The 53,970-nt window shown below is 68.0% G+C and carries 58 protein-coding genes and 1 riboswitch (1 of these 59 only partly in view); of the genes, 21 read left to right on the plus strand and 37 right to left on the minus strand.

The window, feature by feature from the left end; all coding sequences use genetic code 11:
- The 3 genes from R5H32_RS06435 to R5H32_RS06445 all read left to right on the plus strand — a co-directional run.
- Window positions 1-313, plus strand: a 313-nt coding sequence (locus tag R5H32_RS06435) for a hypothetical protein (RefSeq protein WP_318337868.1), incomplete at its 5' end; no start/stop codon positions are given.
- 11 nt (window positions 314-324) lie between these two features.
- Complete coding sequence (gene paaI / locus R5H32_RS06440) at window positions 325-750, plus strand: hydroxyphenylacetyl-CoA thioesterase PaaI (protein ID WP_318337869.1); 426 nt, start codon at window positions 325-327, stop codon at window positions 748-750.
- A gap of 39 nt (window positions 751-789) precedes the next feature.
- Complete coding sequence (locus R5H32_RS06445) at window positions 790-1,389, plus strand: TetR/AcrR family transcriptional regulator (RefSeq protein WP_318337870.1); 600 nt, start codon at window positions 790-792, stop codon at window positions 1,387-1,389.
- A 5-nt stretch (window positions 1,390-1,394) separates the two neighbouring features.
- On the opposite strand, the gene paaZ is transcribed toward R5H32_RS06445, so the two are convergent.
- Genes paaZ through pcaF form a run of 8 tightly spaced genes read right to left on the minus strand, consistent with a single transcriptional unit; the run spans window position 1,395 to window position 9,097 of the window.
- A complete protein-coding gene (paaZ, locus tag R5H32_RS06450) occupies window positions 1,395-3,452 on the minus strand; it encodes a phenylacetic acid degradation bifunctional protein PaaZ (protein ID WP_318337871.1) in 2,058 nt (685 codons plus the stop codon).
- Complete coding sequence (locus R5H32_RS06455; RefSeq protein ID WP_318337872.1) at window positions 3,452-4,219, minus strand: Phenylacetic acid catabolic protein; 768 nt, start codon at window positions 4,217-4,219, stop codon at window positions 3,452-3,454. The genes paaZ and R5H32_RS06455 overlap by 1 nt, the downstream gene beginning before the upstream one ends.
- Window positions 4,220-4,226: 7 nt before the next feature.
- Entirely contained in the window at window positions 4,227-5,303 is a 1,077-nt protein-coding gene (locus R5H32_RS06460) for a 2Fe-2S iron-sulfur cluster-binding protein (protein ID WP_318337873.1), read from the minus strand.
- A gap of 16 nt (window positions 5,304-5,319) precedes the next feature.
- The gene (gene paaD / locus R5H32_RS06465; protein ID WP_318337874.1) at window positions 5,320-5,829 is read right to left on the minus strand and encodes a 1,2-phenylacetyl-CoA epoxidase subunit PaaD; all 510 of its coding nucleotides are present in this window, start codon (window positions 5,827-5,829) and stop codon (window positions 5,320-5,322) included.
- Window positions 5,830-5,833: 4 nt separating this feature from the next.
- The gene (gene paaC / locus R5H32_RS06470; RefSeq protein WP_318337875.1) at window positions 5,834-6,589 is read right to left on the minus strand and encodes a 1,2-phenylacetyl-CoA epoxidase subunit PaaC; all 756 of its coding nucleotides are present in this window, start codon (window positions 6,587-6,589) and stop codon (window positions 5,834-5,836) included.
- Complete coding sequence (gene paaB / locus R5H32_RS06475; protein ID WP_263335383.1) at window positions 6,589-6,873, minus strand: 1,2-phenylacetyl-CoA epoxidase subunit PaaB; 285 nt, start codon at window positions 6,871-6,873, stop codon at window positions 6,589-6,591. Before paaB ends, paaC begins: the two co-directional genes overlap by 1 nt.
- 10 nt (window positions 6,874-6,883) lie before the next feature.
- Window positions 6,884-7,879 carry a 1,2-phenylacetyl-CoA epoxidase subunit PaaA gene (gene paaA / locus R5H32_RS06480; RefSeq protein WP_318337876.1) on the minus strand — a complete coding sequence of 332 codons (996 nt, stop codon included), beginning with the start codon at window positions 7,877-7,879 and terminating at the stop codon, window positions 6,884-6,886.
- 12 nt (window positions 7,880-7,891) lie between these two features.
- Window positions 7,892-9,097 carry a 3-oxoadipyl-CoA thiolase gene (gene pcaF / locus R5H32_RS06485; protein ID WP_318337877.1) on the minus strand — a complete coding sequence of 402 codons (1,206 nt, stop codon included), beginning with the start codon at window positions 9,095-9,097 and terminating at the stop codon, window positions 7,892-7,894.
- Window positions 9,098-9,372: 275 nt separating this feature from the next.
- On the opposite strand from pcaF, the gene R5H32_RS06490 reads away from it, so the two are divergent.
- The 5 genes from R5H32_RS06490 (at window position 9,373) to R5H32_RS06510 (ending at window position 13,182) form a co-directional block, all read left to right on the plus strand.
- Window positions 9,373-9,651 carry a hypothetical protein gene (locus tag R5H32_RS06490; protein ID WP_318337878.1) on the plus strand — a complete coding sequence of 93 codons (279 nt, stop codon included), beginning with the start codon at window positions 9,373-9,375 and terminating at the stop codon, window positions 9,649-9,651.
- Window positions 9,652-9,660: 9 nt separating this feature from the next.
- On the plus strand, window positions 9,661-10,269 hold the full coding sequence (locus R5H32_RS06495) for a glutathione S-transferase (RefSeq protein ID WP_318337879.1): 609 nt from the start codon (window positions 9,661-9,663) through the stop codon (window positions 10,267-10,269).
- 202 nt (window positions 10,270-10,471) lie between these two features.
- Window positions 10,472-11,035 carry a ubiquinol-cytochrome c reductase iron-sulfur subunit gene (petA, locus tag R5H32_RS06500; RefSeq protein ID WP_318337880.1) on the plus strand — a complete coding sequence of 188 codons (564 nt, stop codon included), beginning with the start codon at window positions 10,472-10,474 and terminating at the stop codon, window positions 11,033-11,035.
- Between the two features lie 11 nt (window positions 11,036-11,046).
- A complete protein-coding gene (gene petB, locus R5H32_RS06505) occupies window positions 11,047-12,369 on the plus strand; it encodes a cytochrome b (protein WP_318337881.1) in 1,323 nt (440 codons plus the stop codon).
- A gap of 18 nt (window positions 12,370-12,387) precedes the next feature.
- Window positions 12,388-13,182 (plus strand): cytochrome c1, encoded by a 795-nt coding sequence (locus tag R5H32_RS06510; protein ID WP_318337882.1) that lies wholly within the window; start codon window positions 12,388-12,390, stop codon window positions 13,180-13,182.
- A gap of 85 nt (window positions 13,183-13,267) precedes the next feature.
- Here the strand turns inward: R5H32_RS06510 and R5H32_RS06515 are convergent, their stop codons facing one another.
- From R5H32_RS06515 to thiB, 3 genes are read right to left on the minus strand one after another with little or no spacing between them, the layout of a single operon-like run.
- Entirely contained in the window at window positions 13,268-13,963 is a 696-nt protein-coding gene (locus R5H32_RS06515; RefSeq protein WP_318337883.1) for an ATP-binding cassette domain-containing protein, read from the minus strand.
- Window positions 13,950-15,515, minus strand: a complete 1,566-nt coding sequence (locus R5H32_RS06520) for an ABC transporter permease subunit (RefSeq protein ID WP_318337884.1) — start codon at window positions 15,513-15,515, stop codon at window positions 13,950-13,952. Before R5H32_RS06520 ends, R5H32_RS06515 begins: the two co-directional genes overlap by 14 nt.
- Window positions 15,491-16,480, minus strand: coding sequence for a thiamine ABC transporter substrate binding subunit (thiB, locus tag R5H32_RS06525; RefSeq protein WP_318337885.1), 990 nt, complete (start codon window positions 16,478-16,480; stop codon window positions 15,491-15,493). The genes R5H32_RS06520 and thiB overlap by 25 nt, the downstream gene beginning before the upstream one ends.
- Before the next feature lie 39 nt (window positions 16,481-16,519).
- A riboswitch (TPP riboswitch) is annotated at window positions 16,520-16,624 on the minus strand.
- A gap of 182 nt (window positions 16,625-16,806) precedes the next feature.
- Between thiB and aroC the strand changes: the two genes are divergently transcribed.
- Complete coding sequence (aroC, locus tag R5H32_RS06530) at window positions 16,807-17,916, plus strand: chorismate synthase (RefSeq protein ID WP_318337886.1); 1,110 nt, start codon at window positions 16,807-16,809, stop codon at window positions 17,914-17,916.
- Complete coding sequence (locus R5H32_RS06535) at window positions 17,913-18,569, plus strand: HD domain-containing protein (protein WP_318337887.1); 657 nt, start codon at window positions 17,913-17,915, stop codon at window positions 18,567-18,569. Before aroC ends, R5H32_RS06535 begins: the two co-directional genes overlap by 4 nt.
- Before the next feature lie 13 nt (window positions 18,570-18,582).
- On the opposite strand, the gene R5H32_RS06540 is transcribed toward R5H32_RS06535, so the two are convergent.
- Together R5H32_RS06540 and R5H32_RS06545 are read right to left on the minus strand one after the other, a co-directional pair.
- A complete protein-coding gene (locus R5H32_RS06540) occupies window positions 18,583-19,608 on the minus strand; it encodes a sterol desaturase family protein (protein WP_318337888.1) in 1,026 nt (341 codons plus the stop codon).
- An 11-nt stretch (window positions 19,609-19,619) separates the two neighbouring features.
- Entirely contained in the window at window positions 19,620-20,588 is a 969-nt protein-coding gene (locus tag R5H32_RS06545) for an NAD(P)-dependent oxidoreductase (RefSeq protein ID WP_318337889.1), read from the minus strand.
- A gap of 145 nt (window positions 20,589-20,733) precedes the next feature.
- Between R5H32_RS06545 and R5H32_RS06550 the strand changes: the two genes are divergently transcribed.
- Window positions 20,734-21,630, plus strand: a complete 897-nt coding sequence (locus R5H32_RS06550; protein WP_318337890.1) for a LysR substrate-binding domain-containing protein — start codon at window positions 20,734-20,736, stop codon at window positions 21,628-21,630.
- On the opposite strand, the gene R5H32_RS06555 is transcribed toward R5H32_RS06550, so the two are convergent.
- The gene (locus tag R5H32_RS06555; RefSeq protein ID WP_318337891.1) at window positions 21,627-22,517 is read right to left on the minus strand and encodes a DMT family transporter; all 891 of its coding nucleotides are present in this window, start codon (window positions 22,515-22,517) and stop codon (window positions 21,627-21,629) included. The two genes, R5H32_RS06550 and R5H32_RS06555, sit on opposite strands and share 4 nt — an antisense overlap.
- Window positions 22,518-22,703: 186 nt before the next feature.
- Here R5H32_RS06555 and R5H32_RS06560 point away from each other — a divergent pair, with 186 nt between their 5' ends.
- Both R5H32_RS06560 and R5H32_RS06565 read left to right on the plus strand, forming a co-directional pair.
- Entirely contained in the window at window positions 22,704-22,886 is a 183-nt protein-coding gene (locus tag R5H32_RS06560; protein WP_318337892.1) for a hypothetical protein, read from the plus strand.
- Window positions 22,887-23,109: 223 nt separating this feature from the next.
- Window positions 23,110-24,195, plus strand: coding sequence for a DUF2817 domain-containing protein (locus R5H32_RS06565; protein WP_318337893.1), 1,086 nt, complete (start codon window positions 23,110-23,112; stop codon window positions 24,193-24,195).
- Between the two features lie 141 nt (window positions 24,196-24,336).
- Here R5H32_RS06565 and R5H32_RS06570 read toward each other — a convergent pair whose 3' ends face one another.
- The 5 genes from R5H32_RS06570 to R5H32_RS06590 form a co-directional block, all read right to left on the minus strand.
- The gene (locus tag R5H32_RS06570) at window positions 24,337-24,624 is read right to left on the minus strand and encodes an HU family DNA-binding protein (protein ID WP_263335347.1); all 288 of its coding nucleotides are present in this window, start codon (window positions 24,622-24,624) and stop codon (window positions 24,337-24,339) included.
- A 141-nt stretch (window positions 24,625-24,765) separates the two neighbouring features.
- A complete protein-coding gene (locus R5H32_RS06575; protein WP_318338241.1) occupies window positions 24,766-26,217 on the minus strand; it encodes an AMP nucleosidase in 1,452 nt (483 codons plus the stop codon).
- A gap of 180 nt (window positions 26,218-26,397) precedes the next feature.
- Entirely contained in the window at window positions 26,398-27,237 is an 840-nt protein-coding gene (locus R5H32_RS06580; RefSeq protein WP_318337894.1) for an SDH family Clp fold serine proteinase, read from the minus strand.
- Window positions 27,238-27,241: 4 nt separating this feature from the next.
- On the minus strand, window positions 27,242-27,538 hold the full coding sequence (locus tag R5H32_RS06585) for a SelT/SelW/SelH family protein (protein ID WP_412098999.1): 297 nt from the start codon (window positions 27,536-27,538) through the stop codon (window positions 27,242-27,244).
- Entirely contained in the window at window positions 27,538-28,167 is a 630-nt protein-coding gene (locus R5H32_RS06590) for a class I SAM-dependent DNA methyltransferase (RefSeq protein ID WP_318337896.1), read from the minus strand. Before R5H32_RS06590 ends, R5H32_RS06585 begins: the two co-directional genes overlap by 1 nt.
- 94 nt (window positions 28,168-28,261) lie before the next feature.
- Between R5H32_RS06590 and R5H32_RS06595 the strand changes: the two genes are divergently transcribed.
- Window positions 28,262-29,119 (plus strand): SDR family oxidoreductase, encoded by an 858-nt coding sequence (locus R5H32_RS06595; protein WP_318337897.1) that lies wholly within the window; start codon window positions 28,262-28,264, stop codon window positions 29,117-29,119.
- Window positions 29,120-29,165: 46 nt separating this feature from the next.
- On the opposite strand, the gene R5H32_RS06600 is transcribed toward R5H32_RS06595, so the two are convergent.
- Window positions 29,166-30,035 (minus strand): branched-chain amino acid aminotransferase, encoded by an 870-nt coding sequence (locus tag R5H32_RS06600; protein WP_264771503.1) that lies wholly within the window; start codon window positions 30,033-30,035, stop codon window positions 29,166-29,168.
- 167 nt (window positions 30,036-30,202) lie between these two features.
- Here R5H32_RS06600 and R5H32_RS06605 point away from each other — a divergent pair, with 167 nt between their 5' ends.
- Both R5H32_RS06605 and R5H32_RS06610 read left to right on the plus strand, forming a co-directional pair.
- Complete coding sequence (locus tag R5H32_RS06605) at window positions 30,203-30,712, plus strand: MarR family winged helix-turn-helix transcriptional regulator (protein ID WP_318337898.1); 510 nt, start codon at window positions 30,203-30,205, stop codon at window positions 30,710-30,712.
- The gene (locus tag R5H32_RS06610) at window positions 30,709-31,425 is read left to right on the plus strand and encodes a response regulator transcription factor (protein WP_318337899.1); all 717 of its coding nucleotides are present in this window, start codon (window positions 30,709-30,711) and stop codon (window positions 31,423-31,425) included. Before R5H32_RS06605 ends, R5H32_RS06610 begins: the two co-directional genes overlap by 4 nt.
- A 16-nt stretch (window positions 31,426-31,441) precedes the next feature.
- Here the strand turns inward: R5H32_RS06610 and R5H32_RS06615 are convergent, their stop codons facing one another.
- The 4 genes from R5H32_RS06615 to R5H32_RS06630 form a co-directional block, all read right to left on the minus strand.
- Entirely contained in the window at window positions 31,442-32,236 is a 795-nt protein-coding gene (locus R5H32_RS06615; protein ID WP_318337900.1) for a hypothetical protein, read from the minus strand.
- 107 nt (window positions 32,237-32,343) lie between these two features.
- The gene (locus R5H32_RS06620; protein WP_318337901.1) at window positions 32,344-32,751 is read right to left on the minus strand and encodes a hypothetical protein; all 408 of its coding nucleotides are present in this window, start codon (window positions 32,749-32,751) and stop codon (window positions 32,344-32,346) included.
- Window positions 32,748-33,086: a hypothetical protein gene (locus R5H32_RS06625; RefSeq protein WP_318337902.1), complete on the minus strand. Its 339-nt coding sequence runs from the start codon at window positions 33,084-33,086 to the stop codon at window positions 32,748-32,750. Before R5H32_RS06625 ends, R5H32_RS06620 begins: the two co-directional genes overlap by 4 nt.
- Before the next feature lie 212 nt (window positions 33,087-33,298).
- The gene (locus tag R5H32_RS06630; RefSeq protein ID WP_318337903.1) at window positions 33,299-34,087 is read right to left on the minus strand and encodes a hypothetical protein; all 789 of its coding nucleotides are present in this window, start codon (window positions 34,085-34,087) and stop codon (window positions 33,299-33,301) included.
- Window positions 34,088-34,220: 133 nt separating this feature from the next.
- On the opposite strand from R5H32_RS06630, the gene R5H32_RS06635 reads away from it, so the two are divergent.
- The 4 genes from R5H32_RS06635 to dxs all read left to right on the plus strand — a co-directional run bounded on the left by R5H32_RS06635 (window position 34,221) and on the right by dxs (window position 38,252).
- Window positions 34,221-35,153 (plus strand): histone deacetylase family protein, encoded by a 933-nt coding sequence (locus R5H32_RS06635; protein ID WP_318337904.1) that lies wholly within the window; start codon window positions 34,221-34,223, stop codon window positions 35,151-35,153.
- Window positions 35,150-35,386, plus strand: a complete 237-nt coding sequence (locus R5H32_RS06640; RefSeq protein WP_318337905.1) for an exodeoxyribonuclease VII small subunit — start codon at window positions 35,150-35,152, stop codon at window positions 35,384-35,386. The genes R5H32_RS06635 and R5H32_RS06640 overlap by 4 nt, the downstream gene beginning before the upstream one ends.
- Window positions 35,387-36,253, plus strand: coding sequence for a farnesyl diphosphate synthase (locus R5H32_RS06645; RefSeq protein WP_318337906.1), 867 nt, complete (start codon window positions 35,387-35,389; stop codon window positions 36,251-36,253). It begins immediately after the preceding gene.
- Between the two features lie 82 nt (window positions 36,254-36,335).
- Window positions 36,336-38,252 (plus strand): 1-deoxy-D-xylulose-5-phosphate synthase, encoded by a 1,917-nt coding sequence (gene dxs, locus R5H32_RS06650; RefSeq protein ID WP_318337907.1) that lies wholly within the window; start codon window positions 36,336-36,338, stop codon window positions 38,250-38,252.
- Between the two features lie 7 nt (window positions 38,253-38,259).
- Here the strand turns inward: dxs and R5H32_RS06655 are convergent, their stop codons facing one another.
- Window positions 38,260-39,048, minus strand: coding sequence for an ion transporter (locus R5H32_RS06655; RefSeq protein WP_318337908.1), 789 nt, complete (start codon window positions 39,046-39,048; stop codon window positions 38,260-38,262).
- A gap of 82 nt (window positions 39,049-39,130) precedes the next feature.
- On the opposite strand from R5H32_RS06655, the gene R5H32_RS06660 reads away from it, so the two are divergent.
- Window positions 39,131-39,799, plus strand: coding sequence for an ankyrin repeat domain-containing protein (locus tag R5H32_RS06660; protein WP_318337909.1), 669 nt, complete (start codon window positions 39,131-39,133; stop codon window positions 39,797-39,799).
- 24 nt (window positions 39,800-39,823) lie between these two features.
- On the opposite strand, the gene R5H32_RS06665 is transcribed toward R5H32_RS06660, so the two are convergent.
- The 12 genes from R5H32_RS06665 to R5H32_RS06720 all read right to left on the minus strand — a co-directional run.
- Entirely contained in the window at window positions 39,824-40,018 is a 195-nt protein-coding gene (locus R5H32_RS06665; RefSeq protein ID WP_318337910.1) for a hypothetical protein, read from the minus strand.
- A 113-nt stretch (window positions 40,019-40,131) separates the two neighbouring features.
- Window positions 40,132-41,172 carry a tRNA epoxyqueuosine(34) reductase QueG gene (gene queG, locus R5H32_RS06670; protein ID WP_318337911.1) on the minus strand — a complete coding sequence of 347 codons (1,041 nt, stop codon included), beginning with the start codon at window positions 41,170-41,172 and terminating at the stop codon, window positions 40,132-40,134.
- 81 nt (window positions 41,173-41,253) lie between these two features.
- Window positions 41,254-41,919: a glutathione S-transferase family protein gene (locus tag R5H32_RS06675; RefSeq protein ID WP_318337912.1), complete on the minus strand. Its 666-nt coding sequence runs from the start codon at window positions 41,917-41,919 to the stop codon at window positions 41,254-41,256.
- 52 nt (window positions 41,920-41,971) lie between these two features.
- The gene (mtgA, locus tag R5H32_RS06680) at window positions 41,972-42,715 is read right to left on the minus strand and encodes a monofunctional biosynthetic peptidoglycan transglycosylase (protein ID WP_318338242.1); all 744 of its coding nucleotides are present in this window, start codon (window positions 42,713-42,715) and stop codon (window positions 41,972-41,974) included.
- Window positions 42,716-42,768: 53 nt separating this feature from the next.
- A complete protein-coding gene (locus R5H32_RS06685; RefSeq protein ID WP_318337913.1) occupies window positions 42,769-43,713 on the minus strand; it encodes a Hint domain-containing protein in 945 nt (314 codons plus the stop codon).
- A gap of 220 nt (window positions 43,714-43,933) precedes the next feature.
- On the minus strand, window positions 43,934-48,472 hold the full coding sequence (gene gltB / locus R5H32_RS06690; protein ID WP_318337914.1) for a glutamate synthase large subunit: 4,539 nt from the start codon (window positions 48,470-48,472) through the stop codon (window positions 43,934-43,936).
- Window positions 48,469-48,909, minus strand: a complete 441-nt coding sequence (locus R5H32_RS06695) for a GFA family protein (protein ID WP_318337915.1) — start codon at window positions 48,907-48,909, stop codon at window positions 48,469-48,471. The genes gltB and R5H32_RS06695 overlap by 4 nt, the downstream gene beginning before the upstream one ends.
- Complete coding sequence (locus tag R5H32_RS06700) at window positions 48,906-49,628, minus strand: hypothetical protein (protein WP_318337916.1); 723 nt, start codon at window positions 49,626-49,628, stop codon at window positions 48,906-48,908. Before R5H32_RS06700 ends, R5H32_RS06695 begins: the two co-directional genes overlap by 4 nt.
- A 122-nt stretch (window positions 49,629-49,750) precedes the next feature.
- Complete coding sequence (locus R5H32_RS06705) at window positions 49,751-51,187, minus strand: NAD(P)-dependent oxidoreductase (protein ID WP_318337917.1); 1,437 nt, start codon at window positions 51,185-51,187, stop codon at window positions 49,751-49,753.
- A 160-nt stretch (window positions 51,188-51,347) separates the two neighbouring features.
- Window positions 51,348-52,151 carry an undecaprenyl-diphosphate phosphatase gene (locus R5H32_RS06710; RefSeq protein WP_318337918.1) on the minus strand — a complete coding sequence of 268 codons (804 nt, stop codon included), beginning with the start codon at window positions 52,149-52,151 and terminating at the stop codon, window positions 51,348-51,350.
- Between the two features lie 99 nt (window positions 52,152-52,250).
- Entirely contained in the window at window positions 52,251-53,057 is an 807-nt protein-coding gene (locus tag R5H32_RS06715; RefSeq protein ID WP_318337919.1) for a hypothetical protein, read from the minus strand.
- A 250-nt stretch (window positions 53,058-53,307) separates the two neighbouring features.
- A protein-coding gene (locus tag R5H32_RS06720) for a complex I NDUFA9 subunit family protein (protein ID WP_318337920.1) crosses the window boundary here: on the minus strand, window positions 53,308-53,970 show its 3' portion. Its footprint extends 324 nt past the window's final position; the window shows 663 of its 987 coding nt (coding positions 325-987); its start codon lies beyond the right edge, outside the window; it ends in the stop codon at window positions 53,308-53,310.

Here is a 53,970-nt window from a genome sequence, read left to right on the forward strand (position 1 = left end):
CATCCTGTCGGACAACCTTGAAAGCAGTTTGCGGATCATGCGGAAACTCTTCTGCGGCACGCGACCCGGCCTAGCTAGGCGTGAACCGCACGCCTGTAAAGGCCGGCGGCGACACGGGGCATCCCCGGCCGGGGAGGTGACGCATGTTTGTCAATTGACCGACCGGTCGTTCGGCGTAGCATTGGAACGCGCCGCGATCGGGAATCAGAGAATGAACCAGACCGAGACCCCGGGCGTCGGGCCGGGGCTGCCCGACACGCCCGATGCCTTGAGCCCCGACCGGCGCCTCGCAGCCGGGGTCCGCGGCCAATGAAGCCCGCCGACATGACCCCGCAGGAGCTGGCCGAAGCCGCCGCGCAGGCGATGTGGGCGGGTGACGCCGCCTCGCAGCGGCTCGGCATGACGCTCGACCGGATCGCGCCGGGCGCGGCGGTCCTGTCGATGACCGTCACCGACGCGATGGCGAACGGGCATGGCACCTGCCACGGCGGCTACATCTTCACGCTCGCCGACAGCGCATTCGCCTTCGCCTGCAATTCCCACAACCGGGTCGCGGTGGCGCAGCAGTGCAGCATCACCTACCTGATCCCGGCGCGGACCGGCGACCGCCTGACCGCCACCGCGCGCGAGATCGTCCGGCGTGAGCGCTCGGGGATCTACGACGTAAGCGTGACCAATCAGGACGGCGCGACCGTCGCGGAGTTCCGCGGCCATTCGCGCGTCGTTCCGGGCAGCCATCTGCCGGGCTGACCGGGCATCATCCGCGCAGCCGCGAGAAAGAGGAAAGACATGGCCCGCACCCGCGCGGAAGACTTCGACGCCAAGCGGCGCGCGATCCTGACGAGCGCCGCGGCGGTCTTTGCCGACCAGGGGATGGAGAAGGCCTCGATGGCCCGCATCGCCGCGCAGTCGGGCGTGTCGAAATCGCTGCTCTACCACTATTACCCGAGCAAGGCCGAGCTGATCTTCTCGATCATCCACACCCATCTTGAGGAGCTCGACGCCGCCATCGCGACAGCCGACGATCCAGAACTTCCACCCGAGGCCCGGCTGCGCGCATTGGTGCGCGCGGTGATCGAGACCTACCGGGACGCCGCCGACCAGCACAAGGTGCAGCTCAATGCCGGGCCGGTGCTGGGCGAGGCCGAGAAGGCCGAGATCCTTGTGGTAGAGCGGCGCATCGTGCGGCGTTTCTCGGCGGTGCTCGCAGTTGTGAACCCGGCGCTCGGGGAGGGCGACGGGCGCAATCTCATGCCGGTGACGATGTCGCTCTTCGGGATGATGAACTGGGTCGATCAGTGGTTCCGCGAGGGCGGACCGGTCAGCCGGGCGGACTATGCCGACCTCGCCACCACGCTGATCCTCGACGGCGTCCGCGCGGTGCGCTGAGGCGCCTACTTGGGCGGCCAGACCTTCGCGACCATCGTCAGGACGTCGTATTCCGCGACCGCCTCATCCCTCTGGTTCGTCACCCGGCAGTCCCAGCGCACCTCGCCGTAATCGGCATTGGCGCGGGGGTTGATTTCCTTCGCGGTCAGCCGCACCCGGAGCGTGTCGCCGGGATAGACAGGGGTCAGGAAGCGCAGGTTGTCGATGCCGTAATTGGCCAGGACCGGACCCGGCGCAGGATCGACGAAGAGCCCGGCGGCGAAGGAAACGATGAGGTAGCCGTGTGCCACGCGGCCCTCGAAGAACGGGTTCGCCTTCGCCGAGGCCTCGTCCATATGGGCGTAGAACGTGTCGCCGGTGAAGCTGGCGAAGTGCTCGATATCGGCGAGCGTGACCTCGCGCGTGCCGGTGACGAGCTGGTCGCCGATCTTGACGTCGGCGAGCGACTTGCGGAACGGATGGGTGCCTTCCGCGGCCGCCGCGCCCTCGCTCCAGCGCCCGGTCACGGCGGCGAGCAGACGCGGCGACGCCTGCACCGCGGTGCGCTGCATGAAATGGGCGATGCCGCGCACCCCGCCCATCTCCTCGCCGCCGCCGGCGCGGCCCGGCCCGCCGTGGACGAGCATCGGAAGGGGCGAGCCGTGCCCGGTCGAGGATTTCGCGGCCGCGCGATTGCCAATCAGGATGCGGCCGTGGAACGGCGCCATGCCGATCACCGCTTCCTCGGCTACGCCCGGATCATCGGTGAAGAGCGAGGCGACGAGCGACCCCTTGCCCCGCTGGGTCAGCGCCACCGCCTCCTGCAATTCGTCATAGGGCATGAGAGTGGCGACCGGGCCGAAGGCCTCGACATCGTGGACCGCCCCGGCCGCGCCGGGCCGGTCGCAGTAAAGCAGCACCGGGCCGAGGAAGGCGCCCGCTTCGGCGTCACCCGAGGCGAGCACCACCCGGTCGGGATCGCCCGCGACGATTTCGGCCTCGGCGCGCAGGTCGCGGGTCCGCGCGCGGACCTCCTCGCGCTGCGCGTGGCTCGCGAGCGGTCCCATCCGCGTCGCCTCGGCGGCGGGGTTGCCGATGGCGGTCCGCGCCAGCCGCTCACGTAGGGTCGCGATGACGGGCTCGGCATGGGGGCGCGGCACGAAGATGCGGCGGATCGCGGTGCATTTCTGCCCCGCCTTCACCGTCATTTCGCGCGCCACCTCCTTCGCGAAGAGGTCGAACTCCGGTGTGCCCGGCCCGGCATCGGGGCCGAGAACCGAGGCGTTGAGGCTGTCCGCCTCCATCGTGAACGGCACCGAATTCGTAACGATCGCGGGATGGGTGCGCAGGCGCCGCCCGGTTTCAGCCGAGCCGGTGAAGGTCACCACGTCCTGCCCGGTGACATGGTCAAGAAGGTCGCCCGCCGCGCCCGAGACGAGTTGCAACGCACCCTCGGGCAGGATCCCGGTCTCGACGATCTTGCGCACCATCAGTTCCGTCAGATAGGCGGTCTGGCTCGCCGGCTTGATCAGCGCCGGCATGCCGCCAAGCAGCGTCGGCGCGAGTTTCTCCAGCATCCCCCAGCAGGGGAAGTTGAAGGCGTTGATATGGACCCCGACGCCATGCCGCGGCGTTAGGATGTGTTGGGCGGAAAAGCTCTGGTCCTTCGACAGGGGCTCCACCGCGCCCTCGGTCAGGACGCGGCTATTGGGCAGTTCGCGCCGCGCCTTCGAAGCATAGGAGAGAAGCGTGCCGATGCCGCCCTCGATGTCGATCCAGCCATCGGCGCGGGTGGCGCCGGTGGCATAGCTCTCGGCGTAGAAAAGCTCCTTCATCTCCATGAGCTTCAAGCCCAAAGCCTTCAGCATCAGTGCCCGCTCGTGGAGCGTCATCGCGCGCAGGGCCGGCCCGCCCACACGCCGCCCCCAGTCGAGTGCCGCGGCGAAGTCGAGCCCGCTAGCGTCGATAACGGCGACCGGCGCTCCGGTCGCGGCATCGCGCAGAACGGTGCCGTCGCCCGCGCCCCGCTGCCAGTGCCCGGCGAGATAGCTTTCAAGCCGGCGCGGCTTTACGGACGCATCCATCACCGCCCCCCGATCCGAAGCCCGAGCCCGCCCAGCGCGGCCTCGGCGGCGGCTTTCCAGTCCGCCAGAAGCGTCTCGTTCGGCCGGTGCCGCAGGCCGAGCCGCTCCAGCATCCCGAACCGCTCCGACCCGGCGCGGCCGAAGGTCTCGGCCACCTTGGGCCACCAGTAGGACAGCGCCGCCTGCGCCTTGGCCCGGCCCGATGGCGTCGCCACGATCTGGCGCAGGCCTTCGAGGCCAAGCGCGGCATGGCGCGCTTCGACGGGCGCGATCTCGCGGAAGGTCTCGGCCAAGGGCGCGTAGGAGACGCGCGACAGCTCGAGGAGCTGTACCTCGGTCGCAAGCCCCATGAGCACGTTCATCGCCACCGCGTCGACCCAGCCCGTCAAGGGATAGTGAAAGACGGACAGCCGCATGTCGGCACCCGCCCGGACCTGGCCGAGATCGGCGTCGCGCGCCACCCGCGCCGCCCAGGGATGGCGGGTGGCGTAGCGCGCGGTATCGGCGCCGAACTCGCCCATGATCTCCAGCACCCGGCCGGCATGGCCGGTCTTTTCCGCGACGATCCGCGCCGCCGCGATCCGCGCCGTGATCCCCGGCGCGTCGTTGATCCGCTCGGCGAAGCCCGCCGCCCCGGCGAGCTCGCTGTCGACGAAGGAGGCCATGAGCCGCATCAGCTCGCCCCGGTAGCGCGCCGGCACGTTGTCGGGCGAGGTCAGGACGCCGCCCTCGGCCAGGTAGTCCTCGATCCGCATCGCCTCTGCCATCTCTCCCTCACTCGTCGTAGCTGAGCGCCACCCGGTCGGTGAGCGGGCGCGACTGGCAGGTGAGCACATAGCCCTGCCTCACCTCGTAATCCTCGAGCGCATGGTTCACCGCCATCTCGACCTCGCCCTCGGTCACCCGCGCGCGGCATGTCGAACAGACCCCGGCCTTGCAGGCATAGGGCGCGTCGATCTGGTGGGCGAGGGCCGCTTCCAGAAGGCTCGGCCCCTCCTTCTCGATCCGGAAGGTCCGCGCCGTGCCGTCGAGCGTCACCGTCGCCTCGGTCGCGTGGGCCGAAGCCGCCGCCGTCACCGACACCGCCTTCTGCTTCGCCCGCCCCGGCTGGCCGGAGGCGAAAAGCTCGAACTTGATCCGGTCGTCCGCGATCCCGTGCGCGCGCAGCGATTTCGCGATCGCCAGCATCATCGGCTCCGGCCCGCAGATGAAGGCCATGTCGACCGATCCGGGGTCGATCCAGGACCGGAACAGCGCCTCCATCTTCGCCGCGTCGACGAGGCCGGTGAAAAGCTCGATCTCCTGCGCCTCGGTCTCCAGCACATGCAGGATCGAGAGCCGGCCGAGGTGCAGGTTCTTCAGATCCTCCAGTTCCTCGCGGAACATGATCGAACTGATCTGGCGGTTGGCATAGACGAGCGTGAAGCGTGATTTCGGCTCGCGGGCGAGCACGGTCCGGATGATCGACAGCACCGGCGTGATCCCGGAGCCGCCGGCGAAGCCGAGGCAGTGCCGGGCCTGCGACGGCTCGATAGGTGCATGGAAGCGGCCCATCGGCGGCATCGCCTCCAGCACCGCGCCGACGGCCAGTTCCTCGTTCGCCCAGGTCGAGAAAGCCCCGCCCTCGACCCGCTTGATGCCGACGCGGAGCGTGCCGTCGTCGAGCCCCGAGCAGATCGAATAGGAGCGGCGCAGTTCCTCGCCGTCGAAGGCGCGGCGGAAGGTGAGGTACTGGCCTTGCAGGAAGTGGAACGCGGCGCGGTCGGCCTCGCGCGGGGCGAGCGTCACCACCACCGCGTCGCGTGTGTCGTGGCGGAGGTCGGTGACCGTCAGGGGGTAGAAGCGCGCCATGCCGGGTCCGGCCTCCTCAGTGGCATTTGAAATAGTCGAAGGGTTCAAGGCATTCCTTGCAGCGCCACGCGGCCTTGCAGGGAGTGGAGCCGAATTGGCTGATCCGCTCGGTATTCGCCGAGCCGCAACGCGGGCAGGGTACCGTCAGGTTGGCACCGGAGAGCCGGGTCGCGCGGGCGATGGTGCGTCCGTCCGGCGCGGTGCCGTCGATCGGCGGGGCGATGCCGTAGGCACGGAGCTTCTCGCGCCCCTCGGTGGAGATCCAGTCGGTCGACCAGGGCGGCGAGAGGCGGCGTTCGATGCGCAAGTCTTCGATGCCCTCCGCGCGGAGCTTGGCCTCGATGTCGAGGTTGATCGCGGTCGTGGCCGGGCAGCCCGAATAGGTCGGCGTGACGGTGACGACGAGCGTTGCGCCCTGCCATTCGACGTCTCGGACGATGCCGAGATCGGTGACCGAGATCACCGGGATCTCCGGGTCGGGCACTTCGGCGAGCCAGCGCCAGATATGGTCGGAGGCGGGCCGCATCGGCTTACCACACCGCGCCCGGATAGGCGCGCTGGAGGAACTGCATCTCGGCGAGAATGTAGCCCAGATGCTCGGTGTGGTTGCCGATCCGGCCGCCCTTGTGGCTGAAATCGGTGTCGGGCGCGGTCAGGGTGGCTTCCGAGAGAACCTCGTCCACCTTCGCCTGCCAGACCGGCTTCAGCGCGGCGGGATCGGGCGCGATCCCGGCCGTCGCCATCGCGGCGTCGGTGGAATCGGCAAGGAACATCTCGCCCGCATAGGGCCAGATGTCGTCAAGCGCGGCCTGCATCCGGCCATGACTCTCCTCGGTGCCGTCGCCGAGCCGGACCACCAGATCGGCGGAGCGTTCGAGGTGATAGGCGACCTCCTTAACCGCCTTCTCCGCGATCGCCGCCACCTGCGTGTCGGCCGAGGTGCAAAGCGCGGAAAGCATCGCATGATGCCAGGCGTCGAACAGAAACTGCCGCATCAGGGTCTGGCCGAAATCGCCGTTCGGGCGCTCGACGAGAAGGAGGTTCCGGAACGCCCCCGCATCGCGCAGGAACGCCAGATCGTCGGCCGTCCGCCCCTTGCCCTCGACCTCCGCCGCGAGCCCGAGCCAGAGCTGGGTCTGGCCGATGAGGTCGAGCGCGGTATTGGCGAGCGCGATGTCCTCCTCCAGCACCGGCGCATGGCCACACCATTCCGAGACCCGGTGGCCGAGGATCAGCGTGTTGTCCCCCATCCGGGTGAGGAACTCGAAAAGGTGAGCCTCGGCCATCACATGTGCCCCGCCTCGTCGGGAATGTCGAAGAAGGTCGGATGCCGGTAGACCTTGGAATTCGACGGATCGAAGAGCGGCCCCTTCTCCGACGGCGCCGAGGCGACGATATCGTCGGACTTCACCGCCCAGATCGAGACGCCCTCGTTCCGCCGCGTATAGACGTCGCGGGCATGGCGGATCGCCATCTCGGCATCGGGCGCGTGCAGGCTGCCGACATGGCGGTGGTTGAGCCCGTGCTGACCGCGGATGAATATCTCCCACAGGGGCCATTCGCTCGACATCATACCCTCCTCATTCGGCCGCGACGCCGCGCTTGGCGGCCTTCCGGGCATGCGCCATCAGCCCCTCGCGGAACCAGGCGCCGTCCTCCCAGGCCGTCACGCGGGCGGCCATGCGTTCCCTGTTGCAGGGGCCGTTGCCGGCAAGGACGGCGTAGAACTCCTCCCAGTCGGGCTCGGTGAAGTCGTAGCCGCCCTTGTCCTCGTTCCATTTCAGGTCCGGGTCGGGCACCGTGAGGCCGAGGTACTCGGCCTGCGGCACGGTCTGGTCGACGAATTTCTGGCGAAGCTCGTCATTGGTGTTGATCTTGATCTTCCAGGCCATCGACTGCGCGGAATGGACCGAGTCCTTGTCCGAGGGACCGAACATCATCAGCGAGGGATACCAGAATCGGTTCAGCGCATCCTGCGCCATCGCCTTCTGCGCAGGCGTGCCCTTGAGGCACATCTTGATCAGGATGTCGTAGCCCTGCCGCTGGTGGAAACTCTCCTCCTTGCAGATGCGGATCATCGCGCGGGAGTAGGGCCCGTAGGAGGTGCGCTGCAGCGGCACCTGGTTCATGATCGCGGCCCCATCGACGAGCCAGCCGACCGCGCCGATATCGGCCCAGGTCAGCGTCGGGTAGTTGAAGATCGAGGAATACTTCATCGAGCCGTCATGGAGCTTCGCGATCAGCGCGTCGCGGCTCACCCCAAGGGTCTCGGCGGCGGAATAGAGGTAAAGCCCGTGGCCGGCCTCGTCCTGCACCTTGGCGAGCAGGATCGCCTTGCGCTCCAGCGTCGGCGCGCGGGTGATCCAGTTGCCTTCGGGAAGCTGGCCGACGATCTCGGAATGGGCGTGCTGGCCGATCTGGCGGATCAGCGTCCTTCGGTAGCCCTCGGGCATCCAGTCCTTGGGCTCGATCTTCTCGCCGGCCTCGATCCGGTCCTGAAAGGCCGCCTCCTCGGGCGTCATCTCCTCGCGGCTCTTCAACCGCTTCGCTTCGGTCTTGACCATCTGGGCGTACATCTTCGCCTCCCTTCAGGTGCGTTCGAGGATGAGCGCGATGCCCTGCCCGACACCGACGCACATGGTGCAGAGCGCATAGCGCCCCTCGCGGCGGCGGAGTTCATACATCGCGGTGGTGACCAGCCGGGCGCCGCTCATGCCCAGGGGATGGCCGAGCGCGATGGCGCCGCCATTGGGATTCACATGGGGAGCGTCGTCCGCCAATCCAAGCTCCCGCAGGACCGCGAGCGCCTGCGCCGCGAAGGCCTCGTTGAGCTCGATCACATCCATCTGGCCGAGCGTCAGCCCGGCGCGGGCGAGCACCTTGCGCACCGCCGGCACCGGTCCGATCCCCATGACGCGCGGCTCTATGCCCGCCGCCGCCATCGCGACGACCCGCGCCTTCGGTGCAAGCCCCTGCGCCTTCGCCGCATCGGCGGAGGCGACGATCAGCGCCGCCGCGCCGTCGTTGACGCCCGAGGCATTGCCCGCCGTCACCGTGAGCTCCGGCCCGTTGATGCCCCTGAGACGGGCAAGCTGCGCCGCGTCCGTCTCGGGGCGCGGATGCTCGTCGGCCCCGATGATCACCGGCGCGCCCTTCCGCTGCGGTATCTCCACCGGCGCGATCTCCTCCGCAAAGCGCCCGGCATCCGCCGCCTCGGCCCAGCGCCGCTGGCTTCGGAGCGCGAAGGCGTCCTGATCGGCGCGGCTGATGCCATAGTCGGCGGCGACGTTGTCGGCGGTCTCGGGCATAGACTCGGTGCCGTAGCGCCCCTGCATCGCCGGATTGACGAAGCGCCAGCCGATCGTCGTGTCGTAGACCGCGTTGGCGCGGGCGAACGCCGCCTCGGCCTTCGGCATCACGAAGGGCGCGCGGCTCATGCTCTCGACCCCGCCGGCGATCACCAGATCGCAGTCGCCCGAGCGGATCGCGCGGGCCGCCATGCCGACCGCGTCGATCCCGGAGCCGCAGAGTCGGTTGACCGTCGTCCCCGGCACCGCCACCGGCATCCCGGCGAGAAGCGCCGCCATCCGCGCGACGTTGCGGTTGTCCTCACCCGCCTGGTTGGCGCAGCCATATACGAGATCGTCGACCGCGGCCCAGTCCACGCCCGGATTGCGCGCCATCAGCGCCTTGAGCGGCAGCGCGGCGAGATCGTCGGCCCTGACCCCCGCCAACGCGCCGCCATAGCGCCCGATCGGGGTGCGAACGGCATCGCAGATGAACGCCTCGGCCATTCCCGCTTCCTCCCGATCGGGGCCCCGCGAGCCCCTGCCTATTCATTAACCGACCGGCCGGTCAGTTATATAGCGGCGCCACGCCTCGGCCAAACGATTCGTTTCTCGGGCCGCCTGCACGCCCCGTCCCGCCGCCTAAGCCTTTACGAAATCATGGCACGGAGCCGGGCAAAAGGGAAACGCGACCGGCCAGCCCGGCACGCCGGACGCGGAAACTTGAATGGACAGGCCCCGCCCCCGCCCCTAGCATCGTCGCACAGCCTCAGGAGGATCCCATGCCCTTGCCGCTCGCCCCGATCGCCGGTTTCGCCATCCGCTACGGCGCACTCGCCGTCGCCGCCTACGGGCTCCGGCGCGCGCTGCGCAAGGGCCGCACCGACCAGCGCGCCGAGGATGTGCTCGACGACATGGACGAGGGGCTTGCCGTCCACCGTCCAAAGGATCGCGGCCAGACCAACGCCGCGGCGCGATTCCGCCGGGTTGTCCGCTTCGGCGGCACCGCGGTCGAGATCGACGCCGCCGCCCTGGGCCGGTTCCGGCTCCGCAAGGTCTGAGCGCCCGGAATGCGGCTCTATCATTCGCCGACGACGCCCTTCGGGCGCAAGGTCGTGGTGGCCCTCCAAGAGACCGGCCAGGCCGCCGATGTCGAGATCGTTGCCGCGATCGGCGGGCCGCTCGATCCCGGCTCGCTGCCGGTGGCGCAGAACCCGCTCGGCAAGATCCCCGCGCTTGAACGCGACGACGGGCCGGCGCTCTATGACAGCCGGGTGATCTGCCGCTATCTCGACGCGCGCGCGGGCGGGCGGCTCTACCCGCCCGAGCCGCGGCTGTGGGAGGTGCTGACACTCGAGGCCACCGCCGACGGGATTCTCGATGCGGCGATCCTGATGCTCTACGAATCGCGGCTGAGGCCCGAGGAGCGGCGCTACGAGGCCTGGACCGAAGCCCAATGGGCCAAGATCGCCCGCGCGCTCGATTCGCTCGAGACACGCTGGATCGACCATCTCGGCGGTCCCATCGACATGGGCCAGATCGCCGCCGCCTGCGCGCTTTCCTATCTCGACTTCCGCCACGGCCAGCGCGACTGGCGCTCCGGCCGCCCCAGACTCGCAGCCTGGCACGAGGGCTTCGCCCGCCGCGCCAGCATGGTCGCGACCGAGCCGCAGGGCTGACGTCGCGGCCCGGGCACGCCAAATCCACAGCAATGAGCGGCCCACAGCCCTGACGCGGTTGCGTCACAGTGCCGCCTTGCGCCCGAATGTCCGCTGGACGGGCTTGAATTTGACCGCTAATAACCGCCCGGGAAGGCTGCGGGAGACCGCGGCCCGTTCGTCGCAGGGCCGGTCATCCGGTCAGGAAAGGGAGAATGTTTCCGTGTCCCAAGCAGAAGACCATACCGGCACGAGGAGGGATTTCCTCTACTACGCCACCGCCGGGGCCGGCGCGGTTGCGGGCGGCGCCGCCGTCTGGACCCTCGTCGACCAGATGAACCCCTCCGCCGACGTCCAGGCGCTGTCGTCGATCTTCGTCGACATCTCCGGCGTCGAGACCGGCACCCAGCTCACCGTGAAGTGGCGCGGCAAGCCGGTCTTCATCCGCCGCCGCACGGCCGAAGAGATCGAATCCGCCCGCGCCGTCGAGGTGAGCGAACTCGTAGATGCCGACGCGCGCAATGCCAACGGCACGGCCGGGGCGCCCGCGACCGACGAGAACCGGGCGATGGACGAGGCCGGCGAATGGCTGGTGATGATGGGCGTCTGCACCCATCTCGGCTGCGTGCCGCTCGGTGACGGCGCCGGAGACTTCGGTGGCTGGTTCTGCCCCTGCCACGGCTCGCACTACGACACGTCGGGCCGCATCCGCCGCGGTCCCGCGCCCGAGAACCTGCCGGTTCCGACCGCGGCCTTCACCGACGAATCCACGATCAAACTGGGCTGAGGGGACTGACCATGGCTGGTATTCCGCACGACCATTACGAGCCCAAGACGGGCTTCGAGCAGTGGCTTCACCGCCGCCTGCCGATCGTCGGCCTCGCTTACGACACGCTGATGATCCCGACACCGAAGAACCTGAACTGGTGGTGGATCTGGGGCATCGTCCTCGCGTTCTGCCTGGTGCTGCAGATCGTCACCGGCATCGTTCTCGCGATGCATTACACGCCGCATGTCGACAAGGCCTTCGCCTCGGTCGAACACATCATGCGCAACGTGAACGGCGGCCACATGCTGCGCTACATTCACGCCAACGGCGCGTCGCTGTTCTTCCTCGCCGTCTACATCCACATCTTCCGCGGCCTGTTCTACGGCTCCTACAAGGCCCCGCGCGAGATCACCTGGATCGTCGGCATCCTGATCTTCCTGGCGATGATGGGCACCGCCTTCATGGGCTACGTGCTTCCCTGGGGCCAGATGTCGTTCTGGGGCGCCACGGTGATCACCGGCCTCTTCGGCGCGATCCCGGGCATCGGCGAGCCGATCCAGACCTGGCTCCTCGGCGGGCCGGCCGTGGAAAACGCCACGCTGAACCGCTTCTTCTCGCTCCACTACCTGCTTCCCTTCGTGATCGCGGCACTCGTTGCCGTCCACATCTGGGCGTTCCACTCCACCGGCAACAACAACCCGACCGGCGTCGAGGTGCGGCGCGGTTCGAAGGCCGAGGCCGAGAAGGACACGCTGCCGTTCTGGCCCTATTTCGTGATCAAGGACCTCTTCGCGCTCGGCATCGTTCTGCTGGTCTTCTTCGCGATCGTCGGCTTCATGCCGAACTACCTCGGCCACCCGGACAACTACATCGAGGCGAACCCGCTGGCGACGCCCGCGCATATCGTGCCGGAGTGGTACTTCCTGCCCTTCTACGCGATCCTGCGCGCCTTCACCGGCGACGTCTGGCTGGTGCAGCTGGTGCAGTTCATCACCTTCGGCATCGTCGACGCGAAGTTCTTCGGGGTCGTGGCGATGTTCGGCTCGATCGCGGTTCTCGCGATCGTGCCCTGGCTCGACACCTCCTCGGTGCGCTCGGGCCAGTACCGGCCGATGTTCCGCTGGTGGTTCTACCTCCTCATCATCGACTTCGTGGTGCTGATGTGGGTGGGCGCGCAGCCGGCAGAGGGGATCTACACCTGGATCTCTCTCATCGCCTCGGCTTACTGGTTCGCCTATTTCCTCGTGATCCTGCCGCTTCTGGGCGTGATCGAGAAGCCGCTGGCGCAGCCGGCGACGATCGAGGAAGACTTCAACGCGCATTACGGCGCCAAGGCCCACGCGGCCGAGTGACGGAAAGGACCGATTGAGATGCTGAGGAAAATCGCAATCACGGCGGCCTCCGTTCTGGCGCTTTCGGGCGCGGCCCTTGCGGCTGGCGGCGGCGAGCAGCACATCGAGGACGTGGCCTTCTCCTTCGAGGGCCCGTTCGGGAAGTATGACGAGCACCAGCTCCAGCGAGGGCTGCAGGTCTATACCGAGGTCTGCGCCGGCTGCCACGGCATGAAGCTGGTTCCAATCCGCTCGCTGTCGGACGAGGGCGGGCCGCATCTGCCGGAAGACCAGGTGCGCGCCTATGCCACCCAGTTCACCGCGATCGACAAGGACACCGGCGAGGAGCGCGAGGCGACGCCGAACGACTTCTTCCCCAAGTCCGCGCTCTCGAACGCGCCCGACCTGAGCCTGATGGCCAAGGCGCGCGCGGGCTTCCACGGGCCTTACGGCACCGGGATCAACCAGTTCTTCCGCGGCATCGGCGGTCCGGAATACATCTATTCGATCCTCACCGGCTATACCGGCCACGAGGTCGAGCAGGCCGGGACGACCTTCTACGAGAACAAGGCTTTCCCGGGCGGGCTGATCGCGATGAACCCGCCGCTCTCGGACGGGCAGGTCGAATATGCCGACGGGCACGACAACTCGGTGCATCACATGGCCGAGGATGTCGCGGCCTTCCTGATGTGGACGGCCGAGCCGAAGATGATGGCGCGCAAGCAGGCGGGCTTCGTCGCCGTGCTGTTCCTAGGGCTCCTGACGGTGCTTCTGTACCTGACCAACAAGCGGCTCTGGGCGCCCCACAAGGGCAAGAAGAAGGTCCAGGCCTGACAGCGGAGCCGGGGGCGCTGCCCCCGGACCCCCGGGGTATTTCGGCAATGAAGAAAACGAGGCGCGTCCCTTCGGGGGCGCGTTTTCATTTTCCGAGATAGGCGGCGAGCGCGGGCGGCGGGTTGTCGAGGAGCGCGGCCGTCGGTTGCGGCGGATGGGCGACGCCCCCGGCAACGACGATGGTCTCGGGCGCGAAGCGGCGGGCGTCGGCGGGGTCGTGGCTGACCATCAGAACCGTGGCGCCGGTCTCGGCGGCGATCTCGGCCACGAGGTCGAGCATCTCGGCCTTGAGCGCGGGGCCGAGGGCCGCGAAGGGCTCGTCGAGCAGCATCAGGGGCCGGGCACGCAGGAGCGCGCGGGCGAGCGCCACACGGCTTTGCTGGCCGCCCGAGAGCTTGGCGGGCCGGCGCGCCTCGAGCCCGGCTAGGCCGGTGCGCTCCAGCGCGCGGGCGACGGCGGCGCGTTCGGCCGGCGACAGGCGGAGGTCGGGGCGCAGGCCGAGGCCGACGTTTTCGGCCACGGTCAGGTGCGGAAAGAGGTTCTGGTCCTGAAAGAGGATCGAGAGCGGCCGGCGCGCCGGCGGCTGCCGGGTGATGTCGGCACCGTTCCAGAGGACGCGGCCGCTGGCGGCGGGGTAGAAGCCCGCGATCACCGACAGAAGCGTCGACTTGCCGGCGCCGGAGGGGCCGATCACCGCGACGCGGGCGCCGGCGGCGACGCTGAAATCGGCGGTGAGCCGGAAGTCGTCCTGAGTGATGACGAGGGTGTCAAGCCTGAGCATCGGCGCGGCCTCCGCGGTCGAGGATCCAGAAGAGCGCAAGGCTGAGGGCAAGGAGCAGCACCGCCGCGCCGGCGGCGTCGGCCATACGGTAGGCGCCCATCAGCCGGTAGAGTTGCAGGGGCAGCGTCGCCCGCTCGGCATCGGCAAAGAGCGCGATGACGCCGAGATCGCCCATCGAGAGCGCCGCCGTCAGCCCGGCGGCGAAGCCGAGCGGTTGGCGCAGCCGCGGCAGGGTGAGGTGCCGGAGCCGCGCGGCACCGGAGAGCCCCAGGCTTTCGGCGAGCCGCCCGTAATCGGTTTCGAGGTCGCGCGCCGCGGGGATCAGAGCCCGCAGGCAGAAGGGCAGCGCCATCACCGCGTTGACGGCGGCGGTGACCGGCAGGGCAAGCGCGGCGGGGCTCGCGAGCCCGCGGAGGAGCAGAAAGAGGCCGGTGCCGATGACGAGCGCCGAGGTCGCGAGGGGCAGCATGCCGATGGTTTCGAGAAGCCGGCCCTTCGAGCGGGCGATTGCGAGCGCGAGCGGCAGCGCGAGGGCGATCGCGAGGGCCGTCGAGGCGAGCGCTACGAGAAGCGAGCGCTGGGCGGCCTCCCAGACCGGGGCGGGTAGCGTCGCGAGGCTTGGCAGGCCCGCGAGGATCACGGCGGCGAGGGGCGCGAGGAGAAAGAGGCTCGCGACCGAGATCGCGGCCGCGTCCTGCAGCTTCAGGGGAAGCGTCGCCGCATCGGGCCGGGCGAGCGCACGGTCAAGCCCGGCGCCGAAGCCCGCGGGCAGGGTGAGGCGGGCGGCGGCGAGGGTCGCCGTGGCGCAGAGCGCGAGCTGCAGGCTCGCGAGCTGAGCGGCGCGGCCGAGGTCGAAATCGAAGCGGAACGCCTGGTAGATCGCAAGCTCGACCGTCGTCGCCTTCGGGCCGCCGCCAAGTGTCAGCGCGACGGCGAAACTGGTGAGGCAGATCAGGAAGATGGTGACGAAGATGCCGGGGCCGAGCGCGCGCAGCATCGGCCGTTCTAGATGGCGGGATATGTCGGTGCTGGAAAAGCCGAGCGCGGCGGCGAGGCGGAAGCGCTCGGCCGGGATCCCGCGCCAGCCCTGAAGGAGGAGCCGCACCGCGAGGGGCAGGTTGAGAAAGACATGGGCGAGGACGACGCCCGACAGCCCGTAGATCGAGACCCGCTCCGCCCCCAGCGCGGCGAGCGCGTCGTTCAGGAGCCCGGCGCGGCCGAAGATCGCGAGGATCCCCATCACTGCGACGATCACCGGCAGGATGAAGGGCGCGCCAAGGAGCGTGATGAGGACGCCCCGGCCGGGAAACCGGCGCCGGGCGAGCGCGCGCGCGACGGGGATGGCGAGGAGGAGGCTGAGGGCCGCAGAAAGGGCCGCCTGGGTCACGGTGAAGCGCAGCGCCGCCCAATCGGCCGGGCCGAGGCTGCCGAGCCCCCCGGCGCGGTGGATCACCGCGCCGAGCGTGCCGAGCGTGAGCGCGAGGATCAGCGTCGCCGCGATCCCCGCGCCGGCGCCGAGGCCCGGGCTCAGCGGCTGAGCGCGGTCTGCCATTCGGCAAGTGCCGCGTCGCGGATCGCGGCGGCCTCGGTGGCGGAATAGAGCAGGCTCTTTTCCGGCCGGATCAGGGTCTCGAAACCCTTGGGCAGGCCGGCCGCCGGGGTGACGGCCGGGTACATCCAGTTGGTTTCCGGTATGAGCGACTGGAACGCGTCTGAGGTCATGAAGGCGAGGAAGCGGTCGGCCAGCGCGCCCTGGTCGGTGCCGGCGAGCTTCGCGGCGACCTCGACCTGCAGGTAATGGCCCTCGGTGAAGGGGGCCGCCGCCTTGGTGTCGTCGCTCTCGGCGATCAGGTGATAGGCGGGCGAGGTGGTGTAGGAGAGCACCATGTCGGCCTCGCCCTCGAGGAAGAGCCCATAGGCCTCGGACCAGCCCGGCGTCACCGTGACGATATTGTCGGCGAGCCCCGCCCAGATCTCGGGCGCGCGCTCGCCATAGGCCTGCTTGACCCAGTAGAGAAGCCCGAGGCCGGGGGTGGAGGAGCGCGGATCCTCGATCACGATTGTCAGGTCGGAGGCGGCGAGCGCCTCGAAATCGGCCGGGACAGTCTCGGTTTTCGTTCTGTCGTAGACGAAGGCGAACTGACCCCAGTCATAGGGCACGAAGATGGGGTCGGCCCAGTCGATGGGCAGGCTCCAGCTCACGTCGAGCGCCGGGTGGTCGGCGAAAAGCCCGCTGTCGGCGGCCTTCGCGGTCAGGTTGGTGTCGAGCCCGAGCACGATATCTGCCTCGGTGCTGTCGCCTTCGAGGAGCACGCGCGCAAGCAGCGCCGCGCCGTCGCCGGACGCGACGAAGTTGAGATCGCAGCCGCATTCGGCCTCGAAGGCGGCCTCGACCTGCGGCCCCGGCCCCCATTCGGAGACGAAGCTGTCATAGGTGTAGACGGTCAGCACGGGCTTGTCCTGCGCGGCGGCGGTGGTGGCGCACAGGAGACCCGCGATCATCAGGGAATGTCTCATCTCTCATCCTCCAATGGTCAGGCGGGCGGAGATGGTGGTGGCGCGGGGCCGGACCTTCCCTCCGCCGGTCTTAACCGGTTCAGGTTCTACGGGTTCGCGTTGCCGCATCTCAGCCCTGGATCGAGGGCACCCCGAGGTGGGGCGCACCATAGCGCCGGCAGGGCGTGGCGCAAGCGGAAACGCGAGGGAGGGGCGCTGCCCCTCGCCCCGGACCTGGTCCGGGGCTCACGCCGGGATATTTCGGGCAAGATGAAGGGGGGCGGGGCCGAGAATGCTTGAGCGGCGGCGCGGGCTTCGCTATGCCGCGAAGGCAAAGGAGCCCGCCCATGAGCCTCAACACGTTCGGACACCTCTTCCGCGTCACCACCTGGGGCGAGAGCCACGGGCCGGCGCTCGGCGCGACGGTCGACGGCTGCCCGCCGGGCGTGGCGGTCGACGAGGCGATGCTGCAGCACTGGCTCGACCGGCGGAAACCGGGGCAGTCGAAGTACACGACCCAGCGGCGCGAGCCGGATGCGGTGCGCATTCTCTCCGGCGTCTTCGAGGGGCGGACCACCGGGACGCCCGTGCAGCTGATGATCGAGAACACCGACCAGCGCTCGAAGGATTACGGCGAGATCGCGCAGCGGTTCCGCCCCGGTCACGCCGACATCACCTACTGGCAGAAATACGGGATCCGTGATCCGCGCGGCGGCGGCCGTTCCTCGGCGCGCGAGACGGCGGCGCGGGTGGCGGCCGGCGGCGTCGCGCGCGAGGTGCTGAAGCTGCTCGCGCCCGAGGTCCGGATCACGGGCTACATGGTGCAGATGGGGCGGCTGAAGGCCGACCGCGACCGCTTCGACATGGCGGAGGTGGAGAACAACCCGTTCTGGTGCCCCGATGCCGCGTCGGCGGCGATCTGGGCCGAGCATCTCGACGAGCTTCGGAAGTCCGGCAATTCTGTCGGTGCGGTCGTCGAGGTCGTGGCCTCGGGCGTGCCGGCGGGACTCGGCGCGCCGGTCTACGGAAAGCTCGACACCGATCTCGCCGCCGCGATGATGTCGATCAACGCGGTGAAGGGTGTCGAGATCGGCGCCGGCATGGCGGCGGCGGAGCTGACCGGGGTCGAGAATGCCGACGAGATCTTCATGGGCAATGACGGCCGACCGGCCTATTCCACGAACCACGCCGGCGGCATCCTCGGCGGCATCTCGACCGGGCAGGACGTGGTGGTGCGCTTCGCGGTGAAGCCGACCTCGTCGATCCTGACGCCGCGCAAGACCATCTCCATTTCCGGCGAGGAGAGCGAGATCGTCACCAAGGGCCGCCACGACCCCTGCGTCGGCATCCGCGCGGTGCCGGTAGGCGAGGCGATGATGGCCTGCGTGATCCTCGACCACCTGCTTCTGGACCGGGCGCAGACCGGCGGCGCGCGGGGTCCGATCGGGGCGTCGTGACCTTCGCGCCGCTCCGCGAGGCGTTGCGAACGGCGCTGGCCGAGTGCGGTGGAGACCGGGACGCCGCGCATGACCTCGCCCATGCCGACCGGGTCTGGGCCAATGCCCGCGCGATCGCGACAGGCGAGGGCATGGCGCCGACGCGGGTCTTGCTCTGTGCCGCCTACCTGCATGACCTCGTGACCCTGCCCAAGGACCACCCCGACCGCGCCCGCGCCGCCGCACTGTCGGCCGAGGCGTCCGGCCCGATCCTCACGGCGCTCGGCCTCGCCCCGGAAGAGATCGCGGCGTCGGCCCATGCGATCGCGGCGCACAGCTATTCCGGCGGGGTCGCGCCACGCACCCCGGAGGCGGCGATCCTGCGCGACGCCGACCGGCTGGAGGCTTTGGGCGCCATCGGCATTGCCCGCTGTTTCGCGGTCTCCGCCGCGCTCGGCCGGCCGCTCTTCGACGGCGCCGATCCCTTCGCCGCGACGCGCCCGGTCGACGACCGGGCCTTTGCGCTCGACCATTTCGCCGTGAAGCTCCTCAAGCTGCCGGAGACCTTCCTGACCACGACCGGGCGGCGCATGGCCGAGGCCCGCGCCGCCACGATGCATCGCTATCTCGCCGAACTGGCCACGGAACTTGGCCAGCCGGCGCCGGACTGGTAGCGGGCCGCCGGCCCTATTGCCCGTGCATCCGCCGCTTGCGGTCGCGGGTCTCGCGCGTCGCCTCCTCCGAGCCGTCGTGGAAGGTGCCGAACCACTTGTCCCAGGGCATTTCGGAATTGCCGTAGTTGCACTCGTAGTAGCGGTGATGAAGCTGGTGGAAGAACGCCCCGATCAGAAGCCGCGACTTGTCCTTCACCCAGATCCCCTCGTAGCCCGAATGCGACGAGGCCGCGCCGAGGAGGAGCCAGTAGGTGAGGAAGAGGAAATGCACCGGATGGGCGGGCAGCACCGCAAGCAGCAGCAGCGCGCTGAAATAGGCGGCGCTTTCCACCGGATGCATCGAGTTGCCGGACCAGGGGCCGGGATTGACGTTGCGGTGATGCACCGAATGGACGTGGCGGTAAAGCGGCGGCCAGTGGATCAGCCGGTGGATGACATAGAAGTGCAGGCTCTGCCACACCGCCAGGAGCGGGAAGACGAGCAAGAACCAGACCGGGTGTTCGGCGAAGCCGAGCGTCGGCAGCGTGCCGTTGGCATAGAGCCAGCGGAACAGGACCTCGTAGGCCGAGACGATCGGCACCGCCGAGGCGAGGTTGTAGAACATGTTGTCGGCAAGCTGCGAGTTGAACTTGTAAAGCGCGTTCTTGCGCGTCGAGATCGGGCGCGGGTCGTATTTCAGCCGCTTGCCCTGGCCGTCGATCCCGTAGAACCAGATGTGCAGCCCGCCCGCGACCACGATCAGCGAGATGTAGTTGCGCAGGAGCACCCAGCCGATCCAGCCCGGCTGGAACGTGGCCTGCTCGCCCGTCACCGGCTGCAGCCAGAAGGCGACGACGAAGGCGAAGGCGAGGAACATCGAGCGGTCGGAGAACTGCAGCCAGTTGGTCCAGAGCCATTTCGCGAGCGTGAGCGGCTTCGGCGGCCAGTGCCAGTAGGGTGCATGCCCGACCGGCAGCTCCGGGTGCCAGTGCCACTCCCGGCTCATCGCGCCGGGCTCGGGTGCCGCGGCGCGAGTGGGCTCGGCGGTGATGTCCGTCATGGGGATGATCCTCACGCGGCCGCAACGCGCCGGTCGGCGCCCTGCGGGATGACCTCGTAGCCGGGCTCCTCCGGCTCGTCGTCGAGCATCTCGGGCGGGAAGCCCGGCGCGCGGATGTCGAGGCCGGTCGCCTCCTCGAGCCGCTTGATGATGTTCGGCGAGTATTCGCGGTCGCCGTAGCGGGCGATGCCGTCGTTGAAGATGTCGATCAGGACGGGGCTCACCTCCAGCGGCACCCCGGCGCGGTCGGCGACCTCCTGGAAGAGGCCGATATCCTTCTTCACGAGGTCCATCGTGAAGGAGATGTCGCGCGAGCCGTTGAGGATGACCTGGCTTTCGGTCTCGTGGACGAAGGAGGTACCGGAGGAGATCTTCATCGCCTCGTAAGCGGTGTTGAGATCCATGCCGGCGGCCTTGGCCACCACCAGCGCCTCGCAGCAGGTGATGAGGTTCGCGGTGGCGAGGTAGTTCGTGACCACCTTCAGGATCGAAGCGGAACCGAGCGGCCCGGTGTGCAGGATGCGCCGGCCCATCGTCGTGAGGAACGGCAGGATCCGCTCGAAAGTGGCGCGGTCGCAGCCCGCGAAGATCGAGATGTTGCCGGTCGCCGCCCGGTGGCAGCCGCCCGAGACCGGGCTGTCGACCGCCGCGCCGCCCTGTCCGATCACCCTGGCGCCGAGGCGCTGCACCTCGGCATAGTCGGTGGTCGACATCTCCATCCAGATCTTGCCGGGCTTCACCTCGGGCAGCATCTCCGCCATAACCGCGTCCGAAGCGGCGGGCGAGGGCAGGCAGGTGATCACCACGTCGCAGTCGCGCATCAGCTGCGCCGGGCTCTCGGCGGCCTTGGCGCCGCGCTTGACGAAATCGGCCACGAGGGCCGCGTTGAGGTCATGCACCGTGAGGTCGATGCCGTTCCGCAGAAGGCTCCCCGAGAGCTTGCCGCCCACGTTTCCAAGACCGATGAATCCAACCTTCATTCGCGCTCTCCCTCACCGCATCCCGGCCGGCCTGTCCGGCGACGGGCTCCTCGCGGTCCTATCTCGGCAAGGGTAGGTACTGGCAAGCAAAAAGAATAACGAATATATTTGGCCGTTAGAGGCAAGATTTTTTGGGTCTAGCGACATGCAACGCCTGCCGAACCTGACCTGGCTGCGGACCTTCGAGGCGGCGGCGCGGCTCTTGAACTTCACCGAGGCGGGGCGCGAGCTCGGCCTCACCCAGACCGCCGTCAGCCAGCACATGAAGGCGCTCGAATCCGCGCTCGGCTGCCGGCTCTTCACCCGAAAGGCGCGCGGGCTCGACCTCACCGATCTTGGCAAGGCCTACCTGCCGACGGTGCGCCAGGCGCTCACCGATATTGGCCGCACCACGACGAGCCTTTTCGGCCCGACGGCGAAGCAGACCATCGTCGTCAAGCTGCCGATCTCGACCGCGGCGCTCTGGCTCGCTCCGCTCCTGCCCGATTTCGCCCGCGCCCATCCGAAGATCAACATCCGCATGGTCTCCAACATCTGGGCGGATTCGACCCTTGGCGACGATGTCGATGTCGAGATCCGGCTCGGCCACGGCGACTGGCCGGATGCGCAGGCGCTGCGGGTCTCGAGCGAGGCCATCGTCCCGGTGACCGCGGCGCGGAGCGCCTCCGATATCCGCGGTCCGAAAGACCTTGCGGCCGGCCCCCTGATCCACATCCTCGGCCACGACGACAACTGGCGGCGCTATTTCGCGGCCGCCGGGATCGAGAGCGACGGCACCGGCCACCGCTTCGCCGTGGACACCTCGATCGCCGCGCTCGAGCTTGTGGAGGCCGGCGGCGGCCATGCCTGCGTCGTCGCCCGCTTCGCCGAAAGCGCGGTGCGCGCCGGACGGGCCGTCGCCATCGTCGGCGCGCCGATCGGCTTTCCGCAAGCGCATTACCTCATGCGCCCCGCCACGGCGCGGCGGCCCCGGCCCGAGGCGGCGCTCTTCGAGGATTGGCTGCTTGCCCGTTTCGCGGAGGACGCGGGCGCCTCCGGCTAGCGCGCCGCCGCCACGACCGGCGCCGGGGCGCGTTTCGAGAGCTGCACCGCGAGGATGCCGGCCGCGACGATGACAACGCCGACGATATCGGCGAGGCCAAGCGTTTCCCCGAGCAGCACCGAGGCCACGGCGACGCCGAAGAACGGGTTGAGGAAGTGGTAGGTCGCGGCGCGCACCGCGCCGATCCGGTCGACGAGCCGGAACCAGACCCAGGTGGCGATCAGGCCGGGCACCAGCGTCGTGTAGGCGAAGGCGAGCCCGAGCCGCGGCGTCCAGTTGACCTGCCAGCTCTCGGTCAGGACCGCCGCCACGGCAAGGACACCCGCGCCGACGAACATCTGCAACCCGACGATCATCAGCACGTTGCCCTTCGACGACGTCCCCCGAACCGTCAGCGTCGCCACCGCGAGCGCCAAGGCCCCCGCCCCGCAAAGCGCGATACCCGGCAGGCTCACCCCGCCGGTGAGGCGCGAGCCCATGATGATCGCGACCCCGGCGACCCCGGCGACAAGACCGGCGAGCCCCAGGGGCCGCACCCTCTCGCCGAAGAAGAGCCAGCCCAGCAGCGCCACCAGCAGCGGCATCGTCGAGGCGATGATCGCGGCGAGCGAGGCCTCGACCCATTGCATCGCGACGAAATTGAGCCCGAGATAGAGCGCGTTCTGGCAGAGGCCGAACACCGCGACGGAGCGCCACTGGCCGCGCGAGAGCCGCCAGCTCTGCCCCATCGCGCGGGCGATGCCGACGCCGATCAGGCCCGAGATCAGGAACCTGAGCGACAGCGCGGTCAAGGGCGGCGCGTCGGCGACGATCATCCGCGCCGAGGTGAAGGCCGAGGACCACATCAGCGCGAAGGCAAGGCCCATGAAGATCGCGCGTATGTCCATTCCGTCCCCCTGGCCGCCCTGTCGCCGCCCTACACGATCCCGGCCGGGAAACCAATATTTCGTGAGCGGCGTGACAGGCGCGGCCCAGCATGTTTTCCTGCGGGGCAAGGACTCAAGGACAGGTGCCGCGAAGGAATCGGACGCGCGATGAGGAAACCCAACCCCTCCGGGAGCCAGTCTCCGGATATGAAACGCAGGTGCCACCGCTGCCACGGCACGGGGCGGGTGCCCTGCACGATCTGCGGCGGCAAGGGCGAAGTGCCGCGCGGGATGGACCATCGCGGCAACCCGCATTTCGACCGCTGCACCGGCTGTTTCGGCATCAAGGTCTCGCGCTGCCCTTCCTGCCGCGGCGACGGATTCGCCTGAGCGCGTCCTGCCACCACGCGACTGCGGCGGCCGGAAAAGGCCGCGCTTCCGAGCGGCACCCTTCCCTACATGAAACAAATGTATGGACGTGCAAGCCGGCTCAATCCCGATCGCATCGGACGCTTCTCCAATGGCCTGTGAGGCGGCCCACATTCCCTGTTGAAAGAGCCTACGGCATCGGCGACTGATGATTTCAGTCGCAAGCTGGTGTCCGGAGGACGCGATGATTGACAGCTTCTCTGACAGTTTTTCGGAAGCGCGGCACAAGTTCCTTGGAGCGTCCGGCTCCATCCGGGCACGTTTGTTCACTTACGGCCGCGATGACCTTGCAGGAAAGGACGGTGAATACCTTGCCTGTGACGTTGCCGTCGTCGGCAACGAGGACGCACCCTCCGCAGCATTCGTCATCTCGGGAACGCACGGCTCGGAGGGCTATTGCGGCTCCGCTATCCTTCACCGTTGGCTGGTCACTCGCGACGCCGCAGACATCCCCGATGGCGTCAAGATCGTCCTCGTGCACGCCATCAATCCCTGGGCATTCTCGCACAAGACGAGAGCGACCGAGAACAACGTCGACCTCAACCGCAATTTCTGGTTCGGTGACGGCACATCTGGCCGCGAAAATCCCTCCTACGACAGGCTCGCGCCGTTTCTTCATGGCAGCGCGCGTGTGGCTTCCGAACACCTCGGGGCCTATGAAGCCTACAAGGACTATCTCGACGCGAACGGATGGCAGATCGAGGGCGAAAGCTGGGAAGGACAGGGAACCCGGCAGGATGGCATCTTCTACACCGGCACGGCGCCGGAATGGTCCAATGTGACCTTTCGGCGAATCGTCAAGGAGCACCTCGCATCCGCTGCGAGGATCGGCTTCATCGACTGGCATACGGGTATTGGACGCTACGGCGAGATCGTACCTCTGATCTTCGACGAAGGGGGAACCGACGAGTCCAGGGCCGCGATGAGCTGGTGGCAGCTCGCGCGCCCCGGCAACAACGCGTTTCGAACCGGAGCGGTGCCCGCATACGAGGGTCTGCTGTGCCGCTCGATCCGGCAGGAGCTTCCTGCCTCCCGGATCGCGGGAGCGGTCATCGAGTTCGGTACCGTGGACGATTATGCCATCTTCCGCGCCGACCGCCTCGACCGATGGCTCCGTTTCGAGGGGCGGGACGATCCGGATCACGACCGGCTGCGCGCGGATTACATGAACGCCTGCTGTCCCGAAGACGTCGCCTGGCGTCGATTTGTCCTGGCCAGGGGGCCGGAACTGATAGACCAGATGGTCGCTGGCCTATGTGCTTGGCGCTAGACACGAATTGGACGAACCGCGCCCCGGCTCCAGACGGTCTGATGATCAGGCACCGGGTTGGCACTCGAACCCAAAAAAGCAAGGCCGCCCGAAGGCGGCCTAGAAGACTGCTGGCGCGCCCGGACGGGGCGCAGCCGGCAATCAGCCGTTGACGGTGTCCTTCAGCGCCTTCGCGATCGAGACCTTCACGACCTTGTCGGCCGGCTTCATCATCGTCTCGCCGGTGGCGGGGTTGCGCACCTGGCGCTCGGGACGGGCGCGGCACTGAACCTTTCCGATGCCGGGAATGGTGACGGCGCCGCCGGCGGCGACTTCACGGGTCACCACCGAGGCGATCGCGTCCAGGGCGCCCGAGGCGGTTTTCTTGTCGGCGCCCATCTCTTCGGCCAGGGCGGCGACGAGCTGGGTCTTGGTCATCGGTTTCGACATGTATGTCTCCTCACTGTGACCCCTCGGATGGGGGTTATTCTGCGCCATTAAGCGTCATGTAGTGTTGCTACACAATCTTTTGTGGCTCAAAGCAAGCGATTTTCGCGGTTTTTCGGGGATTCTGGCCGTTTTGCCACGCCCTCAGAGAAACGCCGTCTCCTCGAAGCTGCGCAACTTCCGGCTGTGGATGCGTTCGAGCGGCATATCGCGCAGCCGCTCCATCGCCCGGACCCCGATCAGAAGGTGCCGGCTGACCTGTGTGCGGTAGAAATCCGTCGCCATGCCTGGCAGCTTCAGCTCGCCGTGCAAGGGCTTGTCGGAGACGCAAAGGAGCGTGCCGTAGGGCACCCGGAACCGGAACCCGTTCGCCGCGATCGTGGCGCTTTCCATGTCAAGCGCGATGGCGCGCGACAGCGACAGCCGGTGCACCGGCCCGGTCTGGTCGCGAAGCTCCCAGTTGCGGTTGTCGACCGTGGCCACCGTGCCCGTCCGCATGATGCTCTTGAGCTCGAACCCCTCGACCTCGGCGACCTCGGCCACCGCTTCTTGCAGCGCGATCTGGATCTCGGCGAGCGCCGGCACCGGCACCCAGACCGGCAGGTCGTCGTCAAGCACCCGGTCCTCGCGCAGATACGCATGGGCGAGGACGAAGTCCCCCAGCGACTGGCTGTTTCTCAAACCGGCACAGTGGCCGACCATCAGCCAGGCATGGGGGCGCAGCACCGCGATATGGTCCGTCGCGGTCTTGGCGTTCGACGGGCCGACGCCGATGTTGACCAGCGTGATCCCCTGCCCGCCCCGCCGCTTGAGGTGGTAGGACGGCATCTGCGGCATCTTCGGCAGCGCCGGGATCTCGCCGTCGGCATCGGTGATCTCGTGGTTTCCGGGCGCCACGAAGCTCGTGTAGCCAGAGGCCGGATCCGCCAGCGCCTGCCGGGCGAAGGCCTCGAACTCGTCGACATAGAACTGGTAGTTGGTGAAAAGGACGTGGTTCTGGAAATGCTCCGGGCCCGTCGCGGTGTAATGCGACAGCCGGGCGAGCGAATAGTCCACCCTCTGCGCGGTGAAGGGCGCGAGGTGGCCGGAACCGTCGGGATTGGCCTTCGCGGTGCCGTTGACGATGTCGTCGCTCGTCGTCGCGAGGTCCGGCACGTCGAAGACGTCGCGCAGCGGGAAGTCGAGCACACCCTCCTGCGGCACCGAGACCGCGGGATTCGAGGCGACCGCGAAATGCACCGGGATCGGCGTCGTCGAAGGACCGACCACGACCGGCACACCGTGGTTGCGGATCAGAAGCTCAAGTTGCTGGATCAGGTAGTTGCGGAAGAGATCGGGCCGGGTGATCGTCGCGGTATAGGTGCCGGGGGTCGCGACATGGCCGAAGCTCAGGCGGCTGTCGGCCTTGGCATGGCTCGTCGTGGTGATCCGCACCTCCGGGTAGAAGGCGCGCATCCTTGCCTCGGGCCGGGCGCCCGCCAGCGTGTCTGTGAAGCGGTCGAAGAGGAACCGCGTCGCCTGGGCATAGAGCGCCTCGAGCCGCGCCACCGCCGAGGCGGCATCGGTGAAGGCCTCCGGCGCGGCCGCCTTCGGCATCAGGGTCGGCGCATGGTCGGGCACGTTCATCGGGCTGGCTCCCCCGCCCCCCGACCGGTCCGGCTTCGGCCGCCGGGGCTTCGCCTCGTGGCTGGTTGCGGGTCTCGGTTCGGGGAAATCGCTGCGTTTCGTCATGCCAAACCGTGACAGATCGCCCGGGGCCCCGCAAGGCCCGGCGCCTCAGCCCTTCGGCGCCCGCGCCGGGCGTTCGCGCGGCACCGGAAGGAACTCGACCCCGCCCGATTGCCGCACCGGCTGGGGATAAAGCGTCATCAGCGTCAGCACCTCTTCCGGCATCGTCGTCGCGACCGGCAGCCCGAGGGCTGCCGCCTCGGCCGCCGCGATCGGATAGTCATGGGTCCAGGTCCCCGAGGCGAGCGTCCCGGCGAGTGCCGCCGCCTTCTCCTTCGGCATCCGGACCGAGAGAAGTGCCGTCGCCGCGCCGATCACCTGGTCGAGCGCCTTCCTCGCCACATCGGCAAGGATCAGCGTCGCGTCGTCGACCTCCGCCACCGGCTTTCGCTCCACCGCGCTCAGGATCGAGGCGGCGGGATACTGTCCGATCTGCGGATCGATCGGCCCCAGCACCGAATGCTCGCACATCACGATCTCGTCGGCGGCGAGCGCGATCAGCGTACCGCCCGACATCGCGTGATGCGGCACGAAGACCGTGACCTTGCCCTTGTGCGCCTCGACCGCGCGGGCGATCTGCAACGCGGCGAGGACCAGCCCGCCGGGCGTGTGCAGCACGATGTCCAGGGGCATGTCGTCGTCGGTCATGCGGATCGCGCGAAGCACGTCCTCGCTGTCCTGGATGTCGATGTAGCGCACCAGCGGAAAGCCGAGGAGCCGCATGGTCTCCTGCCGGTGCACCATCAGGATCACCCGGCTGCCGCGCTGCTTCTCGATCTGCGATATCATCGCCAGACGCCGCATGTCAGTGATCTTGCGCGCGATCATCGGCTGCAAGGCCGAGAGGATCAGGAAGAGCCAGAGCGCGTCGGTAATCGAGAAGGACATCGGCTCAGCCTCCCGCCCGGTCGATATGGCCGAGATCGCGCCCCGGCGCGATCCGGTCACGAACCCGCGCCTTCAGCACCTTCGCCTCGGGAAAGCCGCCGTCGCGCTTGCGCTCCCAGACCGTCCCGCCGTCGACGCGGATCTCGAAGACGCCGCCGCTGCCGGGGATCAGCGTCACCCCGCCCAATTCCTCGCCGAAGGTCGACAGCAGTTCCTGCGCCAGCCAAGCCGACCGCAGGAGCCAGTTGCACTGGGTGCAGTAGCGGATGGTGATCCCCGGCCGGGGCGTGGCGTCGTCCATCATGCCTTCCGGAAACTGACGATCCAGCCGATGTCGTCGCTGTGTTCACCCTCTGCGGCCGGTCCGTAGACCCGGAACGGCACGGTGCGGAAATCGGCGATCCTGGGGCCCAAGGACGCAAAATGGGCGGCGAAACCGCCGGCCTCATAGACCGCGCTGTGCACCGTGACCGCGAAGATGGCCCCCGGCACGGCGATCCTCAGAAGCTCCTCGAACGCCTCCGGCCCGACATGGCCCGAGGTGAAGGTGCCCGCGCTGACCACGCCGGCATAGGCCGAGTCGGGCAGGCCGATCTTGCCCGTCAGGTCCGCGACGATCGTGTCCCGGTAAGCGCCCTTGGCCGCCGCCTCGGCCAGCATCGCGGCCGAGATGTCGAGCCCGTCCACCGGACCGATCCCCGCCGCCTTCAGCGCCTCGCCGACCAGCCCGGTCCCGGCGCCGACATCGAGCACCGGCGCCGCACCCCCGAGCCCCGCATAGGCGCGCGCAACCTCGACAGGCGAGCGGTAGTCCATCGCCGCCGCGAAATCGGTGTCATAGGTCGTCGCCCAGTCGCCATAGAGCCGCACCGAATCCTCGGGCGTCTTCAGCGCATAGGCGGCGTCGAGTTCCTGATCCTGGTCTCCCATGCCCGCATCCAGCCATCGCGAAGGCCCGCCGTCAAGCCGGCGCGCATTGTCGCGCCCCCTTGCGCCGGCCGGGACCGCGCCGGATAGTCGCGCCATGACAGCGACGCTTCTCTCCCTCGGCCACGGCTATTCCGCCGCCGCCCTCGCCCGCCGGCTTGACGGCTGGACCATCATCGGCACCACCCGTCGCACCGAGAAGGCCGAGCGGCTCCGTCGGGAAGGCATCGAGGCGCTGATCTGGCCCGGCGACGATCTCAAGCCCGCACTTGCCCGCGCCACGCATGTTCTCGTCTCGATCGCGCCCGACGAGGCGGGCGATCCGGTCCTCGCCGCCCATACCGACGCCATCGCCGCCGCCGCGCCGCATCTGCAATGGGTCGGCTACCTCTCGACGACGGGCGTCTACGGCGACCACCAGGGCGGCTGGGTCGACGAGACGACGCCGCTCACGCCCTCGACGAAGCGCGGCCGGATCCGGGTGCTGGCCGAAAGCCAGTGGCAAGCCCTCGCCGAACACAGCGGCCTGCCGCTCCACATCTTCCGCCTCGCCGGGATCTACGGCCCGGGCCGCGGCCCGTTCGAGAAGGTCCGGAACTGCACCGCGCGCCGCATCATCCGGGAAAACCAGTTCTTCAGCCGCATCCATGTCGAGGACATCGCGACCGTGCTCGCCGCCTCGATCGCCCGCCCCGACCCCGGCGCTGTCTACAACCTCGCCGACGACGATCCCTCGCCGCCGGAGGACGTTCTGGCCGAGGCCGCGCGTCTTCTCGGCCTGCCGCTGCCGCCCGAAGTGCCCTATGACGAGGCCGAGATGACCCCGCTCGCCCGCAGCTTCTACGCGGAATCGAAGCGGGTGCGGAACGACCGGATCAAGCGCGACCTTGGGGTCGCGCTCGCCTATCCCGATTACCGGGCGGGACTCCGCGCGCTCCTGCACGCAACCGGCTGACCCCGGCGCCCCCCCCGATTATTCGCCGAAAAATCGTTGCCCGGTCTCAGGCCCGCACGAGCTTCTCGTATTCGCTCGCGACCCGCTTCGTCAGCTCGCCGACCTCGAAGTGATAGTCGCCGATCTGCCCGACCGGCGTGACCTCGGCCGCGGTGCCGGTCAGCCAGCACTGCTCGAAGCTTTCCAGCTCCTCCGGCATGATGTGGCGCTCATGCACCTTGACCTGCATGTCCTTCAGCATCCCGATCACCGTCTGGCGCGTCAGGCCGTTGAGGAAGCAGTCTGGCTTCGGCGTATGCACCTCGCCGTCCTTGACGAAGAAGATGTTGGCGCCGGTCGCCTCGGCGACATAGCCGCGGTAGTCGAACATCATCGCGTCCGAGCAGCCCTTGGCCTCGGCGGCGTGCTTCGACATCGTGCAGATCATGTAAAGCCCGGCCGCCTTCGCCTCGCAGGGGATCGTCGCCGGATCCGGCCGCCGCCACTTGGCGATGTCGAGCTTGGCGCCCTTCATCTTGGCGTCGCCGTAATAGCTGCCCCATTCCCAGGCCGCGACCGCGAGCCGGACCGGGTTGCGCTTGGCCGCGACACCCATGTCCTCGCCCGACCCGCGCCACGCCAGCGCGCGGACATAGGCGTTGTCCCAGCCGTTGGCCTTCAGCACCGCTTCCTTGGCCGCGTTGATCTCCTCGACCGAATAGGGGATCGGCATGTCCAGAAGCTCGCCCGAGCGCAAGAGCCGCGCGGAATGCTCGGAGCTCTTGAAGATCTTGCCGTTGTAGCAGCGTTCGCCCTCGAAGACCGAGGAGGCGTAGTGCAGCGCGTGGGTCAGGATATGAACCTTCGCGTCGCGCCACTCCACGAGCTTGCCATCCATCCAGATCTTGCCGTCGCGATCGTCATAGGCACCAGCCATCTTGCCCTCCTCGGCCCCGCCGATTTCCAAATGTTGCGCGCTTTAAGTCCGATCCGGACATAATATTGCGCGATTTCCGGCAACCGCTAGCAATTGATTCTTGGAAAGTCAACATAGCTGACATAAAATCGGCAGGAACCGGACCAGAGGCACAGAGGATCGCGGAAATGGCGGCGGGCAGCCCGGGAACGCAAGGCGGCGAAAGCCTGCTGTTCCTGACCGACGAACAGCTCAGGAAGGGCATCGAGGCGATGTTCTTCGCCTATCGCGCCTTCACCGCCGATCCCGACCGGATTCTCGAGAACTACGAATATGGCCGCGCCCATCACCGGGCGATCCATTTCATCAACCGTCAGCCGGGACTGACGGTCAACACGCTCCTGACGATGCTCGGCGTGACCAAGCAGTCGCTGAACCGGGTGCTCCGGACGCTGGTGGAGGACGGCCTCGTCGAAAGCCGCGTCGGCCGGCGCGACAAGCGCGAACGCCATCTCCACCTGACCGAGAAGGGCGCGACGCTGGAACGCGAACTCTCCGACGCCCAGCGCGCCCGGATGCGCGCGGCCTACCGCGCCGCCGGCCCGGCCGCCGTGGCCGGGTTCCGCCAGGTGCTCGAGGCGATGATGGATCCCGACATCCGCCGCCATTACCAGTCGATGAAGGATCACAGCGTATGAGTGAACGCGCCGAACTGCACCTTCTCATCGTCGATGACGACGAGCGGATCCGGGGGCTGCTGCAGAAGTTCCTCGTCCGGCACGGGTTCTATGTCTCCGCGGCCCGCGACGCCGCCCATGCGCGGCGGCTCCTGAAGGGGCTCGACTTCGACCTGATCGTCATGGACGTGATGATGCCCGGCGAGGACGGGGTGAGCCTGACCCGCGATCTTCGCGAGCGGATGACGACGCCGATCCTGCTCCTGACCGCGCGCGGTGACACTGCCGACCGCATCGCCGGGCTCGAGGCCGGGGCCGACGACTACCTCGCCAAGCCGTTCGAGCCGAAGGAACTTCTCCTGCGCATCAATGCGATCCTGCGCCGCGCGCCCGCCTCGACCGAACCGAAGGCGCCGAAGGTGCTGCATCTCGGCGATGTGCGCTACGACGTCGACCGCGGCGAGATGTGGCGCGGCGACAGTCTGGTGAGGCTGACCGCGACCGAGGCGGCGCTGATGCGGATCTTCGCGGCGCGCAGCGGCGAGCCGGTGAGCCGCACCGAACTCGTCGAGGATCTCGGCCGAGGCAACGGCAAGGGCGAGAGCGGCCAGGCCCAGGAACGTGCGGTCGATGTCCAGATCACCCGGCTCCGGCGCAAGTTCGAGGCCGATCCCAAGCAGCCGCGCTACCTGCAGACGGTACGCGGCGCGGGCTACATGCTGGCGCCGGAATAGCGCCCCGGCATCCTGCTCAGTACCGGTTCAGCGGAACCCGGACGCCGACGGAAACGACGGTATCCTGGCGCGTGAAGTTCAGCGCCTCGCGGGGCGTGCGCCCGCCGGCACCCAGCGATGTCGTGCCGCCCTCGACCGCTCCGAAGTCGAAATACCTCAGCGAGAAGTCGACAAGGACCGGTCGCTGCCCGGGTTCCGTCGCCTGCCACGATATCCCCGCGCCCAAGGAATAGGCCGCGTCGTCCGAGGAATTGCCGGCAAAGGTGCGCACCGGGTTGCCCGAGGCGGCATTTTCGCGCGTCCAGTCGCCAAGCTTGTTGCGCGCAATCCCAAGCCCGACAACGAAATAGGGCTGAAGCCGGGAATTGACGCCGCGCTGCTCCAGTGGCGAATAGAACAAATTGCCCATCATCGCCGTGGTCCGCACCGGCGCCGCGGTAATCTCGGCGTGGGGGCCGGGGACCGACGGTACCGTGTAGCTCCACGGTCCGGTCGCATCCACGCTGCTCATCGTGATCACCCCGACGTCCGCGCGAAAGCCGTTCATCCAGTCGTAGCCGAAAGCGATGCCGCCAAACCCGGATTCATCACCGCCAAGGTCGAAGTACACCCTTGGATCCGACTGTCCCGGCGGTAGCCAGTTTCCGTCCTTGAAGTCCGATGACGTCGCGCCAAGCTCGGCCCGCACATAGGGGCCGTAGGTTACACTTGCGGACCCAAGGCCGAAGGGGTTGCCAGCGTCTTGCGCCGAGATGGGGCTCGCAGCCACCGCCGCGCCGCACAACGCTGCAGCAAAGAAATACGCCTGCATTGGCTCTCCGTTTCGCCGGCGTGACGCCGATCTTGCTCGATGGGTCCATTTTTGATCGCCAAACCCTGCACAGGCCAAGAAAAATGCCCTTTGGCGACAGTTTTTTCTCAGCCGTGTCCCGCAAGCACCGCTATCCGCACCGCCTCGGCATCGTCAGCCAGCGCGCTCGCCGCGGCTCCGGTCACCGGCTGGCCGAGGATCGTCGACACCGCGGTCACCGTGTCCGAGGTGATCGGCAGGTTCTTGTCGGACGCGACCCCCAGGAACGCCGCCATCAGCGTGCCATTGGTGTTTCTGACGCCTCGTGTCGTAAGCGCCGAACTCCCGTCAAGCGCATCCTTGAACAGCGCGAGATTCTGCAGCGGCGAGTCGAGAAGCGAGGTTTCGTCCCAGTTGATCGACAGTTCCATGATCATCTCATCGAGGCTCTTCGAATAGAAATCGACCATCCCCGGCGACAGGCCTGCCAGTGCTTCGTCGAAGGCGCGCTGCAGGACGTGATCGGGAGACCTCACGACGTTGAGCCGGCCGAGTTCGACCTCCGGGATGCCCTCCCGCGCCCAGACCGGTCGCCCGCCGGGCCGCTGCCCCAGCTTGTCGCGACCCTGTCCGCGGCCTGCGCCCTGGCCCTGGCCTGCGCCTTGGCCTTGACCCGCGCCCTGGCCCTGTCCCTGGCCTGCGCCTTGGCCCTGACCCGCGCCCTGGCCCTGACCGGTGCCATGCCCGCCAGCGCCGCCAGAATGACCGCCGCCAGAATGACCACTGTCATCATGCCCGCCATCGTCATGCCCTCCGCCGCCGCGCCGGCCGCCGCCATGCCCGCCACTGTCGGCATGGTCTTCTTGTGCACGGACCTCCCCTGTCCCGGGGGTGATCCCGCCCGACGGCATAAGCACGAACGCCGTGACCGAAAGCGCGAGCACCGACAAGGTGCTCAATCGGGGGCAAGAAATTCTCCGGTCAGCCGAAAACATCTTCTTCTCCTAATATTGCCAATGGTCGGCCCGGCACATGCAGGATGTACCGGGCCGGGCCGCATTCTTGTAGGATTGGCACCTTTTCTTAGCCGTGCCCGGCCAGAACCGCGATCCGGACCGCCTCGGCGTCGACGGCAAGCGCGGCCGCCTCGGCTTCGTCGAGCGGCGTGCCGAGGATCGTGGAAATCGCGGTCGCAGTGTCGGTGCTGATTGCCACGTTCTTGTCGGAGGCCACGCCGAGGAATGCGGCAAGGAGCGTATCGTTCGTGTTGGTTACGCCGAGCGTCTCGGTCAGGACCGAACTGCCGTCGAGCGCATCCTTCAGCAGCGCGAGATTCTGCAGCGGCGAGTCGAGCAGCGTGACATTATCCCAGTTCGTCGACAGCTCGAGGATCATGTCGTCGAGATCCATCGAGTAGAAATCGACCATCTCCGGCGAGACCTTCAGAGCCGCGACCGCCTCGTCGTAAGCGCGCTGCAGCACCTGGTCAGGCGATCGCGCCACGTTCAGGCGGCCAAGCTCGATCTCGGGGATGCCCTCCTGCGCCCAAGCTGGCTTGCCGCCGCTGCTGCCAGTTGTCGCAGGGCCGCCGGCTTGCGGACCCTTAGAATCGGAGCCCGCATCGGGTCCGCCCTGGCCGGACCCCTGTCCGCCCTGATTGCCCTGGCCGGATTGCGCACCCTTGCTGCCCTGGCCTTGGCCGCCTTGGTTACCCTGACCGCTGCCCTGACCGCCTGACCCGTCGGTATTGTCAGCCGCCTGCGCCACACCGGCGGCTCCGAATCCCAGCACTTCCGGTCCAGCGATCACCGCCGTCAGAGCGAGCGCCGATATGCCGAAACCCGCCGCAATCTTTTTGATTTGGTTTTTCATTGCGTCCTCATTCAAATAGGAAAACCACGTCCCAAAATGCGGACTCTACACATTCATGTTTTGATATGAATCAATCCCAGCCACAATCTTCCGGTCTTGTTGCCAGAAGTCGCAACTTCGCTAAGTTCGATACATGACGACGCAGTTCCACACCCACCCAGCCGCCCTGCAGCATGTCACGCCAACCGGACATCCCGAACGGGTGGAGCGACTCGAGGCAATCTACGCCGCGCTCCGCGCCGACGCCTTCGCCGCCCTCGACCGGCGGACCGCCCCCGAAGCGGACGCCGAGGAGGTGCTGCGCTGCCACACGCCCGCCTACCTGGACCTGATCCGCAAGGCCTCGCCCGGCACCGGCTGGGCCAAGCTCGACCCCGACACCTTCATGGCGCCAAACTCCTTCGAGGCCGCGCTCCGCGCCGTCGGCGCCGCGGAGGCGGCAGTCGACGCGGTGCTCTCGGGCGCGGCCGCGAACGCCTTCGTCGCAATGCGCCCGCCCGGCCACCATGCCGAGCGAGCGCGGGCGATGGGATTCTGCCTCTTCGGCACCGTCGCCATCGCCGCGAAATACGCGCTCGATCATCACGGGCTGTCCCGCGTCGCGGTGCTCGACTTCGACGTCCACCACGGCAACGGCACCCAGGATCTTCTCTGGGACGAACCCCGCGCGATGTTCGTCTCCTCGCACCAGATGCCGCTCTATCCCGGCTCCGGTGCGGCGGACGAGACCGGCGCGCATGGCCAGATCGTCAACCTGCCGCTCGGCCCCGGCTCGGGCGGCCACGAGATGCGCGTGGCCTGGGAGGCGGCGCTTCCCCGCGTCGCCGCCTTCAGGCCCGAGCTGATCCTCGTCTCGGCCGGCTTCGACGCCCATCGCGACGATCCGCTCGCCGGCCTCAACTGGACCGAGGCCGACTTCGCCTGGATTACCCATGCGATCTGCGACCTCGCCGAGGAGACCTGCGCGGGCCGGGTGGTATCCTCCCTGGAGGGTGGCTATGATCTCGACGCACTGGGCGCTTCGGTCGCCCAGCATGTCAAGGTGCTGATGGAGCGGGGCGCATGAGCGAGATCGGGAAGATGAGCTTCGAAGAGGCGATGAAGGCGCTGGAAACGGTCGTGCGCGACCTCGAATCCGGCAATGTCGAGCTCGAGAAGTCGATCGCGCTTTATGAGCAGGGCGCGAAGCTCAAGGCCCATTGCGAGAAGAAGCTGAAGGAAGCCGAGGAGAAGGTCGCCAAGATCACGCTCGGCCCCGACGGCCAGCCGAACGGCCTCACCCCGGTCGAAGGTCTCTGAGTGTTCCCAGAACGTCTGAAGGCGGCGCAGACGGGTGTGCAGGCCGCGCTCGACGCTGCCCTTGCGAGCCGGGCCGAGGTGCCCGTCGTCCAGGCCATGCGTTACACCCTCCAGGGCGGCAAGCGTCTCCGCGCCTTCCTCGTGCTTGAAAGCGCGGCGCTGCACGGGATCGCGGCGGATCACGCCATGCCCGCCGCCGCCGCGGTCGAGGCCCTGCACGCCTATTCGCTCGTCCATGACGACCTGCCGTCGATGGACGACGACGACCTCCGACGCGGCCAGCCGACGATCCATGTCAAATGGGGCGAGGCGACCGCGGTTCTCGCCGGCGATGCGCTCCAGACCCTCGCGTTCGAGCTTCTCTGCGACCCCGCCCTTGGCCCCGCCGAGCGCCGGATCGCGCTCGTCCGCGCGCTGGCGCTGGCCTCCGGCGCCGAGGGCATGGTGCTCGGCCAGGCACTCGACATCGCCGCAGAGACCGCGCCGCGCGCCCTGACGCTCGACGAGATCACAGCACTCCAGGCCGGCAAGACCGGCGCGCTCATCGCCTTTGCCGCGACCTCGGGTGCGCTTCTCGCCGGGGCCGACCCCGCGCCCCTGGCCGCCTACGCCAAGGCGCTCGGCCTCGCCTTCCAGATCGCCGACGACATTCTCGATGTCGAGGGCGACCCCGCGAAGGCCGGCAAGGCGCTCGGCAAGGATGCGGCTGCAGGCAAGGCGACTTTCGTCTCGCTGCTTGGTCTTGAGGCGGCAAAAGCCCGCGCCCGCGCGCTGGTCGCCGAGGCCGAGGCGGCGCTCGAGCCCTACGGCGCCAAGGCCGAGGCGCTGCGGGAGGCCGCGCGCTTCGTCGTGGACCGCGACGCCTGAGCGCGGGCTACACGGGGCCAAGGCGATTGTTCCCGGACCCGATTCCGTCTAAACCGGCCGGAAACCGCAAGCAGGCGCCCAAGTGAGTGACAGACCGAACACCCCGACGCTCGACCGCGTGACGGTTCCCGCCGATCTCAAGGCGCTCTCCGACCGCGACCTGAGTCGCCTCGCCGACGAGCTCCGGGCCGAGACGATCTCGGCCGTCTCGGTCACCGGCGGCCATCTCGGCGCCGGGCTCGGCGTGGTGGAGCTGACCGTCGCCCTGCACGCGGTCTTCGACGCGCCGCGCGACAAGATCATCTGGGACGTCGGCCACCAGTGCTACCCGCACAAGATCCTCACCGGCCGCCGCGACCGGATCCGGACGCTGCGCCAGAAGGACGGACTCTCCGGCTTCACCAAGCGCTCGGAGAGCCCCTACGACCCCTTCGGCGCCGCCCATTCCTCGACCTCGATCTCGGCCGCGCTCGGCTTCGCCGCCGCACGCGATCTCGGCGGCGAGGCGGGCGACGCGGTGGCGGTGATCGGCGACGGCGCGATGTCGGCGGGCATGGCCTACGAGGCGATGAACAATGCCGGCCACCTCGGGAAGCGGCTCTTCGTCATCCTCAATGACAACGAGATGTCGATCGCGCCGCCGGTGGGCGCGATGTCGGCCTATCTCTCGCGGCTCTATGCCGGCGCGCCGTTCCAGGAGTTCAAGGCCGCCGCCAAGGGCGCGATCAGCCTCCTGCCCGAGCCCTTCCAGGAAGGTGCCCGCCGCGCCAAGGAGATGCTGAAGGGCATGACCATCGGCGGCACTCTTTTTGAGGAGCTCGGGTTTTCCTACATCGGCCCGATCGACGGGCATGACCTCGACCAGCTCCTGCCGGTGCTGCGCACGGTGCATGAACGCGCCACCGGCCCGATCCTCCTCCATGTGCTGACCAAGAAGGGCAAGGGCTACGGTCCGGCCGAGCGCGCCGCCGACAAGGGCCACGCCACGGCCAAGTTCGACGTCATCACCGGCGAGCAGAAGAAGGCACCGTCGAACGCGCCCTCCTACACCAGGGTCTTCGCGGAGGCGCTGGTCCGGCAGGGCGAGCGTGACGACAAGATCGTCGCGGTCACCGCGGCGATGCCCGACGGCACCGGCCTCAACCTTTTCGCCGAACGCTTCCCGAAACGCTGCTTCGACGTCGGCATCGCGGAGCAGCACGCCGTCACCTTCGCCGCCGGCCTCGCCGCAGCCGGGCTTAAACCCTTCTGCGCGCTCTACTCGACCTTCCTGCAGCGCGGCTACGACCAGGTCGTGCACGACGTCGCGATCCAGCGCCTGCCGGTGCGCTTCGCGATCGACCGCGCCGGGCTCGTCGGCGCCGACGGCGCCACCCATGCCGGCGCTTTCGACATCGCCTTCCTCGCCAACCTGCCCGACATGGTGGTGATGGCCGCCGCCGACGAGGCCGAGCTTGTCCACATGGTCGCCACGGCGGCCGCGATCGACGACCGCCCCTCCGCCTTCCGCTACCCGCGCGGCGACGGCGTGGGCGTCGAGATGCCGGAGCGCGGGCAACCGCTCGAGATCGGCCGCGGCCGCATCGTCGCGACCGGCGGTCGCGTCGCGATCCTCTCCTTCGGCACGCGGCTCGCCGAGGTCCTGAAGGCGCGCGAAGCCCTCGCCGCACGCGGCCTCGCCCCGACGGTGGCCGACGCCCGCTTCGCCAAGCCTCTCGACCGAGACCTGATCCTGCGGCTGGTCCGCGACCACGAGGCGCTGATCACCATCGAGGAAGGCGCGATCGGCGGCTTCGGCAGCCATGTCGCCCAGCTCCTCGCCGAAGAAGGCGTCTTCGACCGCGGCTACAAGTTCCGCTCGATGGTCCTGCCCGACACCTTCATCGACCAGGCGAGCCCCGAGGATATGTACGCCACCGCCGGCATGAACGCGCCCGAGATCGAGGCCAAGGTGCTCGAGGTTCTCGGCGTCGCGAGCGTCGCGACCAAGCGCGCCTGAGCCGGCCTCAGCCGGCCCGGTCCAGCCGCTCCGCGTCGAGCTTCGCCTCGATCGCGGCGAGCCGGGTCAGCACCTCGTCGCGGTAGGCATCCGTCATCGCGTGTTCCTCCTCGCCGTGGGCTTCCTGCATCGAGTTGACGATGAGGCCGACGACGAGGTTCATCACCGCGAAGGTGGTCATCAGGATGAACGGCACGAAGAAGGCCCAGGCCATGGGATAGACCTCCATCACCGGCCGCACGATCCCCATCGACCAGCTCTCCAGCGTCATGACCTGGAAGAGCGAGTAGCCCGACCGGCCGAGCGTGCCGAACCACTCCGGGAAACTCGCGCCGAAGAGCTTGGTCGACATCACCGAGGCGGCATAGAAGATGATCCCCATCAGCAGGAACACCGAGCCCATCCCCGGCAGCGCCGAGATGAAGCCCTCGACCACCCGCCTCAGCCGCGGCGTGACAGAGATGACGCGCAACACGCGCAGGATCCGCAGCACCCGCAGCACCGCGAAGCCCTGGCCCGCCGGCGCCATCGCCACCCCGACGATGACGAAGTCGAAGAGGTTCCAGCCGTTTCGGAAGAACGACAGCCGCCGCGCATAGAGCTTCGCCGCGATCTCGGCCACGAAGACCGTCAGGCAAGCCGTGTCGAGCAGATACAGAAGCCCGCCCGCCCGCGCCATCACCACCTGCGAGGTCTCGAGCCCGAGGATCACCGCGTTGAAGAGGATCACGCCGATGATCGCGTTGCGCACGGCCGATGTGTCAAGAAATGCCGAAACTCGTTCGCGCGGCGTCATCATGGTATCCCTCGTCCTGTTCGGCTCTCATATGGACGCAGGCAGGCGGGCCGACAAGGCCGCCGGAACGACAGGAGGCACCATGGTCGGACTGATCCTCGCGCTCGCGCTGCTGGCCCTGCCGGCTGCCGCCCAGACCGCGCCCTCCGCGGCCGAGATCGCCGCCTACGACGGGCTCCACCGCGCCGCGCAGGAGGGCGATGCCGCCACGATCCGCCGCCTCGCCGCGCAAGGCGCCGACGTCAACGCCCGCGACGGTCGCCGCCGCACCCCGGCCCATGTCGCCGCCTTCGCCTCGCAGGACGATGCCCTCCGCGCGCTGGCCGAGGCCGGGGCCGACATGAACGCGCTCGACGCAGACGCCTACGACGCCGTCACCATCGCCGCCGTCGCCGACGACCCCGACCTCATGTCGCTCGCGATCGCGCTCGGGAACGATCCGGGGCTGACGACCAGCCCCTATGACGGCACCGCGCTCATCGCCGCCGCGCATCTCGGCCACGTCGAGGTCGTGCGCCGGCTGATCGCCGCAGGCGCGCCGCTCGATCATGTCAACAATCTGGGCTGGACCGCGCTCATAGAGGCGGTGATCCTCGGCGACGGCGGGCAGAACCACCAGGCCGTGGTGCAGGCCCTCGTCACGGCGGGCGCCGATCCAGCGATCGCCGACCGCGGCGGCACCACGCCTCTCGCCCATGCCGAGGCCCGCGGCTTCGACGCGATCGCCCGGCTGATCCGCGCGGCCGAGTGACCGCCCGGCCGGGCCTCGGACCCGTCAGGCCCGGTGGCCGCGCTCGATCCTCAGGTATTCACGCAGCTTCGCATCATTGTTGCGCTCCGTGGTCCGCTCGTGCAGCGCCTTGGTGGCGGGATGCGTGCCCTCCTCGCCATGAGTCTTCTCGACCTCGACATAGTTCTTCAGACGGCCACCTTCAGGTGATTTCCGACGGTCGACGGCATGCCGGCTCATACTCTCCTCCTCCTTGGGTTCTCGTCTGCCCCCAGGCGTCGGGGCGAAGTCCAGCATGGGGCCGAATCGGCCACATGACCACCCCCAATGCCCTCCTAAGTCCCGCTCCGGCCTCACTCCGCCAGCCGGGCGACGGCCCAGCGCGCGGCGTCGGCCACGGCCGGATCGGGATCGTCGCAAAGCGCCCCCGCCACCGGCCAGAGCGCCAGATTAGCAGAATTTCCGATTGCATACAACACGTTGCGCACGAACCTGTCACGCCCGATACGCTTGATGGGCGAGCCCGAGAACCGCTCCCGGAACCCCGCATCGTCGAGCATGGCGAGCTCGGCCAGTTCCGGCGCACCGACCCGCGGCTGGTAGCCGATCTCGCGCGCCGCCGCCGCGAACTTGTTCCACGGACAGGCGGCAAGACAGTCGTCGCAGCCATAGATCCGGTTGCCCATGAGGCCGCGCAACTCCTCCGCCACTGGGCCCCTGTGCTCGATCGTGAGGTAGGAGATGCAGCGCCGCGCATCGAGCTCATAGGGCGCAGGAAAGGCCGCGGTCGGACAAGCGTCCAGACAGGCGCGGCACGAGCCGCAATGGTCGCCCTCGGCCATGTCCTTCGGCAGGTCGAGCGTGGTGAAGATCGCGCCGAGAAAGAACCAGTTACCAAGCTCGCGGCTGACGAGATTGGTGTGCTTGCCCTGCCAGCCGATCCCCGCCGCCTGCCCAAGCGGCTTTTCCATCACCGGCGCGGTATCGACGAAGACCTTGATCTCCGGCGCCGGCCCCTCCTTCGCCGCCGCCTCGATCAGCCAGCGCCCAAGCCGCTTCAGCCGCTTCTTGACCAGATCGTGGTAATCCTTGCCCTGCGCATAGACGCTGACCGCACCGCGGTCGCGCTCTGCCAGAACCACCCGCGGATCGGCCTCCGGCGTATAGACCTCGGCGAGCATGATCACGGTGCGCGCCTCGGGCCAGAGCGCCGCGGGATCGCCGCGCCAGCCCATGCGCTCCGCCATCCAGCCCATCTGCCCGTGCCGGCCGGCCGCGACGAAGGCCGAAAGCCGCGCCGCCGCCTCCGGGATCGCCCCCGGTGCGCAGAACCCCGCCGCCGAGAATCCCTCCTCCAGCGCCCGCGCCGTGATCCGTGCCTTGAGCGCGGACATATCCATGATCCTGCTCACTTTCTGTCTGCAAATACTCCACGGGGGTCCGGGGGTGTGAAACCCCCGGCGTCCCGGCCGGGGTCAGAAGTCCAGGTCCGCGTAATGCGGCGGCGGCGGAAAGCCCGGCACCTGGTCGGCCAGGAGCGACCGGAACGAGGGCCGCGACTTGATCTTGGCATACCAGTCCCGGACGTTCTGGCTGCGGTTCCAGTCGACGTCCGAGATGTAGTCGAGGCTCGACAGATGCGCCGCGGCGGCGAAATCGGCCAGCGTCATCTCGTTGCCGGCGAGCCAGCGGCGCTGGTCGAGAAGCCAGCTCAGGTAGTCGAGATGATACTTGATCCGGGTCGCTCCAGCCTTGACGTTCTTGCTCTCGGGATACCCGAGCCCCATCACCTTCTTGTTGACCCGCTCGTAGAGGAGCTTCGAGGTCACCTCGTCATGGAACTTGTCGTCGAACCAGGCGCAGAGCCGGCGCACCTCGTAGCGCGCGTCGGGTTCCTTCGGCATCAGCCGCGGCTCCGGCACGGTCTCGTCAAGATATTCGCAGATCGCCTGGCTTTCCGACATCACCCGCCCGTCATGGCGCAGCACCGGGATCTTGCCGGCCGGGTTGCGGCGCAGGAAATCCGGCCCCTGCTCCCAGTAGCGTTCCTCCACCAGCTCGACCTCGATCCGCTTCTCCGCGAGTGTCAGCCGCACCTTGCGGCAAAAGGGCGAAAGCGGAACGTGGTAAAGACGGGTCATGGGCTGAACTCGGTTGGAATCTCTCCGGTGATAACGGCGCGGCCCCGGCGGTTCAATCCTCGAAACAGGCCGAACGCCCGTCGGCGCGGATCGTCGCCGCCCCCTCGCCGATGGCGCGGGCGCGTTTCTTCAGGAAGCCCGAGGGCTTGACCGGGTTGCGGCCCTTGGGATCGGGCAGCGTCGCTGCGATCAGCGCCGCCTGTCCGGCGCCGAGCTCGCTTGCCGAGACGCCGAAATAGCGTTGCGCGCCGGCCTCGGCGCCGAAGGTGCCGATCCCGGTCTCGGCGACGTTGAGATAGACCTCGAGGATCCGCCGCTTGGTCCAGACCATTTCCACCACCGGCGTCATCAGCGCCTCGAGCGCCTTTCGCGGCCAGCTCCGCCCCTGCCAGAGGAAGACGTTCTTCACCACCTGCTGGCTCAGCGTCGAGGCGCCGCGTCCCGCGCCCTCGTCGAGCGCGGCGCGGATCGCCCGCATGTCGAAACCCCAGTGCAGGCAGAAATTCGCGTCCTCCGCCGCCACCACCGCGCGGGCCAGCTCCGGCGCGATCTCCTCGATAGGCACCCAGTCGCGGGCGATGCCGCCGCGGCGCCAGCTTTCGGCGATCATGTAGGGCGTCATCACCGGGTTGATCACGGTGAAGGCGAGAACGAGGAACAGGAACCCCCCGACCACGCCCGCAACCCCGCGCCGGGCCCAGCGCCAAAGGTCGCGCGGCGTCACGGCCAAGCCCGCCGCGCCCTTCGGCGCCGCCTTCCGCCGTGGTCTTCCTGCTGTTGACCTGCCCTTCGCCATTGCCGGAACCATAGCCACGGCCCGCCCCCCGGGGTCAAGCCATTCCCGCCGGTTCAGGCCACCAAGAGCCGCGCCTCGTGGCCGCTGATCACTGGCCGCGCCGTCGGCAAGACGTCCGCATCCACCGGGCCCGCGAGTTCAGGGAAGATCTCGACGAGTTCGTCCCGGATCGCTTGGTCGTTGTCGAGGATCCAGTCGCCGGCATGGAAGCTCTCGGTGGCCGCACCCTCGGCGAAGATGATCTCGTGCTGGTCGAACATCAGGTGCAGATAGTCGATCTTGACCATCGGCAGGCGCGCAATGCCGGGCTGGCCAACGAGATACGCGGCCGCGACCAGCACCTCATGCGCGCCGATCACCAGCTCCGCCGTCCAGCCGGTGACCAACATCCGGTGCTGCGGCGAGACCAGCAGCGCACGGGCATTGCCGAGCGCTCCCGCTTCGATCCGCACCGGCGCAAAACCGTCCATCGCGCCGACGGTGCGCCGACCGATCCAGCGCACCGGCTGCGGCCCGTGGTCCATCGTCGTGACGAGATCGCCGACACGGATCTCCTCGACTCTCCTCGGCCCCTCCGGCGTCGTGATGAGCGTGCCCGGTGTGAAGCAGGGCGGCACCGGCCAGGGTTCCGGCGGACCAGGCACAAGGCTCTTGATCGTCAGCTGGGTATTGCCGTTCGAGAGATCCGGCACGCCATCGCCATCGGCGTTCATGTCGATTGCCAGCGTCTTGTACTTGCCGCCCCCGAGGTCGATGCGAATGAACCCCGCCCGCTGCGTGGGATCGCCGCGGACATTGCCATATCCCAGGAACTCGTAGCTGAGCTGCGTCTTGCCGCCGTCGAGCGAGACATACTCCCCGGGCAGGGCAACGCCGAGCTTGTTGTCGATGTCGGTGAAGGTGAGCGAGGTCCACGCGTTGGTGACAATGTTGATATTGCCGCCCGTCTTGAACGGGTCGCCGTTCACGTCCTGCGCTATGAAAGTGAATGTAGCCATGTCCTGACGAACCTTTTGTCACCAATACAACCGCACGGCCGATCCCGTGACAAGACGCGAGACCCGCGCTGGAAAAAGTGTTGCACGATTCTGTCAAGATTTTGTTACGGCCCTCCTGACGCCTGCATGGCGTCCCAACCGTGACCCTTGCGCAACGCTCGCGATGAAACGCGAAGGGCCGGGCAATGCGCCCGGCCCCCCGTTTCTCCGGCTCCCGGCCCTACTCGGCCGGCATCGCCGCGGCGTCCGCGCTCAGGGGATGCGGCAGGTGGACCAGCATCTCCTTCGGGCAGACCTGCAGGAAGTTCGCCCGCTCGCTCTCCCAGTGCTGGAGGATGCGGCTGGCCTTCACGCTTCCGGTCTCGGCCGCATGGCGCTCGATCAGGCCCTTCAGCTCGGCTTCCCAATGCGAATGCGTGACCGCGCAGGTGACGAGGCTTTCGAGGTTCATCAGCTCCTCGGCCTTGCCGTCGGGGTCATAGACATAGGCCATGCCGCCGGTCATGCCGGCGCCGAAGTTCGCGCCGATCCGGCCGAGGATGACCGCGACGCCGCCGGTCATGTACTCGCAGCCGTTCGAGCCGCAGCCCTCGATCACCACCTTCGCGCCCGAGTTCCGCACCGCGAAGCGCTCGCCCGCGCGGCCGGCGGCGAAGAGATAGCCGTCGGTCGCGCCGTAAAGCACGGTGTTGCCGATGATCGTGTTCTCCGACGCCTCCAGCGGCGAGACCATCGGCGGCCTGACCACGATGAGACCGCCCGAGAGGCCCTTGCCGACATAGTCGTTGGCATCGCCCGCCACCTCGAGCTTCAGCCCCGGCGCCGCGAAGGCGCCGAGCGACTGGCCGCAGGAGCCGGTAAGTTTCACCGTCAGGTGGTCCGGCTGCAGCGCGTTGCGCATCCCGAAGTTCTTCACGATGAGGCTCGACGCCCGCGTCCCGATGGTGCGGTGGGTGTTCCGCACCGCATAGGAAAGCTGCATCTTCTCGCCATCCTCGAAGAACCGCGCCCCGTCGCGGATGATCTCGGCATCGAGCGTATCCGGCACCACGTTCCGGGGCTTCGAGCGGTCGTAGACGATCTTGTCCGCGCCATCGACGGTGATGAGCAGCGGATTGAGGTCGAGATCGTCGAGATGCGCCGACCCGCGGCTCACCTGGCTCAGAAGATCCGCCCGCCCGATCACCTCGTCCAAGGACCGCGCGCCGATCTGGGCGAGGATCTCCCGCACTTCCTGGGCGTAGAAGGTGATGAGGTTCACCACCTTGTCGGCCGAGCCGGTGAACTTCTGCCTGAGCGCCTCGTTCTGGGTGCAGACGCCGACCGGGCAGGTGTTCGACTGGCACTGGCGCACCATGATGCAGCCCATCGCGATGAGCGCGGCGGTGCCGATACCGTATTCCTCGGCCCCCATCATCGCCGCGATGACGATGTCGCGGCCCGTCCGCAGCCCGCCGTCCGTGCGCAGCGTGATCCGGTCGCGAAGCTTGTTCATCGCGAGGACCTGATGCGCCTCGGTCAGGCCCATCTCCCACGGCAGGCCCGCGTATTTGATCGAGGTCGCAGGCGAGGCCCCGGTGCCGCCGTTGTGGCCCGAGATCAGGATCACGTCGGCCTTGGCCTTGGCCACGCCGGCGGCGATCGTGCCGACGCCGGAGGAGGCCACCAGCTTCACCGTCACCTTGGCGCGCGGGTTGATCTGCTTCAGGTCGTAGATGAGCTGCGCCAGGTCCTCGATCGAGTAGATGTCGTGGTGCGGCGGCGGCGAGATCAGCGTCACGCCGGGCGTCGAGTGACGCAGGCGCGCGATGAGCTTGGTCACCTTCATGCCCGGAAGCTGGCCGCCCTCGCCGGGTTTCGCTCCTTGAGCGACCTTGATCTCCAGTTCCTCGCAGGCGTTGAGGTATTCCGCCGTCACGCCGAAGCGCCCCGAGGCCACCTGCTTGATCTTGGCGGACGGGTTGTCGCCGTTCGGCTCGGGCACGAAATGCGCCGGATCCTCGCCGCCCTCGCCGCTATCGGACTTCGCGCCGATCCGGTTCATCGCGATGTTGAGCGTCTTGTGCGCTTCGGGGCTCAGTGCGCCGAGCGACATGCCCGGCGTCACGAACCGCTTGCGGATCGAGGTGATCGATTCCACCTCCTCGATCGGCACCGGCCGGCCCAAAGCCTTGATGTCGAGAAGGTCGCGCAGATGGATCGGCGGGTTCGCCCGCATCGCGGCGGAATACTGCTTCCAGAGGTCATAGGACGCCCGGTCGCAGGCCGATTGCAGCATGTGCATCGTCTGCGCTTCCCAGGCGTGCTTCTCGCCCGAGCGGCGCGCCTTGTAGAAGCCGCCGACCGGCAGCACGTCGGTGCCCGAGGTCCAGCCCTTCGCGTGCACCTCCTCGAGCTTGTGCTGGATGCCGCTGACGCCAATGCCGGATATCCGGGAATGCATGCCGGGGAAGTACTCCGCCACCATCGCGCGCGAAAGCCCGACGGCCTCGAAGTTCAGGCCGCCGCGATAGGAGGAGATGACCGAGATCCCCATCTTCGACATGATCTTCAGGAGCCCTGCGTCGATCGCGTCGCGGTAGCGCCGCATCGCCTCGACCAGCGTGCCCTCGATCAGGCCGCGCCGCACGCGGTCGGCGATCGAATCCTGCGCCAGATAGGCGTTGACCGTGGTGGCGCCGCAACCGATCAGCACCGCGAAGTAATGCGGGTCGATGCACTCCGCCGCGCGCACGTTGATCGAGCAGAAGGTCCGGAGCCCCTTGCGGGTCAGCCAGCTGTGCACCGCCGAGGTCGCAAGGATCATCGGCATCGCCACCTTGTCCCCGCCCTGGTGCTGGTCGCTCAGAACGATATGCCCGGCGCCCGAGCGCACCGCGTCCTCGGCCTCGGCGCGGATCCGCTCCAGCCCCTGCCGCAGCGCGTCATGCTGGCCGCCCGCCGCGAAGGTGCAGTCGATATGCGCCACGCTCGCGCCGAACTGGCGCACCATCTCGTCGAACTCGGCATTGGCGATGAACGGGCTTTCCAGCACGAGGATCTCGGTCTGCGAGCTGTCCTCGTCGAGCACGTTCTTGAGGTTGCCGAACCGGGTCTTGAGGCTCATCACCCGGCTTTCACGAAGCGAGTCGATCGGCGGGTTGGTGACCTGGGAGAAGTTCTGCCGGAAGAAGTGCGACAGCGGCCGATAGGTCTTCGACAGCACCGCCGCCGGGGTGTCGTCGCCCATCGACGCGACCATCTCCTTGCCGTCCTCGGCCATGGGTGCCAGCACCTGCTCGAGCTCTTCCAGCGAATAGCCCGCCGCGATCTGGCGTCGGCGCAACTCGGCGCCTTCGAAGAGCGCCACTTCCGGCACGTCGTGCATCATCGCATTGAGATCGACGACCTTCGACAGCCAGTCCGCATAGGGCTGCGCGCCCGCGAGTTTGTCCTTCATCTCGGCGTCGTGGTAGAGCTTGCCCTCCACCATGTCGACCGCGATCATCTGCCCCGGCCCGAGCGCGCCCTTCTCGCGCACCCCGGCCTCGTTCACCGGCACCATGCCGACCTCGGAGCCCGCGATGAGGAGCCCCTCGCCGGTGATGACATAGCGCATCGGACGCAAACCGTTGCGGTCGAGCCCGCCGCAGACCCAGCGCCCGTCGGTCATCGCGAGCGCCGCCGGCCCGTCCCAGGGCTCCATCACCGCGTTGCAATAGGCATACATGTGCTGCCACGCCTTCGGCATCTCGACGGCCGATTTCGACCAGGCCTCGGGCACCAGCATGGTCTTGGCCATAGGCGCCGAGCGCCCGGCGCGCACCAGAACCTCGAAGACCGCGTCCAGAGCCGCCGAGTCCGACGAGCCCTGCGCCACGATCGGCTTGATGTCGCCCGCCTGCTCGCCGAACGTCGCCGAGGCCATGCGGATCTCGTGGCTCTTCATCCAGTTGAGGTTGCCCTTCAGCGTGTTGATCTCGCCGTTATGGGCGAGCATGCGGAACGGCTGGGCCAGCCACCACTGCGGGAAGGTGTTGGTCGAATAGCGCTGGTGATAGATCGCGAAGGCAGACTCGAACCGTTCGTCCTTGAGGTCGGGGTAGAACTCCGCGACCTGCTCGGCCAGCATCATGCCCTTGTAGATGATCGATCGGCACGACAGCGAGCAGAGATAGAGCCCCGCGATCCCCGACGTCGCCGCCGCCTTCTCGATCCGCCGGCGGATGACGTATAGCTCGCGCTCGAAGGTCTCCTCGTCGACGCCCTTGGAGTTCTTGATCAGGATCTGCTCGATCTCGGGCCGCGTCGCATTGGCCTTCTCGCCCAGCACTTCCGTGTTCACCGGGACATGGCGCCAGCCGTAGATGTAATAGCCCATCCGCAGGACTTCGGTCTCGACGATCGTGCGGCAGCTCTCCTGCGCGCCGAAATCGGTGCGCGGCAGGAAAACCTGGCCGACCGCGACCAGCGCCTTCAGGTCGGGCTCGTGGCCGGTGCGGCGGATCTGGTCGTAGAAGAACTTGACCGGGATCTGCACATGGATCCCCGCGCCGTCGCCGGTCTTGCCATCGGCATCGACCGCGCCCCGGTGCCAGACCGCCTTCAGCGCGTCGATCCCGTTCTCCACGACCTTGCGGGAGGCCTTGCCGTCGATCGAGACCACGAGGCCGACGCCGCAGGACGAATGCTCGTCCTCCGCGCGGTAAAGCGAGTTCTCCGCCATCCACTGACGCTTGGCCTCCTCGGCCGCCATCCACTCTGCATCGAACCGCGTCATTGGCCTTCTCCTTCTGCACTCACCCCGATAGAGGCGAGAAATTCCGCTTCCGTCTGCCGCAGGTGGTCGCCGGCGAAGGCAAAGCCTCCGGGCTTGCGGTCGACATAGATTTCCTTGGTCAGGGGGAAGCCCCCGGCATCGTCGAAGAGCCCCGCCGAGACGGCGTGGAAATCCGCCTTCGGATCGGTCAGCCGATACCAGAGCGGCGAGCCGCAGGTCGCGCAGCTGGTCCGCTCCGCCCAGTCCGAGGACCGGAACGACCGCACCGGCCCCTCCGCCTTCAGCGTGCCGGGCCGGGCGTCGATCTCGATGAAGACGCCGCCGGTCCAGCGCCGGCACATGCCGCAATGGCAGGCGTTCAGTTCCGGCTTCGCCGGCTCCATCGAGACTGTCACCGCGCCGCAGAGGCAGTGCCCGGTCAGCGTCGTGGCGTTCATTGCCGGTATCCTTCGCCATCGAGCGGCAGCTCGGCTTGCGTCATCGTCATGTTGCAGTCGTAGCTCGGCTCGGTCGCAAGGAAGCCCTTGTCGCCGGGAAAGGCGAAATCGACCGGCGTGTCGGTGCGGGTCTCGGTCTCGCCGGAACCGGCCTCGAAGGTCTCCTCGTCGGCGAAGAAGAGCCGCCAGTCGCGATGAACGAACTGCTGGCCGGAGCGGTGCCAGAGCACCGTGCCGTCCTCGGTCTCCGCGGTCAGGTCGAACTTCGTGCGCTCCAGCACCACGCCGTCGATCGTCACCGCCTCGCCGGTCAGCGTGTCCCAGCCGGTGTAATGGCGGACCTCGCCGGTCGAGCTCTTGATCCGGAAGTCGTAATCGTCGCGCCCGGTGGCGAGCAGCATGGTGAACGAGGCCGGATCGGCCTCCGACAGCATCTTGTCGCTCTCGCCGGTGGTCAGGTCGAAGCTCTCGACCCAGCGGGTCTCGGCGTCGATGCGGCTGGCGTAGAACGGGCCGTCCTGATCGAGGTAGACCGCCCACTGGTCGCCCGGCGGGTCCTTCTCGCAGCGGTAGTGCTGCGAGACCTGGCAGCCGCGAAGCTGCACCGTGGTAAAGACCTCGCAGCCCTCCGGTGCCTTGAACTTGCCGCCCGCCGACGCCGGCAGGGCCGGGCCGAGCGCCAGGACGCCGAGGCCGATGATCGCGCCGATCCGTGTCACGTTCAGACTTCCTTCATCCTACGGGTCAACGGACCTGACCCATTAACCTTGCCTAGGTTCCGGTGAACGGACCGGATGCCATACGTTCTGCCGACAGGACGCCGCCACCGCGCCGCCCCGGCTCATTCCGCCGCGACGGCCTGCGCTCCGGCGAGATAGTCGAGCACGCTCTCGGCCGCCTCGCGCCCGTCGCGGATCGCCCAGACCACGAGGCTCGCGCCGCGCACGATATCGCCGACCGCATAGACGCCGGGCAGGCTGGTCGCATGGCTGCGGAAATCGGCCTTCACCGTGCCCCAGCGCGTCACCTCCAGCCCTTCCGACCCCCAGAGCTTCGGCAGGTCTTCGGGCTCGAAACCGAGCGCCTTGATCACCAGGTCGGCGTCCTCGACGTAATCCGCGCCCTCGATCACCTCGGGCGACTGCCGGCCCGACGCGTCCGGCGCGCCAAGCCGCATCTGCTGCACCAGCACGCCCTCGACCGCGTCGCCCGCGGTGAAGCCCTTCGGCGCGATGAGCCAGACGAACTCGACGCCCTCCTCCTCGGCATTGGCGGTCTCGCGCTGCGAGCCCGGCATGTTGGCGCGGTCGCGGCGGTAGAGGCATTTCACCGACTGCGCGCCCTGGCGGATCGCGGTGCGGACGCAGTCCATCGCGGTGTCGCCGCCGCCGATCACGACGACGCGCTTGCCCTTGGCATCGAGCTCGCCGCTATCGAACTCCGGCACCTCGTCGCCGAACGACTTGCGGTTCGAGGCGGTGAGATAGTCGATCGCCCGGACGATGCCCGCGGCGGTGGCGTTCGGGCCGGAGAGGTCGCGGCTCTTGTATACGCCGGTGGCGATGATGACCGCGTCATGCTTGCCGCGGATCGCGTCGAAGCTGATGTCCTCGCCGACGTTGCAGTTCAGCACGAACTGCACGCCGCCCTGTTCGAGCTGGGCGATGCGCTGCATCACCACGTCCTTTTCCAGCTTGAAGCCGGGGATGCCGTAGGTCAGCAAGCCGCCGGCGCGGTCGTGGCGGTCATAGACCGTGACCTGCAGGCCCCGCCGCCGCAGCACGTCCGCCGCGGCGAGCCCGCCCGGTCCGGCGCCGATGATCGCGACGCTTTCGGTGCGCTCGCTGGCGGGCGTGACCGGCTTGACCCAGCCATTGTCCCAGGCGGTGTCGGTCAGGTACTTCTCCACCGCGCCGATGGTCACGGTGCCGTGGCCGGACTGTTCGATGACGCAATTGCCCTCGCAGAGCCGGTCCTGCGGGCAGATCCGGCCGCAGATCTCGGGGAAGGTGTTGGTGGCCTGGGAAAGCTCGTAGGCTTCCTGCAGCCGGCCCTCGGCGGTCAGGCGCAGCCAGTCGGGGATGTTGTTGTGCAGGGGGCAATGGGTCTGGCAGTAGGGCACGCCGCACTGCGAGCAGCGCCCCGCCTGCTCGGCCGCCTTGGCGGCAGCGAACTCGCGGTAAATCTCGCTGAAATCCTGCGCGCGGACACTGGCCTCACGCTTTTCCGGCATCTCGCGCGCGCGGGTCACGAACTGGAGCATGCGGTTCTGGGCCATGGGACATCCTTCGGGCAGGAAATGCAGGGTGCGCATTGCTACCCCCGCGCCGACGGAAATAAAAGTCAGTTTAGCTGACCTATTTTGAGGATTTTTCGGCCCAGAGGCAGTTGGGGCAGTTTTTTTGACCTAAATTAGGTCAGCGTTGATTACCTAAATGTCAGAGCCCCATGCTCAAAGCCGCCAGAGCCACCATTCCGACGATGATTCGCCACCAGCCGAAGAGCCCGTATCCATGCCGGCTGACATAGCCGAGGAGCCAGTTGACGACGAGCACGGCAGCCACGAAGGCCATCGCGAAGCCGATCGCGATCTCCCACATCGCGCCGAGGTCGAGCACGTCTCGGTTCTTGTAAAGATCGTAGGCGAAGGCGCCCGCCATCGTCGGCATCGACAGGAAGAACGAGAACTCCGCCGCCGACCTTTTGTCAGCGCCGAAGGCCAGCGCCCCCACGATCGTCGCGCCCGATCGCGAGACGCCGGGGATCATCGCGAGACACTGGATCACCCCGATCCCGAGCGCCATCGGGATCGGGAAGCGCTCGGCATCATGGTAGCGTGGCGTCAGCGGCAGGCGGTCGACGACCAGCAGCACGACGCCGCCGAGGATCAGCATCGAGGCGATGAGCCGCGGGCTTTCGAACAGCACGGTCTTGATCACGTCATGGGCCAGCACGCCCACGACCACCGCCGGCAGGAAGGCGATCAGCACCGAAGCGGCGAACCGCTGCGCATGGCGATCGTTCGGCAGCCCGACGATGGTGCGGCCGATCTTTGCCGCATAGACCCCGATCACCGCCATAACCGCGCCGAGCTGGATCACCACCTCGAAGGTCTTGCCGGCACTCTCGAAGCCGAGGAAATGCCCGGCGAGCAGGATATGGCCGGTCGAGGAGACCGGAATGAACTCGGTCAACCCTTCGAGAAGGCCCAGCAGCAGGGCGCTCAGCGTGGTGTCGCTCATTTTCGGGGATTTCCTTGCTGGCCAGTACCGAACCCGCGTCGAGCCTAGCCAAGGCCCGGCGCGGAGGCAAGATCGGCCACCGCGCCGCAGCTGCGGCGATCAGGCGGTCCGGCTGCCCGCGGCCACCTCGGGATTGGCGCCACCAAGGGGCAAAGCCACATCCCCGTCGAGCATCTCGTAAAGCGCACGGTTGCTCTCTTCGTAGCGCCCGGTGAAGGTCTTCTCGACATGGCGGCTGATGGGGCGGTAGCGTCGCAGAAGCCAAGAAAAAGGTGGCCTCCGCATTATGCCGCCGACGAGCCGGTAGAACCCTTTTGGCGTGCGCCCGATGCCGAGAACGGGCGCCGGATTGAGCACGCTTTGTTGGAACTTGTTGATCTGCCTGAGGATCGGCGCGGCATATTCGGGATAGCTCGGCGAATAGGCCGCGCCGTCTGCGGCACTCAGCCGGTCAAAGGTCGCGTTCCCGGCGAAGCACGCGATCCGGCGGGCTGCCCCGTCCAGGTCCGCCTTCAGGCCCTCCTGCGACAGAACCAGAACATTCTCGGCGCCGAACAGGTGACGGTAGAGCGCGACAAGCCGGTGATACTCGAAATGCTCGGCCCGGAACCCGTGGAACCCGAGCTCGCGGTCGCCGGCGAAGAAAGCCTTCGCACTCATCGTGCCGCCGCGTAACAAGTACTGCATGTAGACCGAGCGCAGGATCGGAAGCTGTGACCGGACCGTCACGAGGATCCGCGCCGCCGGCACGATCTCGTGCAGGCGATGGGCATAGACGTCGCTGCCGATGCCGCCGAAAAAAGGATGGCCAGAGAGGATCTCCGACGAAATCACCGGAACCCGGTCCGGCGGCAGATCGCGCAGGCCGCGCGCGATCACGCCGCGCATGTCCTCAGGTTTGAACATGAGCCCGTGCGGCCCCACGACATGTCGCCAGACCTCGGCGTGACCTGCGACCTGCTGAAAACCGTAACGGGGTAAGAACAGCCGTTGCTGCATCCAAGACGTCGCCGTCTTGTGATAGCCGATGTGCAACAACAATCTCGATCGTACAGGTGACATAGTCCCCGGACTGCACCGCTAAATTGCAACGCATTCTGGGCGCGTCGGGAGTTCCAGTCAAACCATTCCGCAGGAGCCGCCGTCGGACGCCTGTTCAGCCGTGCGGACGAAGGTTCTTCGCGGAGGCCTTGATCGCGTCGTACTGTCCCGACGGCCGGAACCGCCAGAGGTAGTCGGGCACCACCGCAGAGAACGGGGTCGGAGCGATCCCGAGGTCGGCCAATCCCTTGGCCTCGTCCGAAACCACGTTGTCGTGCCGCAGGCTCTTGACCTGGTCGCGCGTCAGCACATTGTTGCTGACCAGACGGCCGGTGACGACCGAGCCGAAATCCAGCAGCGAGGCCATGATCCGCGCCATCCAGAACGGCATGTTGAGCACGAGGCGACGGCGATTGATCACCGCAAGCATGTCGTGCATCAGATCGCGGAAGCTCGCGGCCTCGGGCCCGCCGAGTTCATAGGTGCCATGCGCCTCGCCGACGATGCCCTTGACCGCGGCCTTAGCGACGTCATCGACATAGACCGGCTGAAACTTCGTGTCCGCCCCGACCACAGGCAGGATCGGTCCAAGGCGCGACATGGACGCGAAGCGGTTGAAGAACCCATCCTCGGGGCCGAACATGACTGAGGGGCGAAGGATCAGCGCCTCTGGGAAATGCATCCGCACCGCCGCCTCGCCATCGGCCTTGGTGCGGGCATAGTCGCTGTCGCTCAGCGCGTCGGCGCCGATGGCCGAGATATGGACCATCGTCCCGAC

This window comes from Defluviimonas sp. D31 (genome assembly GCF_033436765.1).
Taxonomy (GTDB): Bacteria; Pseudomonadota; Alphaproteobacteria; order Rhodobacterales; family Rhodobacteraceae; genus Albidovulum.

What these genes read in the sequence shown, in the direction of transcription:
- paaB (WP_263335383.1), bottom strand. Translation starts at nt 6,873, where the DNA reads ATGTCGAGCGAATGGCCCCTGTGGGAGATATTCATCCGCGGTCAGCAC.
- R5H32_RS06685 (WP_318337913.1), bottom strand. Translation starts at nt 43,713, where the DNA reads ATGGCTACATTCACTTTCATAGCGCAGGACGTGAACGGCGACCCGTTC.
- R5H32_RS06635 (WP_318337904.1), top strand. Translation starts at nt 34,221, where the DNA reads ATGACGACGCAGTTCCACACCCACCCAGCCGCCCTGCAGCATGTCACG.
- petB (WP_318337881.1), top strand. Translation starts at nt 11,047, where the DNA reads ATGGCTGGTATTCCGCACGACCATTACGAGCCCAAGACGGGCTTCGAG.
- thiB (WP_318337885.1), bottom strand. Translation starts at nt 16,480, where the DNA reads ATGAGACATTCCCTGATGATCGCGGGTCTCCTGTGCGCCACCACCGCC.
- R5H32_RS06585 (WP_412098999.1), bottom strand. Translation starts at nt 27,538, where the DNA reads ATGGACGACGCCACGCCCCGGCCGGGGATCACCATCCGCTACTGCACC.
- R5H32_RS06655 (WP_318337908.1), bottom strand. Translation starts at nt 39,048, where the DNA reads ATGACGCCGCGCGAACGAGTTTCGGCATTTCTTGACACATCGGCCGTG.
- R5H32_RS06560 (WP_318337892.1), top strand. Translation starts at nt 22,704, where the DNA reads ATGAAACGCAGGTGCCACCGCTGCCACGGCACGGGGCGGGTGCCCTGC.
- R5H32_RS06460 (WP_318337873.1), bottom strand. Translation starts at nt 5,303, where the DNA reads ATGGCGCGCTTCTACCCCCTGACGGTCACCGACCTCCGCCACGACACA.
- R5H32_RS06710 (WP_318337918.1), bottom strand. Translation starts at nt 52,151, where the DNA reads ATGAGCGACACCACGCTGAGCGCCCTGCTGCTGGGCCTTCTCGAAGGG.
- R5H32_RS06510 (WP_318337882.1), top strand. Translation starts at nt 12,388, where the DNA reads ATGCTGAGGAAAATCGCAATCACGGCGGCCTCCGTTCTGGCGCTTTCG.
- pcaF (WP_318337877.1), bottom strand. Translation starts at nt 9,097, where the DNA reads ATGGCCGAGGCGTTCATCTGCGATGCCGTTCGCACCCCGATCGGGCGC.
- R5H32_RS06575 (WP_318338241.1), bottom strand. Translation starts at nt 26,217, where the DNA reads ATGCCGAAGGCGGCCGCGCCGGAGGCCTTCACCGATGCCGCCTCGGCG.
- R5H32_RS06610 (WP_318337899.1), top strand. Translation starts at nt 30,709, where the DNA reads ATGAGTGAACGCGCCGAACTGCACCTTCTCATCGTCGATGACGACGAG.
- R5H32_RS06455 (WP_318337872.1), bottom strand. Translation starts at nt 4,219, where the DNA reads ATGGCAGAGGCGATGCGGATCGAGGACTACCTGGCCGAGGGCGGCGTC.
- R5H32_RS06640 (WP_318337905.1), top strand. Translation starts at nt 35,150, where the DNA reads ATGAGCGAGATCGGGAAGATGAGCTTCGAAGAGGCGATGAAGGCGCTG.
- R5H32_RS06555 (WP_318337891.1), bottom strand. Translation starts at nt 22,517, where the DNA reads ATGGACATACGCGCGATCTTCATGGGCCTTGCCTTCGCGCTGATGTGG.
- R5H32_RS06580 (WP_318337894.1), bottom strand. Translation starts at nt 27,237, where the DNA reads ATGTCCTTCTCGATTACCGACGCGCTCTGGCTCTTCCTGATCCTCTCG.
- paaZ (WP_318337871.1), bottom strand. Translation starts at nt 3,452, where the DNA reads ATGGATGCGTCCGTAAAGCCGCGCCGGCTTGAAAGCTATCTCGCCGGG.
- R5H32_RS06545 (WP_318337889.1), bottom strand. Translation starts at nt 20,588, where the DNA reads ATGAAGGTTGGATTCATCGGTCTTGGAAACGTGGGCGGCAAGCTCTCG.
- paaD (WP_318337874.1), bottom strand. Translation starts at nt 5,829, where the DNA reads ATGCGGCCCGCCTCCGACCATATCTGGCGCTGGCTCGCCGAAGTGCCC.
- R5H32_RS06570 (WP_263335347.1), bottom strand. Translation starts at nt 24,624, where the DNA reads ATGTCGAAACCGATGACCAAGACCCAGCTCGTCGCCGCCCTGGCCGAA.
- R5H32_RS06705 (WP_318337917.1), bottom strand. Translation starts at nt 51,187, where the DNA reads ATGGCCCAGAACCGCATGCTCCAGTTCGTGACCCGCGCGCGCGAGATG.
- R5H32_RS06715 (WP_318337919.1), bottom strand. Translation starts at nt 53,057, where the DNA reads ATGTTCAAACCTGAGGACATGCGCGGCGTGATCGCGCGCGGCCTGCGC.
- R5H32_RS06675 (WP_318337912.1), bottom strand. Translation starts at nt 41,919, where the DNA reads ATGACCCGTCTTTACCACGTTCCGCTTTCGCCCTTTTGCCGCAAGGTG.
- R5H32_RS06660 (WP_318337909.1), top strand. Translation starts at nt 39,131, where the DNA reads ATGGTCGGACTGATCCTCGCGCTCGCGCTGCTGGCCCTGCCGGCTGCC.
- aroC (WP_318337886.1), top strand. Translation starts at nt 16,807, where the DNA reads ATGAGCCTCAACACGTTCGGACACCTCTTCCGCGTCACCACCTGGGGC.
- mtgA (WP_318338242.1), bottom strand. Translation starts at nt 42,715, where the DNA reads ATGGCGAAGGGCAGGTCAACAGCAGGAAGACCACGGCGGAAGGCGGCG.
- R5H32_RS06495 (WP_318337879.1), top strand. Translation starts at nt 9,661, where the DNA reads ATGCGGCTCTATCATTCGCCGACGACGCCCTTCGGGCGCAAGGTCGTG.
- R5H32_RS06695 (WP_318337915.1), bottom strand. Translation starts at nt 48,909, where the DNA reads ATGAACGCCACGACGCTGACCGGGCACTGCCTCTGCGGCGCGGTGACA.
- R5H32_RS06445 (WP_318337870.1), top strand. Translation starts at nt 790, where the DNA reads ATGGCCCGCACCCGCGCGGAAGACTTCGACGCCAAGCGGCGCGCGATC.
- R5H32_RS06550 (WP_318337890.1), top strand. Translation starts at nt 20,734, where the DNA reads ATGCAACGCCTGCCGAACCTGACCTGGCTGCGGACCTTCGAGGCGGCG.
- R5H32_RS06600 (WP_264771503.1), bottom strand. Translation starts at nt 30,035, where the DNA reads ATGGCTGGTGCCTATGACGATCGCGACGGCAAGATCTGGATGGATGGC.
- R5H32_RS06595 (WP_318337897.1), top strand. Translation starts at nt 28,262, where the DNA reads ATGACAGCGACGCTTCTCTCCCTCGGCCACGGCTATTCCGCCGCCGCC.
- paaA (WP_318337876.1), bottom strand. Translation starts at nt 7,879, where the DNA reads ATGTACGCCCAGATGGTCAAGACCGAAGCGAAGCGGTTGAAGAGCCGC.
- R5H32_RS06540 (WP_318337888.1), bottom strand. Translation starts at nt 19,608, where the DNA reads ATGACGGACATCACCGCCGAGCCCACTCGCGCCGCGGCACCCGAGCCC.
- queG (WP_318337911.1), bottom strand. Translation starts at nt 41,172, where the DNA reads ATGTCCGCGCTCAAGGCACGGATCACGGCGCGGGCGCTGGAGGAGGGA.
- R5H32_RS06515 (WP_318337883.1), bottom strand. Translation starts at nt 13,963, where the DNA reads ATGCTCAGGCTTGACACCCTCGTCATCACTCAGGACGACTTCCGGCTC.
- R5H32_RS06615 (WP_318337900.1), bottom strand. Translation starts at nt 32,236, where the DNA reads ATGCAGGCGTATTTCTTTGCTGCAGCGTTGTGCGGCGCGGCGGTGGCT.
- R5H32_RS06605 (WP_318337898.1), top strand. Translation starts at nt 30,203, where the DNA reads ATGGCGGCGGGCAGCCCGGGAACGCAAGGCGGCGAAAGCCTGCTGTTC.
- R5H32_RS06520 (WP_318337884.1), bottom strand. Translation starts at nt 15,515, where the DNA reads ATGGCAGACCGCGCTCAGCCGCTGAGCCCGGGCCTCGGCGCCGGCGCG.
- R5H32_RS06565 (WP_318337893.1), top strand. Translation starts at nt 23,110, where the DNA reads ATGATTGACAGCTTCTCTGACAGTTTTTCGGAAGCGCGGCACAAGTTC.
- gltB (WP_318337914.1), bottom strand. Translation starts at nt 48,472, where the DNA reads ATGACGCGGTTCGATGCAGAGTGGATGGCGGCCGAGGAGGCCAAGCGT.
- R5H32_RS06665 (WP_318337910.1), bottom strand. Translation starts at nt 40,018, where the DNA reads ATGAGCCGGCATGCCGTCGACCGTCGGAAATCACCTGAAGGTGGCCGT.
- R5H32_RS06590 (WP_318337896.1), bottom strand. Translation starts at nt 28,167, where the DNA reads ATGGGAGACCAGGATCAGGAACTCGACGCCGCCTATGCGCTGAAGACG.
- paaC (WP_318337875.1), bottom strand. Translation starts at nt 6,589, where the DNA reads ATGGCCGAGGCTCACCTTTTCGAGTTCCTCACCCGGATGGGGGACAAC.
- R5H32_RS06490 (WP_318337878.1), top strand. Translation starts at nt 9,373, where the DNA reads ATGCCCTTGCCGCTCGCCCCGATCGCCGGTTTCGCCATCCGCTACGGC.
- R5H32_RS06630 (WP_318337903.1), bottom strand. Translation starts at nt 34,087, where the DNA reads ATGAAAAACCAAATCAAAAAGATTGCGGCGGGTTTCGGCATATCGGCG.
- paaI (WP_318337869.1), top strand. Translation starts at nt 325, where the DNA reads ATGACCCCGCAGGAGCTGGCCGAAGCCGCCGCGCAGGCGATGTGGGCG.